The organism is Litoreibacter albidus, assembly GCF_900107015.1.
GTDB classification, from domain to species: Bacteria; Pseudomonadota; Alphaproteobacteria; order Rhodobacterales; family Rhodobacteraceae; genus Litoreibacter; species Litoreibacter albidus.
In genome coordinates, this window is the sequence record NZ_FNOI01000002.1 from 110733 (window position 1) to 168403 (window position 57671).

Below are 57671 nucleotides of genomic sequence, written 5' to 3' on the forward strand. Positions count from 1 at the left end.
CATCGGGATGGAGCGCCCGTTGGATGACGCATCGGCGCCCTCCACATAGACCCATTTGCCAGCAGTGTCGTATCCGGCCTCTTCCAACAACGTGCGCAGCGGCACGCCGGTGTACTCCATGTTATGGATCATACCGTGGGTAAACTGCGCGCCGTTCAGCTGTGCGCCCGCCCATTCCATACCGGTGTTCGCCGCACATTCACAAAAATAGACGTGGTTCTCACGCGGGAAGCGCTCAAGATCCGCGTAGGTAAACACCAGCGGCTGATCCACCATGCCGTTGATCATCAGGCGGTAGTCTTCCTTCTTCAGCTCAATCGCACCGGAGTGGTGACGCTCAAACGCGCAACCTTGCGGTGTGATCGTGCCGTCCAGCGCATGGATAGGCGTGAAATTGATAGAGCTGATGGTGTCCGCTGTCAGCCACTCCACGTTACGACGAACAACGTCGTCTTCGTACTCAATGGGCATGCCATATGGCGCTGCGTCTACGCCGTCCCCTAGCCCGGATGCCCACGGCTGGACCTCTGTGATCAATGGGTCGGGGGAGGCGGCGTTGGCCTGCCCTGCGGCCAAACCAACACCTGTCATTGCAGCGCCTTTCAAGAAGGCGCGGCGGGATTTTCCGGTCGTGTTATCTGTCATCCTGTTGCCTTTCTCCCGAAGGCGCTTACGCGCCAACAACCTTCACGCTGTTATTCGGGTCCACTGTTACGGTGCCCTGTTTGCGGATATGGTTTTCCACGACATCCCAGATTTGCGGTCCTTCGGTGCCCTCGTTAACCGAGGCCCAGCCCGCCACCTGATACGTTCTGTCGGCGTCGATTTTCTCGCCGGTTTTCAGCAGCGTCATTTCTGTGATCCGTGCGCCTTGCGGCTTGGTAACGTCGATGCGGTAGCCAAGGCCACCAGTGCGCACCATGTCGCCGCCTTGCTGATAATAGGGGTCAGGGTTAAACAGGTTGTCCGCCACATCTTCCAAAACCACATGCAGGAATTCACCTGTCATCTCGGATCGGTAGGCAGCCCCGTAGGTCATAGAAGTGACGTTCCAGATGTCTTCGCGCGTGATATCCTGACCTGGCAACAAAGACGGCCCCCACCGGACGCCGGGGCTAAGCGCGATGTCCGCTTCGCGCTCCGAGATAAGCGCGTCACAAATCACATCATCCCACGTGCCGTTGAAGTTGCCACGGCGGTAGAGCAACGATTCAGTCTGACCGATCACCTCTGACAGCGCGTCCTCGTAGGGCGCGCGTTGCTCGTCGATAAGTGCCGCAACCTCAGCATCCGGCGTAATCACGTCAGAGAGGATCGGGATCAGTTTGTGGCGGAAGCCCATCATGCGACCATCGCGAACATCCAAGTCGACCCGTGACACGAACTTCCCGTTGGAACCGGAGGCCACGATTATCGTCTCGCCGACCAGTACTGGTTCAGGCAGCGCATCGTGGGTGTGCCCAGACAAAATCACGTCAATGCCAGTGACCTTGCCCGCCATCTTCTTGTCCACGTCAAAGCCATTATGGCTGAGGCAGACCACCAAATCGGCACCGGCTGCGCGCACTTCATCAACCATGGCTTGCATGTTCTCGTCACGAATGCCGAAGGCATACTCCGGGAACATCCAGCCCGGGTTGGCGATGGGCATGTAAGGGAAGGCCTGACCGATCACTGCGATCTTGGTACCGCCGCGCTCAAAGAACTTGTAGGGCGGGAACAGCTCTGCTGGTTCGTCCCATTCGGCGTCGAAGATGTTCTGCCCAAGTGCCGCGAACGGTAGGCCCTCGACGATCTCGTTCACACGGTCTGAGCCAAGTGTGAACTCCCAGTGGAAGGTCATTGCATCCGGCTTCAACGCATTCATCACGTTGACCATGTCTTGGCCTTCGGTTTGGAAGCACGTGTAAGACCCATGCCACGTGTCACCACCATCCAGCAGCAACGCATCGGGGCGTTCAGAACGGATCTGGTTAATCACCGTCGCAACGCGGTCCAGGCCGCCGACGCGGCCGTAGCCTTGCGCCAAAGCACTAAAGTCGCCGGAGCTGAGCGCATAGTGAGACGCGCTCCCATCGTCCACACCGTAGAGCTTGCGGAAATCCGCACCTGTCACATGCGGCACCTGCCCGCGATTGTCCCCTACCCCGATATTGATAGACGGCTCACGAAAATAGATCGGCTTTAGCTGCGCGTGGATATCGGTGATGTGGATCAAGGAGACGTTGCCAAATGTATCAAACTGCAACAGCTGATCTTGCGTCAGCGACTGCTGCGCTGCCAAACGCCCCCAGTTGCCATAGCCGGACGCCCCTAGGATGGCACTGGCGGCCATGCTGGTTTGAAGAAAGTCACGCCGTGAGATCATTTGGTAGGTCCTTTACGCCTTAATACATGCGGATTTTTGAATGTTTTGAGAGGTGAAAAGCCCCACACCGGTACTTCGGAGCGGGGCCTTCAAGCGACAGTTAGTTGCGGACGGACGGGCCTTCGACCGACAGACCATTGCCACGGGACGCGACATACAACTCAAGTGCTACAAACTCGGGGCTACCTGGGTTGTAAGTTTCAGCGCGTGTATCGCGTACACACCCTTTGAAGCGAGCGTGAGCCGAGTTCAGCTTAGTGTTTTTCAAGCGATATGTAGGGAAGCCGTTGATCTGGCCTTGGCTCAAATGGTCCGCGCGGATCATCTTGCCGTAGCTGTCTTCGTGGCAATTCGCGCAGGACAGTTCCAACTGACCAGTGCGTGTGTAATAGAGTTCTTTGCCCTCCTCCCACGTCGATTGGGCCGGGCCGTCAATCGCAACATTGACCGGAAGGCCACGCGACACAGAAGCCAGAAGCGCTGTCATATTGACCATGTCGCCGCCCGTGTACTTCCACTTTTCAGCACCCATACGGTTTTCACGGCAGTCGTTGATCTGCATCTCCATCGTGAACACCTTTTCCGCGGCGTCGTTCCACTTGGGGAACGTCGGGCGAACCTCGGCCATGTCAGACGAAGCACCATGACAGTCTGCGCAAGATTTGCCCTCGGACCCATCTGCCGTGTTCCAGACGTCCTCCGCCTGCTCCACAAAAATCATGCCCGGGTTATCGAAATCATCGGCTTGCATTGCGCGGGTTTCAGTGCCGCGGAACAGCCAGCCGGACATGACTTCGTCCAGAACGTCCGACACGTGGTCGGGTGCAGCAGTGCGGGTGACAAGCGTCATCTCGTCGTTGATTGTCAGCGTATCATCCACTGGGTCGGCCATGGCGCCAGCCGCCACGGTTCCCGCTAAGATAAAGGCGCCAAGCGCTCCCTTAAGTATGGTCATAGTCATCCCTCCCGGATTGTTTAGCGGTCACTCGATGGCAATTTTCTTGCTCTCTTCGTAGACGGATCCGTCGTCGTCGTACCAAGTGAACTTGAACTCGCCGGCTTCCGGAACTTTCGCTTCAAACTCCAAGTAGGGGTTTGTTGAGATCGCTGGCTCAAGCGTCACATCAACAACATTCTCGCCGTTGAAGTCGCATGTGAACCGGTTGATGATCGAGCGCGGGATGACGTTGCCGTCGTCGTCTTTGCGCTGGCCAGATTCCATCTTGTGGCTGATCAGCGTCTTGATCGTGATTGTGTCGCCAGCAGCTGCCTTTTTAGGCACCTTGACGCGGGGCTTTACACCTTTTGCCATTTTCGAATTCTCCTTGAGATACCTTAGCCGCCGCAGCCGCCGATTGTGACTTTGACCATGCTGGATGCTTTTGCGAAGGAACCGTCGGCCATCTTCGCAATCGCGACTACGTCCTGCGTGCCTGCGAGACGGATGCGGGTCGATGCTGTTTGGGACGCAGCCAATACGCCAAACTTGAAGGTCGCGACCGCCGGCGTCGGGTTGCCAGTGGCAAGCACCATGATTTCGGTTGCACCTGGCGCAGACACTTCAACAGGAACTGTATTGCCGTTCTCTGCAATCTCCGGCGCCGTCAAGGTAATCCCCGCATCGCCCATTTCCGCGCCGCCTGTAAAAGCTGCGATGGCATCGTCTGCCAAAGTCGCGAAGGCGCGCAACGGCAATCCCGCGGCGATAAAAGCACTGCCCCCCATAACCATGGCGTTTCGTCTTGTAAGTTTCATTGCGTAAGCTCCTGAGCTTGGTCCCCTAAGAGGGGACCGATCATTCTTTAAGAGTGGAAAGATATGCCACAACGTCTTCGATCTGCTGTGCAGACAGAAGCGGGCCGAACGTGTCGTCGGCGGCTTTGCCAGTGTAGGCATTACCGGGACGGATAAACCCTTCGGTTTTGTAGAACGCAGGCATCATCGTGTCCTCGAACATAATCTTCGCGTTCGCAACGATGCCCCGAAGCTCTGCCTCGGACCAACGATCAGCGGCACCGTCAAGGGGTGGCCCGATCTCACCTTGGAACGGCACATCTGCCAAGTCAGACACCTGATGACATGCGACGCAGTTGCCTAGGCTTTTGTTACCAACGATCTCGCGACCACTGGCCGCATCACCGGCAACACCCGAAAGCGATTGCGCCACTGTGCCGTCTTCGTAGCTGACAGCGGTTGGTGCGATTTCGGCCGCCACCAAGGCGGTGGCCGATGCGGCAACGGCTATCGTTGTAAGAATGGAAATTCTCATGCGTCCTCCCGTAACACATTCAATTTTTTATATACCATAGAACACGCCTTCGTGAACGAGCAAGCGTAAATTCCCATTTGTGAATATACCTCTACCCTTTTTCGACTTTTTCAGTCCGTGGATCCGTTCTGTCTCTCTTGAATCCTGCGCGCGTGGTAGCGTTGAAAGTCTTCTTCTGAATCAAGCTCATAGCGCTTTTCATTGACCCAGGTGAACATGTCCAATGTTGTCCCAACACCGAACGCCCCCGGCATCATAGCCACCGCCGCAGACTGCGCGGTTTTATCCTCGGGCACATCCTCGGGCATGAACAGAATCGACGGTGTGAACAGTAAACCCCACTTCCGCGCGGCGGCTTTTTCGGTCAGCACCTCTCCGTCAAAGTCGATCACCTCTGTGTCGCCATGCAGGTTTAACTGCACCACAAAGAAGTTATCGCGGATATAGTCGGAGACCTCGGCACGTGAAAACACCTCCTCATGCATCTTCGTGCAGTAGATGCAGCCGCGCTGCTCCATGAAGACTGCCAGCCGTTTGCCCTCAGCATTCGCATCGCCAAGGTCTTCGCGCAGGTCTTTGAAGGTATCGCGCATCCAGTCCGCTTTGTGCAGCCCATCATCGCCAAGCTCCGCCGCCGCAAGCACGGGCGCGAACAGAAGCCCCAAGAACGTCATCCAAATCAACTTCATCGGGTTGTCTCCTCTCTAGATGTTCTGAAACACGGGGAACGTATTGATCATCCAAGCTGCGATGCGGTTCACACTGTCCGTGGCGATCAGCATCGCAAAGAGGATCATTAACACGCCCATGGCTTTTTCAACTTTTGGCAGGTGTTGCCTGAACCGTGACGCGAACCGCAAGAACGGACCGATAAACAGTGATGCGACCACAAACGGTGCGGTCATTGCAACACCGAACACCAGCAGTAAGACCAACCCCTCCAACGCGGTCGACTCGGTGCTGGCCGTGAACACAACTGCGGTAAGCACCCCACCCACGCAAGGCGTCCACCCTGCTGCAAACGCGAAGCCCACGACATACGCGCCCAATACCGACATGTTCTTGGTGTCGCCCGCATCCATCTGGAATACGCGGTTAAGGAACCCGATACGCAACACCCCTAAGAAGTGCAGCCCCATGATCAAAACCACAGTTGCGGCGAAAAGCCTGAACTCGGTTTGCATGCTACGAAACGTCTGGCTAAGCCCGTAGGCCGCCGCGCCAAGCAGAACGAAGACCGTGATGATTCCGAGCGAAAACATGATGGACGCGAAGAAAGCACGCTTGCGCACGCCGGGTGCCATCTCGCCCTCTGCGCTTATCTCCGACATCGACGCGCCTGCCATGTAGCTCAGGTAGAAAGGAACAATTGGCAGGACACAGGGCGAGAAGAAGACGATCAAGCCGCCGGCTAATGCGCCAAGGATAGTGACATCAAACATCGCGGGCCTTCTCGCAGTTGCACGTGATACATATTCAAGTTATTATATGTTTTAGCAAGTGGTCAACTGGAACTGAAATGTTTGCTCTACGATCCGGCCTTATGGGCGTTTTGCTCCTTTGTGGGCTTACCTTTCCTGCTTTGGCCGCCAACCTGGTTATGGTGGAGCAAGACGGCTGTCACTGGTGCGCCCAGTGGAACAAAGAGATCTCTGCCGTTTACCCAAAAACGTCCGAAGGCCAGCGCGCGCCTCTGCGTCGCGTAGACTTGCGCGATCTACCCGAAGACATCGAATTCACTACGAAGCCAGTCTTCACCCCCACCTTCGTTCTTGTTCACGAAGACAAGGAGTTGGCGCGCCTCGAAGGCTATGCCGGAGACGAGTTCTTTTGGTTTTTGCTAGGTAAGATGCTGGACGCCCACCCTGAAGCAACTGGGCTAGAGCCATGATCAGGCGTTGCAAGGAACGTGCGGATTGCCAAAGACGCGCCTCGGCGGGTAAAAGATGTACACTTTATTGGATATCGATGACCCTATGAACCTGCCCGTCATTACCAAAGACATGTCAGACGCTGACATTGAGCGAATGATGGAGAGCGCCTGCAATGCCTCCAACTTTCTGAAAACTATCAGTCACGAAGGTCGCCTGATGATCCTGTGCCACCTTGCGACAGGTGAAAAAACCGTGACCGAGCTGGAAGAGCTACTCTCCGCGCGTCAAGCTGCTGTCTCCCAACAGCTTGCCCGGTTGCGCACAGAAGGTTTGGTGTCGCCGCGTCGTGAAGGCAAGGCGATCTACTATAGCTTGACGGATAGACGTGCCATCAAAATACTCGACGTGGTCTACGACCTATTCTGCCAAGACAAGTAAACCCGACACGACTCTACGTCGTCGGGGAACGCACGAGGTGCAACCGTTGCTAGACAACCTGCCAGACGTTTGGGCTTTGACCATCATCGGGTTCGCCGGTGGTGCTGTGCTTGGGCTTGCCGCCCGTCTTGGCAGGTTTTGCACGCTGGGCGCGATTGAGGACTTCTTGTACCAAGGTAGCTCCGTCAGGCTGCGCATGTGGGCGCTGGCCATCGCCGTGGCAACCTTCGGCAGTTTTGCATTGGTTGCTGCGGGTCACTTGGACCTCTCTCAGACCACATATCAGCAAACCGCATGGTCGCCGCCCGCCAGCATATTGGGCGGGCTCCTCTTCGGCTATGGCATGTCGCTCGCAGGAAATTGCGGCTTTGGGGCCTTGGCGAGGTTTGGGGGCGGGGACTTGCGATCCTTCGTCATCGTCCTCGTCATGGGGGTTGCGGCCTACGTCATGCTATCGGGGCCGCTGGCCGCCATGAGGGAGGCATTCGTCGAGAGCACGACGCTTCCGACATCCTATCTGGGGTATGCGGACCTTGCGGCGGCCATCGTCGGCGCACCCGTTTCCATCATAGGAATGGCAATCGCGGCGTGCATTGGTGTCGCGGCATTCAGCTCAAAGCAGCTTCGTCGTGACAAGAACGCGCTCATATGGGGCTGCTCTGTCGGCCTCGCAATCGTCAGCGGTTGGGCTGGTACGCAGTGGGTCGCCAATACCGGCTTCAGCGCGACGACAGTCCACAGCCACACCTATACCGTCCCGCTGGGAGAAACGCTCATCTTCTTGATGACTGCCAGCGGTGGTGGCTTGTCTTTCGGCGTTGGCTCCGTCTTCGGTGTGCTGGTTGGCGCGTTCAGTGGCAGTCTCATCAAGGGGCATTTTCGCTGGGAAGCCTGCGAAGACCCGCGCGAACTAAAGAGGCAGTTCTTAGGTGCGACCCTCATGGGGTTCGGCGCAGTGCTGGCCGTTGGTTGCACGATTGGGCAAGGCATATCGGCATTTTCCGTGTTGGCCTTCAGCGCGCCTGTGACATTTGCCGCGATTTTTGCAGGTGCCGCATTGGGGCTTCGCCAACTGATCACGGGCTTTTCCACCTCTTATTAGGTCGACAGAAAGTGCGTCCAAGTTGCGTCAACCTGGTGGTCGAACCAAGTCGGCCGTTTGCTCGACATTCATTTTATACTAGTATGTCAGTTTGGCCTCCGGTATACTAACTCGCGAACCTAGGCGATTGAAATCCCGCCATCACCACACGCTGCACTAGCGTTGGCACGCCCGAACCGCGGCGCTCGCGACATCGAACTCAGGAAGGACACCACATGAAACTTGCAGGTAAAACCGCGATCATTACAGGCGGCGGGCGCGATATTGGGCGGGCATGTGCGATCCGCTTGGCCGAAGAAGGCGCAAACGTTGCTATCAATTACTTCTCTAGCAGCGAAGGCGCTGACAGCGCTGTCGCAGAAATAACTGCTGCGGGCGGCAAGGCATTCGCACTGCAAGCGGATATCAACGGCCAAGAAGGCGTTGATGCCTTGGTCGCTAAGACTGTCGCCGAATTCGGCGGCGTCGATATACTTGTTAACAACACCGGCGGGCTGGTCGCGCGTAAGACCATCGCGGAGATGTCGTTGGAGCACTGGACAACGGTGATGGACCTCAACCTCACCAGCACCTTTCTGATGATCAAAGCCTGCCTCGCACATATGAAGTCGGGGGCAATCGTGAACCTTGCAAGCCAAGCAGGCCGCGACGGCGGAGGTCCGGGCTCCGTGGCCTATGCTGCATCCAAAGGTGCGGTTATGACGATGACACGCGGCCTTGCCAAAGAACTGGGCCCAGACATTCGCGTGAACGCCATCTGCCCTGGCATGATCGACACCGACTTTCACAACATCTTCACCAAGCCAGAGGTCCGCACTTTTGTGGAAAACGCATCGCCGTTGAAACGCCAAGGCTTGCCGCTCGACATCGCCAACCTTGTGCTGTTTCTGTCTTGTGACGACTCTGCCTTCATCACGGGCACCAACATGGATATCAACGGCGGCATGCTGTTCAGCTAGGCTCTTTGGCTGCTTCTCGCGGCTCGCTTGCCATCTGTCGGGTGGGCCGGAGACCGTATTCGCAAAAACTAAATTGGCATGACCGACTAACTGTAGGATAAGCAGCAACACCACAGCAGCTCACACGGTCGCAAAGCCTTTCCATTCCAAGGGCAATGTGATGGCGGCTAACTCAGCCCCTCGCAGCGACGGTTTCTTTTAACGACACCGAAATAGGTCCAGAATAATGACGTCATCCAGCCAGCTACAACTCACTCAACCGGTTCTCGGACAATTCAAAAAGTTCCTATCTATCGGAGAGTGCATGGTGGAGTTGGCACCGCTTGATCAAGCGAATGAATTTCACATGGGCTTTGCTGGCGATACCTTCAACACGTCCTGGTACATGCGCACACTACGCCCAGATGTAGAAACCAGTTACTTTACTCGTGTAGGCACCGACGCTGTATCTAACGCCATGTTGGACATGATGTCTGGGGCTGGCGTTAACACCTCATTTATTGCGCAAGACCCTGTTCGCTCTGTCGGGCTGTACCTCATTTCCCTCAAGGATGGAGAACGCAGTTTTTCTTACTGGCGCGAGCAGTCAGCCGCGCGGAAGCTGGCTCAAGACGCGGAACTGCTGAAGCGCGCGATGCAAGACTCGGATCTGATCTATTTCTCCGGCATTAGCCTTGCCATCTTGGACCCCCAAGGGCGCCAAACGCTGTTGGACGCGCTGAGTGCCGCGCGGGCGGACGGCAAGCGGATCGCCTTCGATTCCAACCTGCGCCCCCGCCTGTGGGCAAGCACTGATGAGATGACTACGATGGTGATGAAAGCCGCCGCCGTCAGCGACATCATCCTACCGTCCTACGATGACGAAGCAGACTTTTTCGGCGATGCTAACATCGAGGCAACAGGCATCCGCTACCTCGGTGCAGGCGCAAAAACTGTCGTCATTAAAAATGGTGCAGGCGCTGTGCATTATATCCACGAGGGGTTCAGCCACCACATTGATCCGCCAGCTGTGGGCGATATTGTTGACACCACATCTGCTGGCGACAGCTTCAACGCGGGCTTCTTCGCGGGACTGGACCGCGCCACGTCCATGGAAGAGTTGATCCGATCCGCATCCCAGATTGCGGGTCAGGTCATCGGCCGAAAGGGCGCGTTGGTCCCTCTCGACTTGTCCAAAATCACGATCTAACCAAGCGACGCTTCAAGTAACTGCTTTGAGTACGGGTGTGACGCTTTCATAGATCGCAAGGCATCGACGTCCAATATCTCTACGATATGGCCATCCTTCATAACAGCCAGTCGGTCACACATGTGGCCGACGACCGACAGATCATGAGACACCATAACATAGGTGAGATCACGGTCGCGCCTTAGGTCGGCCAGCAGGTTCAGGATTTCAGCTTGCACCGATACATCCAATGCAGATGTCGGTTCATCCAGAAGCAGCAACTCTGGCTCCGGCGCCAAAGCGCGCGCTATCGCGACGCGCTGGCGCTGGCCCCCGGACAACTGGTGCGGATACCGAAATCTGAATTTCTGCCCCAACCCCACGTCATCAAGAAGCTTCACAACACGGGCGTCGATGTCCCTGAAGCCGTGCAAATGCAACGTTTCCCCCAAGACCTGATCCACCGAATGGCGTGGGTGCAGGGACGCGTAAGGGTCTTGAAAGACCATTTGAACAGTCTTGAAAAACGACTTCGGGCGCACCTTTCCAATTGCGCGCCCATCGAGTTCCACCTTACCCGACCAGTTCGGTGCCAAGCCGGTAATCGCCCGCAAAATCGTGGATTTCCCCGACCCACTTTCCCCGACCAAGCCAAAGCTTTCGCCTTGGGCCACATCAAATGTCGCGCCTTTAACCGCGTTCACGCGGTCGCGTTGTTTCCCGAACCAGACGTTCAGACCATTGACCGAAAGCTTATTCATACGCGCGCACTCACACTTAGGGCCACCGACCACTCTGGGTCGCGCTCCAGCACATCCAGTCTGTCCCTTGGTACGTCCAAACGCGGCAATGAATTTAGCAAGCCACGGGTATAAGGATGCTTCGCATCATGTAGTTTATCAGCGTCGCACACCTCCACAATTCGGCCTGCGTACATAATCAGCACACGGTCACAAAAATCTGCGACCAAGTTCAGATCGTGGCTAATAAAAATCAGCCCCATTCCCCGATCTTTCACCAGCTTGTCCATGATACTCAACACTTGACGCTGCACCGATACGTCCAGTGCCGATGTTGGCTCGTCCGCGATCAGAATTTCAGGGTTCGGGATCAGCATCATCGCGATCATGATCCGTTGCCCCATGCCGCCCGACATCTCGTGTGGATAGGCGCGCATGACTCGTTCTGGATTTCGGATTGAGACCGCCTCCAACATCTCCACAGATTTGGCATAAGCTTGCGCCTTAGAGGCGGCGCTGTGCAGCCGGTACGCTTCAATGATCTGGTCCCCTATCGTCATCACCGGATTGAGTGAGAACTTTGGATCCTGCATCACCATGCTGATCCGCTGCCCGCGCACCGCTCTCATGTCTTTCTCTGACAGCTTCATCAGATCCGTGCCATCAAGGCTGATCTGATCCGCCTCAACAATCCCAGGCGACCGGATCAGCCGCAAAATCGCGCGCCCCGTCATGGACTTGCCAGACCCGCTTTCGCCAACGATCCCCAGCCGTTCCCGCCCCAGTGTGAAAGACACACCGCGTACCGCATCGAACACCCCGTTTCGTGACGGGAAGCGAACCCATAAATTCTCGACATCCAACAAAGTGCTCATCATTCACCTGCCTTCGGATCAAGAACATCGCGCAAACCATCGCCAAGCAGGTTAAACGCCAAGGATACCGTAAAAATCGCTAAGCCCGGCATGGTGGCAACCCACCAGTGATCCAAGATAAATCGGCGTCCTTCAGATATCATCGCACCCCACTCAGGGCTGGGAGGTTGTGCACCAAGTCCAAGGAAGCCAAGCCCCGCGGCGGCCAGAATGATCCCCGCCATGTCCAGCGTGACGCGCACAATCAACGACGAAATGCACAGCGGCCAGATATGGCCGGTGATGATCCGCAGCGGCCCCGCCCCTTGCAACTGGATCGCGCTGATAAAATCGGAGGACCGGATGGTCAACGTCTCCGCCCGCGCGATGCGTGCATAGGGTGGCCACGCCGTGAGCGAAATTGCCAGCACGGCATTTTCAATCCCAGCCCCCAAAGCTGCTACAAACGCTAACGCAAGGACCAGACGCGGGAAGGCCAAGAAAATATCCGTGACCCGCATCAAAACCGTATCTGTCCAGCCGCCAACGTACCCCGATACCGTGCCAACCAACAGGCCGGCGATTGGCGCGATTAACGCCACCAGCGCCACGATGTAGAGGGTGATCCGTGCGCCGTAGATCAGTCGGGACAAAATATCGCGGCCCAAACTGTCTGTGCCCAAAATGTGCCCCCCCGTTCCCAGTGGCAACAGCCGATTGCCAAGGTCCTGCACGAAGGGGTCATGCGGCGACAGCAACGGCGCAGCAGCCGCGACGAAGACCAGTAGCACCAAAATGGCTAAACCAATCATCGCCATCGTGTTGGAGCGAAAGGACAGCCAGCCTTGGTAAACTGCAGAGATTTTGGCATGACGGCGGGACGTGGGCGTCTCGGTCAGTAGCCACTCACGAAGAGTTTGTGTTTCGGCCATCATTTAGCCCTCGGGTCGAAGACCTTGTAGAGCAGGTCTGAGAAGATATTGAGCAAGATAAAGATGAGCCCGACGACAACTGTGCCACCCAGAACCGCATTCATATCCGCGCTAAGAAGTGCTGTCGTGATGTAGCTGCCGATCCCCGGCCAACTGAAGATGATCTCGGTAAGCACCGATCCCTCGAGCAGCCCCGCGTAACTCAGCGCGATCACGGTAATCAATTGCACCCGAATGTTCTTAAAGGCGTGTTTCCACACAACATCCCATTCGGACATGCCTTTGACACGCGCGGTGGTCACATATTCAGCACTGAGCTGTTCCAGCATAAACGACCGCGTCATACGGCTCACATAGGCAAGCGAATAATATCCCAGCAGCGACGCGGGCAGGATGATGTGGCTGAATGCGTCTTTGAACACATCCCAATTTCCGTCCAGCAACGCGTCGACCAAAATCAGGCCTGTGACACTAGGCACAACATCAATGTAGAAAATACCGACGCGCCCCGGCCCACCGACCCAGCCAAGGATGCCGTAGAAGACGAGCAGCCCCATAAGTCCAAGCCAAAAAATCGGCATCGAATATCCGACCAACGCCAGCACGCGGGCGACCTGATCGATCCAAGACCCTTTGCGCACTGCCGCCAGAACCCCCAAGGGCACACCAAGGACAACCCCGATGATGATGCCGATCGTCGCAAGCTCCAGGGTTGCAGGAAAGACGCGCGCAATATCCTCGGACACAGGCCGCGCATTCAACAAGGAGATCCCGAAATCAAGGTGCAGCACATCCCAAAGGTAATAGAAAAACTGTACCAGCAGCGGCTTATCAAGCCCGAGTTGCAGGTAGACTTCGTTATAAGTTTCCTGTGACGCCCGCTCGCCAACAATGGCCAGCACGGGATCAATCGGCATAACGCGACCGATGATAAAGGTGACAAACAAGAGCCCCAGAAGTGTCACCGCAATCGAGCTAAGCGTCATCACCGTGCCGCGCACCAGCGGCCATAGCTTATGTGAAAGGGGCGCCCGATCGGGGCGCCCCCCGTTTCCATCTTCGGCAAACGCCATTTACTTCGTGACCTGCCAGTAAGCGGCAGCCGTCACGGCCTGCCCCGTGGACCAGTTCGCCACGTTATCGCGCAAGGCGGACTGCTCTATCTGTTGGAACATCATCACGAACGGCGAGATTTCACGGAACTCCTCTTGGATATCCAGATACATCTGAACCCGTTTCTCACGGTCCCCTTCGGTCACCGCTGCCTCAACCTTTTCCGTCAAACCACCCGCGTCCCAGCCAGTCCGCCATGCCAATAGGCCCGTGGCATTCGCCTCGTCGGAGTTGTCTGGATTATAGGCAAAAGTCCCCGCGTTTGTTTGCGGATCAGGATAATCCGGCCCCCAAGCGCCCAGATACACGTCCAACTCACGCGCACGGTAACGGGCCAAGATTTGCTTCGCGGTGCCTACGGTGATGTTAACCTTGATGCCAGCCTGCGCCGCAGCGTTCTGGAACGCCTGACCGATTTCAATGCGCTCTTGTGCTTCGCGCACGCCAATCTCAACCTCTAGCCCCTCAACACCGGCGGCGGCCAACAACTCTTTGGCCTTCTCGATATTGTAGCTAAACGGGTTTTCTTCCGACGCACCAAGGTATGTCGCGGGGAGGAAGTTTTGATGGATCGTATACTGCCCCTTCAAGAAACTGTCGCGCATGCCTTCGTAGTCGATCAGATATTTGAACGCTTGGCGCACCTCCGGCTTCGACAACACAGGGTGCTTCTGGTTAAGCGCCAGATACATCAAGCGACCTTTCAACTCGTCGTCGACTTTTACGCCATCAGCGCTCATCACACCGGCGATGTCTTCCGGATTAAGGTTGCGGGCGATATCAATGTCGCCGCGCTCGAGCAGCAGGCGTTGCGACGCGCTTTCAGTGACGTGGCGCACGATCACGCGCTCCATCGCAGGCGCCCCGCCGTAGTATTCTGGGTTCGACGTCAGGGTGACGCTCTCGTTCGGCTTCCAGCTGTTCAGAATATATGGACCGGAACCTGCGGAATTGGTCTTCAGCCAAGTGTTGCCCATGTCGCCGTCAACTTCGTTGGCCATCACTACAGCCTTGTCAACAATCCCGCCGATTGTGGCGGTCAGACAGTTCAGCACAAAAGACGTGGCGTACTTCTTGTCGGTAGTGATAGTCAGCGTGTTGCCATCGGCCTTGATCGTCTCTGTCGCGTTTTCAGGGGTAAAGCCGAACTGCGTTAGAATAAATGCAGGCGTCTTGTTCAAAATCACCGCACGTTGCAGCGAGAACGCCGCATCTTCCGCCGTCACAGGGTTACCGGAGTGGAACTTCACGCCCTCGCGCATTGTAAACGTAATGGATTTACCATCCTCGGAGACCTCCCAACTCTCAGCCAAATCTGGCTGATAGCCAGCGGCCAGATCAGCCGGATCAAGGTTCACCAACCGACCGTAAACGTTGCGGCTGATGTCGGAGCCCGCGAACTCGAAGCTCTCGGCAGGGTCAACCGTTGTGACGTCGTCGATGCGGTGCGCAATAACAAGCATGTTCGCCGGCGTTTCCGCCACCGCCGAAAATGATGTAACGCCGACAGCCAGACCGATGGCCGCGCTTGTCAGAAGTTTGTTTAAAGCATTCATTTCTAGAACCTCTCCTGTTCCGTTTCACTGAAATCTATCCGGCTATAGGGCGGTTATTCCCCCCATGTTTTTTCCAGCACACGCAGCCAGTTTTCGTGACAAAGTTTAGCCATCAACGCATCGTTGTAGCCGTGTTTCGCCATCGCGTGCCTCAATTTGGGCAGCCCTGCACAAGAGGTAAGCTCCTCCGGGACAACGGCCCCATCGTAATCTGAGCCAAAGCCCACCCGATCCTCACCAAGGTGCTCGATCAAGTGATCGAGGTGCCTCAGCATCTGCTCTAGCGGGACGTCTGCAAGCATACGCCCGTCTTCACGCAAAAATGCGACCGCAAAGTTCAACCCCACCATCCCGTCGCTTTCACGAATTGCCGCCAACTGCTTGTCAGTCAAATTCCGGCTGTGTGGACAAATCACATGCGCATTGGAGTGTGTCGCCACCAGCGGCTTCGACGAATGCCTTGCCACATCCCAGAAGCCTGCTTCGTTTAGGTGTGACAAGTCCACCATTATTCCTAACTCATCGCAACGTTTGACCAGCCGCAATCCGTGGTCTGTTAATCCCAAACCAGTGTCAGGGCCGCTGGGGTACCGGAACGGCACGCCATGCCCGAAGATTGTCGGGCGACTCCATACCGGCCCGATTGACCGCAAACCAGCACGGTAGAGAACCTCTAGCGTGTTGAGCTCCGCATCTATTGCCTCTGCGCCTTCAATGTGGAAAATCGCAGCCATTACGCCGCTACCCAACGTCGCGCGAAGCTGGGCAGCAGTTGTGCACACCTTCAATGCGCCGCGCCGCTCCAGATCAAACAAAATGGCGGCTTGGGACATGGCGACGGGAAATGCGTCTTCCCAATCTATGGCATCAGGCAAGGGCAGATCGTAGCTAGCCTTCGCCATCTCCTCAAACTTGAATTCCAGATCGACGGGGGACGGGACATAGACAGCGAAGAAGCCACCGCCGAACCCGCCCGCTTTCGATGAAGGCACATCAATCGCGCCGTCGCGTCCGGTCAAAAAACCGTCTGCGGCGGACGTTCCGCCAGCACGGTACAGTTTTAATAACGCATCGTTGTGTCCGTCGAAAATCAACGGCGATGTTTCAGTCGTCACCCCAGCATCCCCTCAAAAACCTATCGGACCACCTTAGGCGAGGATTTCTCATAGACCACAGTTAACATCATGATATTAGATCATAGCTGTATGAGGCTTTTGCAGAGGGTCAGATGGCCACGAAGACATGGCACAGCTTGCCGGAGTACCAAGCGCTAAGGGCGTTAATGGAAAATGGCACCACCTCGCAGGCGGCTATTCGGCTGGGTTTATCGCAGTCCGCAGTCAGTCGGTCGATCGCAAGCTTGGAAGAGCGAACCGGACGGATGCTCTTCGAGCGTGAAGGCGGACGTTTGCGCCCCACCGACGAAGCCGTCCAGATGAACCGCCGCCTTGACCCACTCTTTGCCGCACTCGACCGGATCGACGGCCCGCCAGAAGTGGAACGTGAAACGCTGCGGATCGTAGCTCCACCCACCTACGCCCACCGCTTCCTGGTGCATCACATTGCCACCTTCCTGACGACCAACCCGCATTTTCACCTCAGCTTGGAAGTGGCTTCCTCGGAGGACGTTATTCGCGGCATTTTAGAGGAACGGTTCGACCTCGGCTTTACCGGCGTCGAGCTGTCGCGTGACGGCGTAAAGCTGACGTTGTTCCGCACCTCCAGCGCAGTCTGTGCCATGGCGAGTGATCACCCATTGGCGGAACGGGATACTATCCACCCGGAAGACCTGAACGAACAGTCACTAATTGCAATATCACACCGCCATGCCAGACGCGCGCAGCTGGAAAACATCCTTCACAGCTGCCGCAGCGCCCCACGCATCGTCGCAGAGGTCTCAACCTCCATCGCCGCCGTTGACCTTGCAAAGGAAGGTCTTGGTGTGACGGTCGTGAACCCTTTCCCCGTGGTTCAGTACCGCTCCGACGACATGGTGTTCCGACCCTTCGCGTCGCCAATCGCCTACAGAAGTTACATCGTCAGTCCGGAGCACCGGCCAACCTCACGGGTCGCGAGGGCCTTCATCCGCCATCTTCGGTTACACACACCAAAGGATGTCTTCTCGCAGAAAGCATGACGATTTCGTAGCTCGCGCTTCTCCACCGGCGCTCTATACTGTGGCAAGCCATGGCAAAAAGGATTTCCGCAATGAAGCTGACCGTGAACGGCACGACTCACGACGTTGATGTCGAGCCAGAAATGCCCCTTCTGTGGGTCCTGCGTGACGAATTGGGGATTACCGGCCCGAAGTACGGCTGTGGCATTGCCCAATGCGGGGCGTGCACGGTGCATGTTGACGGGGAGGCGGTCCGATCTTGCCAATTGGAAGTTGGTGATGTGGAGGGACAGATCACTACGATCGAAGGCCTCGGAACTCCGGCTGCGCTGCACGCCGTGCAAGACGCATGGATTGAGCATCAAGTGGCGCAATGCGGCTACTGCCAATCTGGGCAGATCATGGCGGCTGCGTCTTTTTTGATCAGCACCCCTGCGCCAACGGATGAGGAAATTGACGACGCTATGTCCGCCAACCTGTGCCGCTGCGGCACTTACCCACGCATCCGCGCCGCGGTGAAAACCGCAGCCGCTAAGCTGAACGGAGCGTAGAACATGAGCAAAGCCGGAAAAATCGCCCGCCGTACGTTCATTATCGGATCAGCCGCAATCGTGGGTGGCGTCGCGTTTGGGACATATCTTGCTAAACGCGCGATCCCGAACCCGCTGCTGAACGATCTTGCGGATGGTGAGGCCGCGATCACACCCTACGTCAAAATAGACGCCTCGGGGGTAACCTTGATCACACCGCGCGCGGATAAAGGTCAGGGGGCTTATTCCATTCAGGCCAATCTTATTGCGGAAGAGCTGGATATCGACCCGCGCACCGCCACTGTGACCCCCGGAATGCCCGGCCCCGCTTACTACAACGGCACCGTGTTGGCTGAAGCCGTCCCCTTCCCCGCCTATGATCAAGGCGCCATTGCGGAAGCTATGCGCAGCTTCATGGCAGTTCCCGCGAAGCTATTGCAAATGCAAATCACTGGCGGCTCCTCGACCGTACCAGACAGCTACGTGAACCTACGCATGGCAGGCGCTGTTGCCCGTGAGACCCTGAAACAGGTAGCCGCAAACAAAACCGGCCTTGCGCGCGCCGATCTGCGGACAGAAGACGGTCACGTGGTCCTGCCAGACGGCAGCAAAATTGCCTATACAGAGCTTGCCGCTGACGCCGCCGGAACGCCGCCGGTCACCGATGTCTCGCTACGCGATCCAAGCGAATGGCGCATACTGGGGAAGGCAAACACCCCACGGCTAGACATGGTGGCGAAATGCACGGGCACGGAAACCTACGGGATCGATCATTCAATGGAGGGGATGTTGTTTGCCTCCGTCCGCGCCAATCCCGGCATTGGTGGCTACGTCGTGGGCTTTGATGCCACTGCTGCGCAAGGCATGCGCGGGGTGGAACGAATTGTGCCGGTCAAACATGGCGTGGGCGTCATTGCCGACAACACGTGGCGCGCTATCCAAGCCGTCAACGCGCTCAACATCGAATGGGGTCCGGCAGATTACCCCGCGACCTCCGCCGAAATTTTCGAAACGCTCGAAGCTGCCATCGGTGATGAGGACGCCTATGATCACCGCCAACGGGACGACGGAAACGTGGATGACGCCTTGGCAGACGGAGAGGTAATTGAGGCCTCATACCGGATTCCGTATTTGGCCCACGCACCACTGGAGCCAATGAACGCCACCGTGCGGGTCACCGACGACGCGTGCGAAATCTGGACAGGCACACAAATCCCGCTGTTCATCCGTGACAAGGCCGCGAAAATCACAGGCATCCCCGCTGAACAGGTCTTCGTCTACGTGCAACCCATGGGCGGCAGCTTTGGTCACAGGCTGGAGATGACCCACGTGGAACAAACCGTTGAGCTCGCCATGGCCGTAAAGGGCACACCAGTCAAAATGACGTGGTCGCGCGAGGAGGACATGACCCACGATTACCCCCGCCCTGCCGCTGTCTCCAAAGCGCGCGGTAAGGTCGTAGACGGCAAGGTTGCAGCCTTTGATTTATCGGTGGGCCAGTCGGCAATGGCATCCAGTTGGTTTGGCCGCCTGATGGACATGTCCATCCCCGGCCCTGACGCGACGATAACCACAGGTTCGTGGGATCAACCCTTCGACATCCCGCACTACCGCGTCACAGGCTACCGCGCGCCGGACATGGTGCCGGTGTCATCTTGGCGCTCGGTCGGGGCATCGAGTAACGGCTTCATGCACGACGGTTTTTTGGACGAGTTGATTCACGCGGCAGGCGCTGACCCGCTGGCTGAGCGAATTCGTCTGTGCGGTCATGACACCTCTCGCAAGGTACTGGAAGCAGTTGGCGATTTGTCGAACTGGGCCGGTACCGACTTAGGTGAAAATCGCGGACGCGGTGTGGCCTTCTGCATGTCGTTCGGAGTTCCCGTGGCGCAAGTGGTCGAAGTCACGAACACCGAAGCGGGCATTCGGATCGACAAGGTTTACTGTGTCGTCGACAGCGGTCCGGTTCTTGACCCAAGCAACTTCGAAGCGCAGGTCACAGGGGGGATCATCTTCGGCCTTGGCCACGCGATGGGCGCTGAACTCACTTATGCGGATCACATGCCGGAGCAAAACAATTTTGACACCTACGAAAGCATACGACTGTATCAAACGCCTGTGATTGAGATGAAGGCCCTAAGCAACGCGTCAAAGATCAGGGGCATCGGGGAGCCATGCGTGCCACCTGCTGCCCCCGCCTTGGCAAACGCCATCTTCGCGGCCACCGGTCAGCGCATAAGGAAACTTCCGCTGAACAAACACATCAGTTTTGCCTGACACGTCCAGTTAACCGTTTCGGGGCGAGCGACAATGTAGAGCGCACAAGCCCCCCAAAACCGATGATGTCGTTTAAGGGGGGCTTGCTATTAACTCAGGCGCGGTTCCATTCTCGATCGCCATTGGCATCTTTGACACGGGTCGGCAGGCCGATCGTGTCGAGCAACGTGAATAGCGGCTTGGGGTCCAGCTCTTCCACGTTAACCATGGTGCCGCCGTCGTATGTCCCGTCCGCGATCAACATCGCCATTGCCACCGGTGGCACGCCCGCAGTGTAGGAAATCCCTTGGCTGCCTACCTCGTTAAAAGCCTCTTTGTGGTCGGCGACATTGTAGACGAACACCTCTACCTCTTCTCCGTCTTTGACACCTTTAACGACATCCCCAATACAGGTCTTGCCCGTATAGTTTGGCGCTAAACTGGAAGGGTCCGGCAGCACGGCCTTCACTACCTTCAAAGGCACAACTTCCAAGCCCTCAGCGGTAGTGACCGGTTGTTCCGACAACAGCCCCAGATTTTGTAGAACGGTAAACACATTAATGTAATGGTCACCAAAGCCCATCCAGAAACGGATATCAGCTTGCGGATAGTTCGCCGCCAGCGAATGCACCTCGTCGTGGCCTGACATATAGGCTTGCTGTTTACCGACAACCGGAAGATCCCATTCGCGTCCAACCTCAAACATCTTATTCGTTTGCCACGCGCCGTCCTGCCAACTGTAGACGGTACCAGTAAATTCGCGAAAGTTGATCTCTGGATCGAAATTCGTCGAGAAATACTTGCCGTGATCGCCCGCGTTAATGTCAACAATGTCGATAGACGTCACGTCATCCATGAACTCATCAATCGCGAAGCGCGCAAAGGCGTTAACCATGCCCGGATCAAAGCCCGCCCCCAGGATCGCGGTAACTCCGGCCTTGGCGCAATCATCGCGCCGCTTCCACTCGTAGTTTCCGTACCAAGGTGGCGTTTCGCAAATCTTGGCGGGGTCTTCATGAATGGCCGTGTCGATATAGGCCGCACCGGTTTGAATGCATGCCTCCAGCACAGTCATATTCACAAAAGGCGAACCCACGTTAATCACAATCTGCGCGCCAGTCTTCTGGATCAGCGCGACAACCGCAGCCGTGTCCATACCGTCAACCGCATGGGCCTCAAATACACCGTCCTGCTTCATCGCAGACTTCTCATGGACGCTGGAAATAATCGCATCGCATTTGGAAACCGTCCGACTGGCAATATGAAGATCGCCCAGAACATCGTTGTTTTGCGCGCATTTATGCGCCACGACCTGTGCGACGCCACCAGCGCCGATGATGAGAACGTTGCGTTTCATGTATCCAAGAGACCTCTTTTGTGTATGTTTCAAGACAATGCGGCTGCAAAATCGTCGTAGCCAAATTCGCGGACCAACCGTGTTGTGCCGTCGAGTTCACGGATTGCGATGCTGGGCATTTTCACCCCGTTGAACCAGTTCTTCTTAACCATTGTGTAGCCTGCGGCATCCTGAAACGAAAGCCGGTCCCCCGCCTTCAATGGCGCATCAAAGCGGAATTCACCAAAGATATCGCCGGCCAGACAGGATTTCCCGCAGATCATCCACTCATGTTCTCCCGTGTCAGGGCTTATTTTTGCGGGCTCGCGGTAAATGAGCAGATCCAACATATGTGCTTCGATGGAGCTATCGACAATCGCCAAATTCTTGCCGTTATGCATCGTATCAAGCACTGTGACTTCCAGAGTTGCAGCGCCAGTAATGGCAGCTTCGCCCGGCTCCAGATACACCTGAACACCGTAGGTTTGCGCGAATGTCTTTAGCCGCGCGGCCAGCTGTTCAAGCGGGTAATCCTCGCCGGTAAAGTGAATGCCGCCCCCGAGGCTGATCCATTCCATATCTTTGATGATCGTGCCGAAACGATCCTCAATTAAACCAAGCATTTCATCAAACCGCGCGAAGTCGTCGTTCTCGCAGTTGTTGTGAAACATCAAGCCGCTAACCTGATCTTTAACCGCTGAAATTTCCGAGGGGTCGTGCTCGCCTAGGCGACTGAAAGGGCGTGCCGGATCAGCCAAATCAAACTCCGAGGTGGAGACCCCCGGATTCACACGAAGCCCCCGCACATGCCCCTTCGACGCATCGCCAAAGCGCAATAGCTGGCTGATGGAATTGAAGATAATCTTGTCGGAGCACGCCAGAACCTCTGCTATTTCGTGCTCCGCGTAAGCCACCGAATACGCATGAGTTTCCCCCGCAAAGGTCTCATGCCCCAAGCGGACTTCGTAAAGCGACGAGGACGTGGTGCCGTCCATATACTGCGCCATGAAGTCGAACGTCGACCACGTCGCAAAGCATTTTAACGCAAGGAGGGATTTCGCGCCGGAGGCCTCTCTTAGCCACGCAATCTTCTCAAGGTTTTCCAGCAAGCGTGACTTATCAATTAGATAGTAAGGAGTTTGCATGCGCGGTCCTCTCTATGGCGTGTTGGTCACTCCTCACAGGCCCATTCTGGGCGCCGCGAGGGCGAAGGTCGCGGACGCTTTAGCCTGTCTTTCCCACCTGCGAAAGAGCAGAGCTTCAACCAGCCGACCCTACCACGGAACAGCTTCACCCGCATAATCAAAGAACCCGCCAGATTGCGCCAGCTCCAGCCCCTCGACCACATCAATCAGATTACGCGCTGCCTGCGCAGGGGGCACGGTTTTATGGGTCTTCGCGTAATCAGCCGTAAATGCCGTTTCAACGGTGCCGGGATGCAAGCATGCGCATGTGCATTGAGGGTGGCTGCGCGCCAATTCAATTGCCGCACCATGGATGATCTGGTTCAACGCAGCCTTGGATGCGCGGTAGGAATGCCACCCGCCGATGTGGTTGTCCCCAATGGAGCCCACCCGCGCCGACAGCACAGCGAACTTGCTGGGTGCATCCCGTGGCAACAACGTAAGGCAGTGTTTAAGCAATAACGCTGGCCCTACGGCATTGGTCGCAAACTGCCCAATCAGCGCATCCGAGCTGAGGGCCTTGATGGTCTTTTCCGGTTTGTTGCCATCCACGACCAACGCGCCTGTGGCCACGACAACAAGTTCAAACGGACCGGTAAGCTGCCCCAGAACTCGTTGGATCGAACCCTCGCTAGTAATGTCCAAATCATCGACCGTACGTGACACGCCGACGACCTCGTACCCCCGCGACTTCACCTCACCTAAGAGTGCGTTTCCGATGCCACCCGACGATCCAATTACTAGTGCACGCGCCATAATTCACCCCACGTTACTGTCGATAATCACGCAACCGCGCGCACGATCATCACGCCTGCCCAAGCCGAAACCCCCGTAAGGATACCGCCCCAAATGGTGTCCACTGCCACCTGTTGCATCGACCAGTCGCGCAACGTGGCGTAGTTGGTGAACTCGTAGGTTCCATAGGCAAACAGACCCAGCGCCGCGCCGTTCAACAACGCACCGACAGGATCGCCGGCGCGCATCGCTGGGATCGACACAAACCAAAGCACGCCACCCACGTAGCCCATGTAAAACAGAAACGCGGGAAACACGCGAAACGGATCGGCGTATAAATGTTCGACATGGCGGTCAAAGACGGGCTTCACGATATGCCGCAACCCCACGGCGTCCCATGCGAAAAAAACCACCACTGTGGCCAAATAAAGCAACGCAATTTTCATAGTGTTCAGCCTTCAGGTTTTGGCGCGGAGATGCGGGAAACGATCTCTTTCACGCAGGTGTATTGGCGCAGTTATTTGGTCAAACGACCGGCAAGCCGCAGCGAAGCCCAGTAGGGCAACAGCCGCAAAAACTTCATCGCGAGCGTAAGGCGGCGGGGGAAATGAACCTCAAACCCGCCCGATTGAAGCCCGTCGGCTATGGCCTTCGCTGCGGCCTCTGTTGATATAACTGCGGGCATGTCGAAATCATTTTGCTGGGTTAGCCGCGTATCGACAAACCCCGGCGAAATCAGGCGAACGTCTACCTGCCCCGCTAGCTCGGATCGCAGGGACTCGACCAAGTTGATCACGCCAGCCTTGGTTGAAGAATATATCTGGCCTTGGGGTAATCCGAAGTAGCCCGCCACCGACCCGCAGATAGCCAGCTGCCCACCGGCTTTTAGCAAGGGAGGAGCGACTTGGGCGATGTGGAAGCTTCCCGTAAGGTTTACAGTCACAATCTTCGCGGCCATATCAGAGTCTAAATCAGCGATTTTTCCGGGGTCATAGATCGCCGCCAGGTGAACCACGCGGTCGACAGGCCCCAGCGCAGAGACCTCGTCCGCAGCCGCATCAACACTGGCACGGTCACTCACATCTACCGGCACCACCTCGTGGTTGGCGCCCAAGGTGTCCGCCAATTCGATTAGTTTGTCTTCCGAGCGTGCAGACAATATCAGCCGTGCGCCGCGATCGGCATACTCCGTCGCAAGCGCTGCCCCGATACCTTCGCTCGCGCCGATGATCCAAACGGTTTCGATCTTATGCATGGGTTAGCTCCACCTGCACGACATCTGTCCGCCCAACCGCGAAGGATGCGGCGCACACAGCAAGGTAGTAGTGCCAGTTGCGCATGAATTTTTCGTCGTACCCCAATCGCTTGATCCGGTCAGACATGCTGGCCAGACGATCATTCCACTGGGAACAAGTCGCCGCGTAATCACGACCAAAGGCATAGCTGTCTGTTACCTTCAGTCCGGCCTTTCGGGCCTGATCTGCAATGGCGCCATCGGTCAGCAGCATGCCGCCGGGAAAGGTGTAGTGGCGGATGTAATCCGAGCTGTTTCTGTATGCGTCAAAATAATCGTCGGGCACAGTGATCGCCTGAACGACAGCTTTCCCGCCTTCGGCAAGCCGCGCTTTAAGCGTGGAGAAATATGTAGGCCAATACTTCTCCCCGACGGCTTCGATCATCTCGATAGACACGATGCTGTCAAACTTGCCTTCGCACTTGCGGTAGTCTTGCAGCCGAATGTCTGCTCGCCCGTCAAGACGCGCATCCGCGTAACCCTTTTGGCTTGGCGAGATCGTTAAGCCCGTCACGTGCCGTCCGGCGTCCGCAGCGCGCTCAGCAAAACCACCCCAGCCACATCCCACCTCAAGCACCTTCTCACCGTCGCCCAAACGGCCAAGTATTCGGTCGTATTTGCGGTTCTGCCCACGGACGAGATCCATGTCACCATCAGCAAATATTGCAGAGGAGTAGGTCATGCCTTCGTCCAGCCACAGCTGGTAGAATTCATTCCCGACGTCGTAATGCGCCCTTATGTTGCGCGATGCCCCTTTAACAGAGTTGGCGCGCATCATCCGGTCCACAAACCGGAACTTCAAACTGTTCCAAAAGCCGCCGTACATGTAGCCTTCGAAATGCTGAACATTGCGCAACGCCACCTCTGTGAGAGCCTCAATCGACGGGGTGTCCCACAGGCCAGCCACGTAGGTTTCGCCCAAACCTATATCACCCCGCGCGGCAACCGCGCTGATCACCGACCAATCGTAAAGCTTCATTTCGCAGGCAGGGCTGCCATTGCCGAAGTCAAGAATCTCACCCTCAGGCGTGTAGAGGCGTAGGCTTCCATCGCGGATTTGGGCACAGCTGTCGAGAAAGTCGTGTTTGATACGTTTTGTTAAGAACATTCGGTCACCTCAGATGTGGGCGGTTTGGGATGGGCGCGGTATTGGGCGCCCTTCAGTTTTAGGCGCAGCGCCTGCCAGTGGATAAGGAACATCACGCGCAAAGCGCCCATGGGGCGGCGCAAACTGCCCTGCACAATCTTGGCGTTCGTCAAGCCAGCCCGTGGGCCAGATAGCGTGGCCACGACGCCTTCCGCCTGATTGCTGTGCAGGATCGTGATCGCGATACGGTCGGCGCGTATATCAAAGGCAAATTCATAGCTGCCTTTCACGTCTTGGAACGGCGACACATGAAGCGCTTTGGGCGCTTTGATCCGGCTGTCTTTGGTGATCGGTGCGAACCCCGAAAGATGGCACAGGTAAGAGTGTCTGTCCCCGAACGGAGTGGACACTTCGGCGATCACCGCGACCAACGCATCAACTTTAAAAGCCAACCAAAAGCTGACCGGGTTGAACCCGTAGCTGAGAAAACGCGGCTGCGTTAACAATCGTAACGATACAGTTTTGTCGGTCAACCCATGGCGCTCAAGGACGGCGCGCGCCCAGTCTGGCCCAGCGCCAGCGTTCAGTGGTCCGCCGTGGTCTTGATCATGCACAGACATAAGATTGAAACCATTGCGCGAAAACAGGCGCGGGTAGTCGCCGGTCGCCTCCGGATCAATCATCACGTAGTCGACGCCATAGCGAAACCTATGGCGTATTTCACCGCGTCGCGTGTGGGTTGTTTCCCCTGCGATATGCTCTCCCTGCGGTGTCATGCGTACTGACGGTCCATCAGGCGCACGATGCGCGCCGCGCTGGCGAAACCGTCCTCATGGAACCCGTTGCGCGTATACGCCCCCGCAAACCACGTGTTGTTCTGGCCCTGTATCTCCGTCAGTTTCTTCTGCGCGGCAAGCGCTGGTCCGTCGAAGACTGGGTGGCGGAACACGGTCTGATCATAAATGAGGTGTTCGGGGATCGTGTCCGACGGGTTCAAGGACACAAATAGCGGGTCGTCTTCGGGGATGTTCTGCAGGCGGTTCATCCAGTACGTCACGCCAATTGCGGGCTCTGGCCGGCTCGTGTCGGCCTTGTAAACCCAGCTTGACCAAGCAGCCTTGCGTTTCGGCATTTGGGATATGTCGCGGTGCAGCACCATCTGGTTGTCTTGGAACCGGATCGCTGACAGCGCCGCCTGCTCGACAGGCGTCGGGCGATCCAACAGCCGCAACGCTTGATCAGAATGGCAAGCGAAAATCACTTGATCGAAGGTCTCCTGAGTGCCGCCATTCACATGGACAGTACTCTGCGCGCCGTCACGTGTGACGGTCTGCACTGGCGTTCCGGTGCGAATAATGACCCCCTGTCCACGCAGGTGATGTTCCAGCCGCGTCAGATAAGAGATGCTGCCGCCGTCAACTGTCCACCACTGGTGCTGCCCCGTCGCACTCAACAGCGCGTGGTTGCGAAAGAAGCGCAGAAGCGCGCGGGCTGGGAAGGCGCGGATACCTTCTGGCGGCGTCGACCAGATCGCGCCGCATATTGGCATTAGGTAATACCGCTCGAACCACGGCCCCATATTGAGTTCCGACATCAACTCGCCGATGCTGGTGGTGTCGTCTTTAACCAAACCCTCAGCCTTGGAATTGAACCGCAGGATGTCGCGCATCATCCGGATGAAGCCAGGCCGCGCTAGGTTTTCTTTTTGGGCCAAGATGCCACGCAGGTCGCGCAGCCCGTACTCGATCTGTCCGTTGTTGATGGTAGCACCGAAGCTCATGTCGCTTTTAATTACCGGCACGTCCAGATCTTGAAACATACGCGTCAAGTGCGGGTAGTTCGCGTAGTTAAAAACGATGAACCCTGTATCAACCGGTTGATCCCCACGCCGCCCCGCGACCACCGTGCGTGCATGACCCCCCAAGGATGGCGACGCCTCGAAAACAGTCACCGCATGCTGGGGTGACAACAGGTAGGCCGCGGACAGTCCAGATATTCCACCGCCAATGATTGCAATGCGTTGCGGGGTGTGAAGAGGGGCATCAAAGGACATTCTGGCTCCGTGGGCTGTTCAACTGTGTTACGCCACCGCAAGGAAATCAGATCACAAATGATCCAAACTAAATGTGCCGCCGTATTACCGGTATGTTGACGATGAGCCATAAACCCGATTTAGCTTACCTGCCCCCGCCCCTTCGGGCGAGAAAGGATATTGCTAAGGTGTCATCACCCCCGTCCTTCTCTGAGCAGACGACATGGATGCTCGCCGTGAAAAATGACCGCGACAGATCGGCGTTCGCCGCGCTGTTCGACCATTTCGCCCCACGTTTGAAAGGCTTTATCATGCGCTCCGGCGTGGGCTCGGCTCAGGCAGAGGAAATTGTGCAAGACGTTATGTTGACCGTTTGGCGCAAGGCCGATCAGTTTGATCCAGCCCGTGCGCAGGTGTCCGCATGGATATATCAGGTCACCCGCAACAGGCAGATCGATGTGCTGCGCAAAGAACGCCGCCCTATTCCAGAGGAACTGATCGAAGATGACGTCTGTGACACCGACGCGGGCCAGATACTAGCCGTTGAGCAGGAAGCCGATCACCTGAGGCAGGCCCTTCTTCAGCTCTCGCCGGATCAGCGAAAAATGATCGAGCAAGCCTACCTCGGCGAGCTGACGCACCAAGAAATTAGTACACAAACCGGCCTACCACTCGGCACCATCAAGTCGCGTATCCGCTTGGGTCTAGAGCGACTGAGACATGCCTTGAAGGACATACGCTAAGATGACCGCAATCACTCACCACACACCAGACGCCTTGATGGCCGCCTATGTGGCGGGCTCACTGGAGGCTCCTTTCGCGCTGGTTATCGCCGCGCACATTTCCATGTGCCTGGAGTGCAGAGCCTCTTACGAGGCCCACCAAGCCATCGGTGGCTCCGTTTTGGAGGCGAGCCCAAGCTCTGACCTATCGGGCGACCTGCGGACAGACACTTTGGCGCTTCTCGACGCCCCCGTAAAATCGCGCACCTACCACCGTGGTAACGGGGTATATCCGGCGCCCGTAATGGAGGCGTTAAAGGGGCAACCACCGCGCTGGAAGTCACTTGGCATGGGCGTTCGTCAATGCATCTTGACCGCAGGGGACGAAGGCTCCACGCGGTTGCTTTACATCCCACCGGGCCAAGAAGTCCCAGATCATAGTCACAACGGCTTGGAACTCACCTTGGTCCTTCAAGGTAGCTTCAGCGACAGTACCGGGCGTTTCGGGGCCGGTGACTTGGAAATCGCAGACAATGATCTGGAGCACACACCGAAGGCCGACGAGGGCGCGCCTTGCATTTGCTTGGCCGCGACTGACGCACCATTGCGGTTTGCGGCATTCTTGCCACGCCTCTTGCAACCATTTTTTCGCATTTAATTTGGCACCGAGTTAAGCGAAACGCTTTATGAATGCTTCGCTCAACCCAAATTCGCACAGTACTGAGAGCAGTCTTCTCAAAATCAGCGATCTGACTGCGCGCATTCGGCGCGCCTTCAGGTGTATTTCAAAAGTCGCTATAAAATAACACCCGCCAACAAACTAAAGTCGCATAGACAACTTACCTTGCATCGCAATTGGCCTACCGCATAATGGGGCAATTATCTGGTATTGGCCTCTGACGATATGTGCCGCTCTTAACATAAAATTTTGACAACAGACTTAGAAAAACCAGCCTAGCGATCACGATCCAGCTGATTGCGCGCACGCACAAAAAATGATGGAGATCAATATGCTAAAGGCATTCTTACTCTCGGCGATTCTGACGGTATTCGCAAGTTCAGCCACTGCTCAAACCCTACTGACGATCGAACACGACGGCGTATCTGTTGAGTACGACTTGGAGGAATTAGAGGCCCTGCCACAAACAAAATACGTAAGTGGGAACCCGTTCTTTGATGGCGAACAAGAGTATTCGGGTCCGTTGCTTCGCGAAATTTTTAAGGATGCAGGTCTTCTTGAGCAAGACAGCGTGAGCATGAGAGCAATCAATGAGTACACCATTAATTTCCCAGTCGCGGACGCGTCAAAGTTCGACGTGGTCGTCGCAACTCGAATTAACGGTAAACTGATGTCGGTGCGGGACAAGGGCCCACTTTGGGTGATGTACCCGTTCTCCCATCATGAAGAACTGAGTGACCCCGTGTACAAAGGCCGGACCGTTTGGCAGCTGGTTAAAATTACAACCCAATGAAGCTGTCTTTCGATTTCTTCAGGGGGCTCATAATTGGAGCATTGACGGTTGGTCTCATTACCGCCGCCCTGAGTCTTGCGCACATGCGCACGCAAATCCTCTCCATCGGAAATGGGTCCGCAACGGGCCCAGTATGGTATGTGACGGGCGTTGAGCGCGAGCTTCAAGAATTCGAATTTGCGCTGGCCTATTACGAACTCGATCCCACAACTGCGAATAACGTTACCCTAAGGTTTGATATTCTGTGGAGCATGGTGGCTAGCATCAGCCAAGGGGACGTGGCCGCAAAACTTGAAGATTTCAATGTCGACTACGCACTGCTTGAGCAGATGCCGGAACTGCTGAAAAAACATGATGCCGCAATCATGGACATCGGCGCGCTAACACGTGAAGAGCGGATGGATATCCTGCTAGAATTCAGAGCCCTCAACGATGAGGTCCACCAAGTCGGCATGAAGGCACTACAGGCCAGTTCCGCCGAAACCCTGACATGGCGCGAAACGCTGCTGTCAGTCTCCAACAACAACGCCGTTGTTGGCATAATTCTGATCGTCATTGTGACTATACTGATCTTGATGTTCCAATTCGACAGGGTCGCAGCGCGGCGGCAACTGCGAGAAAAGGATGCGCTACTTGTCGCGGCGGAGGCCGCCAGTGTTGCCAAGTCGCAGTTCATCTCCGTCATCAATCACGAATTGAGAACTCCGCTAACATCCATCAAAGGGGCCATTTCGCTAATGAGCGCGGGCGCTTTGGGCAAAGTCCCTAAAACTTTTGAACGCCCGATCAACATCGCAGAGCGTAACTGCCGACAACTTAGTTCTCTGATTTCCGACCTACTCGACGCCGAGAAGTTCTCATCAGGCGCTATGGAATATAAGTTCGAGCCAATCAACCTACCCCAATTTTTGACCGAACAAATAGAGACGCACGCAAGTTTCGCCGACAGTTACGGCGTAACCCTATCCATCCAGCCGCCGGTGCCGGAACTAATAGTCAACGGCGACGCCCACAGACTAGGGCAGGTTATGTCAAATTTGTTGTCTAATGCCGTCAAATTTTCAAAATCAGGCGACCATGTCACTGTGTCCCTTGAAGAACAAAATGGCCGCGCTGTTGTCAGTGTGACGGACACGGGGCGCGGCATTCCCGAGGCCGCGCGCGACAAGGTGTTTGAGCGCTTCCAGCAGGTCGACTCCTCCAACGAACGAGAGCGCGGAGGCACCGGCTTGGGGCTTTCCATCGTGAAGGCTATCGTTGAAGCCCATGGTGGTCACGTCGATTTCGACAGCGTTGTGGGGGAAGGTACGACCTTCAAATTCGATCTTTCCCTCGTCAAGTAACACCTTATTGTCGCCGGACAGGGCCTACTTTTACCCAATCCACACCACAGGCCGCCACAAAGGAATACCCTATGCCACACCCTCTTAAACTCGTCATCAGTCTTGCGACCCTCCTCTCACTGCCACTTGCCAGTCAGGCAGAGCAGGTGCGCCCCGGCGTGGAATTTTCCGGCGTTATGGAGGAAGAGGGCTCTGTTCGTGGCCAGATGCAAAAGGTGATGTTCGACTTCGCAGCAGCGTGGTCCACCTGCGAGGCTGATTACATGAAAACATCGTTTAGCGACGATGTGCTTTTCTCGTACCCGACCACGACCACAACGGGCCTTGATGCAATGTTGGCTGATCTGGAGCTGTTCTGCAATCAGGCCACCGATACCAGCTTCTACTTTCCAGAAGACGCCTTCTACATTGATGAGAGCACCGGTCGCGTCGCAGCGGAGGTTCAGTTTCGGACATTCCAACGCGGTAGCAGGCAGGTTGTGAACGACGTCTGGGTGTCCACGGTTGTGGATGGCAAGGGCACGGTTCTGAAAGAATACTTGGATGGGCGGGTCAAAGACTTGCAAGCCCTCGGCGTGCTTACCCTCGAGGAAGACCCCAAAATGCTGACACCTTGGCCGCCCCGCACAGAAGAATGGGCCGAATGCTTCCCGATCGCAAAATCCGCGCCTATCAATTCGTGCCCACCGACCTAACCGCTTGGCAAAAGACATGAACACCTAACCCGCGCCGCCTGTGAACAAGGCTTCACAGGCGGCGCGGGCGCTCCCTTTTCAAACAGATCAATGACGCTTTTTTATCCGCGCCATTGCTATTTAGAACGCGCTAGGCTTGTCTTGGACAAGTAGCGCGCATTTTCACGGTTTATATGTAATCCGCGGTCGGATTTGACCGCAAAGTTCATTTTAAAGGCTCGGCCACCTTATTGGTCATTCGCTTGTTACGCGCCACTTCTACCTTGGCCTTCGGGGTCTTTGCGATCTGCGCTCCAGCAGACCCGCCAAATTTGGGAGAACTGATATGTCATTAGTAATTACAGGTGTCTTGGACGGACCATTATCCGGCGGCTTGCCGAAAGCTGTCGAAATATATGTTGCTGCCGACGTGGCCGATTTGTCGGCCTACGGGGTCGGATCGGCCAATAACGGCGGCGGGTCAGACGGAGAAGAATTCACCTTCCCTGCAGTCGCGGCAGCAGCCGGCACATATATTTACATCTCCAGTGAAAGCCCCGGCTTTACAGAATTCATGGGTTTCGCGCCCAATTACACCGCAGGTGCTTTGTCGGTAAACGGCGATGACGCCATTGAGTTGTTCGAGAACGGCGCAGTTATCGACGTCTTCGGGGAGCCGAACGTTGATGGCAGCGGGCAACCGTGGGAATATCTTGACGGCTGGGCCGCACGCAATCCCGGCACCACAGCGAGTCCGACATTCGACATCGCGGACTGGAGCTTCTCTGGCCCCCACGCATTTGACGAGCAGACATCGAACGCCACCGCCAGCGCGCCCTTCCCGACTGCCGGATACGACGCGCCCCCACCAACAGCCAGCTTTGTCATCAACGAAATAGACGCCGACCAAACCGGCACCGATAGCCAAGAGTTTATCGAGATCTACGACGGCGGTATCGGCAATACCTCGCTCGACGGGTTGTCGTTGGTTTTGTTCAACGGCAACGGGGACGCGAGCTATAACACTATTTCACTGGACGGGTTAAGCACGAATGCGGACGGCTACTTTGTCATCGGATCAGCGGATGTGCCAAACGTAGACTTGGTGGCATTTACCACCAACGGCATACAGAACGGCGCTGATGCCGTCGCCCTTTACAGCGGCACGCCGCCGAGCTCCGCAACCACAGAAAACCTGATTGATGCGATTGTTTACGGCACGAATGACAGCGACGACACTGGGTTGCTCGCGGCCCTTGGTCAAACCGTCCAGTACGATGAAAGCGGTAATGGAAACTCGACCGGCGACGCTTTGGCGCGCGACGTTGACGGCACCGGCGATTTTGTGGCGCAGGCGCCTACTCCGGGCGGCAGCAACTACATCGCCCCACCCGCCGAAATCACGCTGATCAGCGAGATTCAAGGCAATGGCGGCACAGGTGATCTCGCACAGATTGGCGTTGATGACCGTAGCGCGCTGGAGGGGCAAATCGTCACCGTCCGCGCGATTGTGACAGCCGACTTTCAAGACGGGTTGTTTGGCAGCCAAGGTGATTTGAACGGCTTCTACATCCAAGAGGAAGAGGTCGATTACGACTTTGACGACCTAAGTTCAGAGGGTATTTTCATCTTCGATGGCTCCGCCCCATTGGTTGATGTGAACATCGGCGATCTGGTGGAAATCACCGGAACCGTGAACGAGTTCTTCGGTCAGACCCAGTTGTCCGCTACGTCCGTCGCGGTCCTTGAGACCGATCAGCTGTTGCCAACTGCGGTCTCCGTCGAGTTCCCGACGGCCAGTGTCATGCTCGACAACAGCGGCAATTACGTTGCCAATCTGGAAGCCTACGAGGGCATGTTGGTGAACGTCGCGCAAGACATGACCGTGTCCGAGATGTTCAATCTGGATCGCTTCGGCCAGTATAACGTCACTGCTGACGGGCGCCCCGTGCAATTCACACAAGAGAACGCGCCGGACGTGGCGGGTTTTGAGCAACACCTGCAAGATGTTGCCGCACGCACTCTCGTGCTGGATGACGGCCTATCTGGGCAAAATCCGGATGTTCTAAATGTTATTGATGGCAATGACGGAATTCTAACCGCCGCCGATAGCTTCCGTATGGGTGACACAATCTCTGCAATTGAGGGCGTGGTGGGATATTCCTTCGACGAGTTCCGCATTAACGCGGCGGAAGGCGTATATGAGCAAACCAACCCGCGTGAAGATATGCCCGCCGACATCGGCGGTAACTTCAAGGTCGCCAGCTTGAACGTGCTGAACTACTTCACCACCATCGACGTTTCTGGCGCAACCACCGACAACGGCTCCGACCCACGCGGGGCCGACACGCCCGAGGAATTCGAGCGGCAAGCGACCAAACTGGTGAACGCAATCGTTTCAATCGACGCCGATGTCCTAGGCCTCATAGAGCTGGAAAATGACTTCGCAGGCGACACCTTCGCGGTGAAGGATATTGTGGAGCGCGTGAACACAGAGCTTGGCGCGGAGGTCTATGCTTTCGTTGATCCAGGCCAGGAATTCATCGGCGGTGATGCCATTGCCAACGGATTTATCTACAAAGTCGACAAAGTAGGCCTGAACGGTGACATGGCGATTTTGGAAAACTACGAGGGCCGCAACTTCCTTGATCCACTGGACGCGGGTCGCGCGCTCAACCGGCCGGCAATCGCGCAAACCTTCGAGGATCTGGACACAGGGCAGACACTCACAGTCTCGGTCAATCACCTGAAGTCCAAAGGCTCGCTCTCTGGTCTTGCGGCAGATGAGGCGCAAGGCGACGGTCAGGGCAACAATAACGCCACGAGGACCGAAGCGGCCGATATTCTCGCCGCATGGCTCAACAGCGACCCCACGGGCCAAGGCTCTGAAAACACGATCATTTTGGGAGACTTGAACGCGTATGCGAGGGAAGATCCGCTGACAACGCTAGCCGATGCTGGGTTCACTGACCTAGCCGCGGCGAACCTTGGCGACAGCGCATACTCCTATGTTTTCGACGGTCAAATCGGCACGCTGGACTACGCATTGGCGAATGATGCTTTGGCCGATGACGTCGTAGGCGTGACCGAGTGGCACATCAACTCCGACGAGGCAGACGCCACCGATTACAACTTGGACTTCGGGCGCGACCCCGCACTGTTCAACGGTGATACCCCTGCTCGAAACTCCGACCACGATCCGGTTATCGTCAGCTTTGACTTCCAACCCGTGTTCAACGAAATCGCCGGCACGAACCGTCGCGACTTCCTGTTCGGGACCGAAGGTCGCGACAAAATTGACGCAGGGCGCGGAAACGATCTCATCTTTGCGGGCGACGGCGATGACCACATCATCGGCGGACGCGGGAATGACACCATTCTGGCAGGCCACGGCGACGACGTCATAGACGGCGGCAGCGGCAACGATTTCGTCTTTGCAGGACACGGTGATGACACCATCATTGCGGGCGACGGCAAGCGTGATTTGTACTGGGGTGGAGATGGCGCGGATACCTTCGTGTTCTCCGCTGAACTGGCAGAGGACCGTAGTCGCGACAAGAGCGTCATCATGGACTTCGATACATCCCAAGACATGATTGACCTTGGCGGTGCCGTTATATCCCACGTCCGCGAAACCCACGGGGCGGTTCGCATTAGCCTCGATGGCGGACGCGACAAGATTGACTTGTTCGGCGTAACGGAGTTCGACGACATCGTCTTTGTGGACAACATGGCAATCGCCTAAGCTGGGCCCCACCGGTCCCTAAAACCTAACACCACCCTCCGGCAAAAGTTCGGGGGGTGCTCCGCATTCGCTGAATACCTATGTGGTGCGGCGCAGATACTTGACGCCTGCCCTCCCCCCGAAAAACCTTCCGACTTTGACCGTCTCCGTGGGCGCTTCAAAACAGCCGTGACGCAGGGTCAGCGCAAGCTTTTGCCACTAATGCATCACCAAACAGCCTCAATTTTTAGTCAATATGAATCAGTTGGTACTGAGAACACGTCACTCGTTGACCTTTTCGATCATCAAGCCACCACGACCGAATAAGAAAGACGCGCAATGGCGACCCACGACGTAAAATTCTACGCGATTGATCCGCTCAACATTTTCTCCAGCACTCCGGGCAACACGCGGACCTACACTGGCCCAGCGGAGCCCGATGCTAAGGCGACCATTACCGACAACCAGACCGGTGCCGGAAGCGAGACGTTCGAGGACATTCAAAGCGGCGAAAGCGCTACGATTGCGACCACAATCAATGGTGTGTCCTCGTCCGGCGATACCGTGTGGGCCGACGAGAGCTGGACGCTCATCGACCAAGTGACTGGCCAAAGCTTTCAAATCGTCTCGATCCGCATCAACACCGGCCCGAATGCTGGCTGGTACACCCTGTCCGAGATACCACTGGTCGCGGGGCGCAGCTATCAAACTGCCGATTTTGACAACACGCCCAGTGCCGCGGCTGGCGATCCCACGTTCAGCTATGCCGACTACGTCTCGGACGCCGAAGATGGCGTAATTCAAGGCACAGCCGGCGACGACATCATCGACAAGAGCTACACCGGCGACCCAGACGGTGACCAGATTGACCAAGGCGACGCTGTCACCGCCGCCCAGTTCAACTGGACAGATTACGCTGACGAAACGGATCTAAGATCCGCCTTCTCGCAAGACACGGGCGGGATCACGGTTGGGGTGACTTACTCCGACCCGAACCCCTCGGATCAGCTTTCGGCCGAAACGACGGAGACGATATACGTCGCTGGAGGTGAGCCGTTTAACTCCACCTCCGCAGGCTATATGTTCGCAGGAGGCGCGGCTGAAGACACGACGCTGACATTCGACTTCTCCGCCAATGGCGGCAGCGGCTTAGAGAATGAAGTCCAGAACGTACGCTTCCGGATCAGCGACATCGACGGCATTGCGCCCGACGGGGTGAATGACTTCCAAGACATCGTGCGCGTTCAGGCGTTTGATGCGGACGGGAACCCAGTCGATGTAACGATCACAGGCGGTTCCAACCACACGGTTGACCCTGCAACGGGCACGATCACCGCGGGGCTTACCAACTACAGCCCCGCCAGCGCGCAAGCATCCGCCCTTATCGAAATCGCGGGCCCTGTCTCTCAGGTTGTTGTCACGTACGACAATGGCGGGACAACGCAGCAGGCAATCTACTTCTCTGATGTTCACTTCGATGCCGTCGACGTGGGCGGCTACGACGACGTGGTAGAAGCTGGCGCAGGTGACGATATCATCACAGCTGGTACTGGCGACGACACCGTCTATGGCGGCGCAGGCAACGACACCATCAACACGGGCACCGGCGACACATCTTATGGCCAAGCCGGAAATGACACCTTTGTCATTGATACCGAAAACATCGGCGGCGGTACGTTGTTTGTCGATGGCGGCTCCGAGGGCGCCACAGACGTGGACACCCTCAACTTTAACGGCCAGCTCCAGTATGGCTCCCTCGTTAAGAATGCCGATCCCAATGATTCAGGCGCGTTCTCGGGCTCTGCCACCCTGCTTGACGGGACGGTCGTCACCTTCGACAACATCGAAAACGTCCTGTGCTTCACCGACGGCATGGCGCTCGACACGCCACGTGGGCCGCGTCTGGTAGAAGATCTGAAACCGGGTGACTTGGTGCTTACCCGTGACAACGGCCCGCAACCTGTACGTTGGCACGGTCGACGCGATTTGGTTGCGGCACCGTCCGTTGCACCTATCGAAATCGCTGCGGGCTTACTTGGAAATGTGCGCCCTATCCGCGTGTCTCCGCAACACAGAATTCTGTGCGCAGGCTACCGCGCGCAGCTTTACTTCGGGCATGATGAAGTTTTGGTTGCGGCAAAAAGCTTGGTGAACGGCAGCAGCGTACGTCAACTAGACGCGGGCGCGGTCAGCTATCACCACATCCTCTTTGACCAACATGAAATCGTCACGTGTGACGGTGTCGCGAGCGAAAGCTACCACCCCGGCAGCTACAGCCTGCCAGGGTTGGACAACTGCGCGCGCGAAGAACTGTTCGGCCTGTTCCCAGAGCTTAGAGCCGACCCATCCAGCTTCGGCCCGTCTGCGCGTTTTTCTGTCAAAGCGTCCCAAGGGCACCTTTTGGCGGCATAGAGGTCCGCATGACGACAAGTGAAGGCTAGTCGAAAATGCAACCGTGATTTAGGTTTTCCCGCATCAACCGCTGCGCCAATGACCCACGCGGAGTAGAAACCTCTTCAAGGTAACGCCGCCTGCCGGCGTAAAACGCGCGCGATTCGCTAACGGCGACGTCGCTTGAAATAGATGTGAAATTCATTGACTGCCCCGCCCGATACTGGCTCAGGCGATCGGTATCGGATGACAAAACTGTCGCTATTTTTGGATACCCGCCGACAGTCTGGTGATCCGCCAGAAGAACAGTCGGGACACCATCGCCGGATACCTGCACCGACCCACGCACGATGGGTTCAGAAGGAATCGACAACGCGCCGTTGAGGGGAAGCCTCGGTCCATCCAAACGCATGCCCATCCTGTCGTAGGCGCCAGAAACCTTAAAACTCTCAGCGCAGAACTGCTCCAATGTCTCTTCGGAGAAGTACTTTTCCTGCGGCCCCAACACCACGCGCACAGGGCCATCCTTGATAAACTCTGGCTTGGCGATATCGCCCAGCCGATCATCGCACAAGATTGCATCCTCGACGTGGAGCTTTTGGCCAGTCTGGACCGTACCCCCGCCAAATCCTGAAGTGGAGTGCGTAGCCTGACTACCCAACCACGTCTCGGACTGTAAGTTCCCCGCGAAGGCCACATAGGCCCAGCTTCCAGTGTTTCCGGACCGGATAGACAGACGCTCGCCGCTTTGTAGCGTCAGCACCACCCAAGAGGCGTATTTTTGACCTGCGTGATCCACGATAAAATCACCTCCAGTCACGGCAAGAGTAACCGCACCTTCGGTGCAAGTCAGCGTCAGCCCCCCAAGCGAGACTTCGATCCCCGTTTGCCCCGCGACGTTCCCAAGCGCGGCGTTAGCAGCATCAAATGCCAATCGGTCCATCGGTCCAGAAGCAGGTACCCCGAACCGCATATTCCTTGGCCGTCCGGCGTCTTGGATGGTGACCAACGGGCCTGCAAAGGAAACTGAGAACACGGCATCAGACATAATGGGCCGCCTTGCTAAGCCGATCAAACTCCGCGAGATCAATCCGACGAAAAACGATCTTATCCCCTACATCGAACAAAAAGGGATGGTTCGGGTCACCCGTCAGAATTTGTGTCGGGGACCGCCCGATACGCGACCATCCGGTCGGCATGGTCAGGGTCGTCACCAGACATTGCTGGTCAGCGATGATAACACTTCCCGCGGGCACATCCCGCACGGCGGCCGGCTTGCGCGGCACGCGGATGTTATTTGGTACGCCGGACAAATAGGCATAGCCCGGTGAGAACCCGTACATTAAAACTGAAAACTCACCCGCAAGATGGGCGTTGATAACAGCGTCCTGCGACAGCGAGGTCGCCGTCGCCACGGCTTCCAGATCTGGCGCCAAAGACGCGTCGTAACACACGTCAACGTGCCGTAGAGTTCCTGTAACCTTTTCCAGCGTCAGGGTGGTGAGATATCTTTCAAAATCTGTGGCGATCGCTTCGTGCGTGGTTTGGCATGGGTCGAAAGAGACCAAGAGGTTCACCAACGCCGGCACAACCTCAATCATACCAACAGGCGGATTTTGGGAGATCGCCCGATCCAACGCCATGACGCGATCATGAATCTCATCGCTGAACACCTCCGCAAATGACACGAGAAGTGCTTGATCGCCTACGGCTTTGAACTGTGGCGTCACTTGGCGCTTCCCTTCGACATGAAGCTCGCGATCTCTATTCCGTGGGCACTCAATCGTTGATGGATTTCGCGGGCCATGCTCACGGCCCCCGCACTATCCCCATGGACACAGATAGAGTCAGCCACAAGGGGGATCGGGTCGCCATCAATGACGGGCATCAGGCCAGTATCAAGGTACGAGATTAGCCGCTCTGCGGCTTCTTGCGCATCGTGGAGCATTGCACCCTTTTGGCCGCGAGGGACCAATTGACCTGACTTCAGATAGCCCCGGTCCGCAAAAATTTCCGAGAATACGGGGGCGCCAAGCTCACGGGCAGCCAACTCCTCTTGTGTGCCGGAAATCGCCAAAAGAGCCAGTTTAGGGTCTATTTTCTGGATGACCTTGACGATTGCGTCAGCAACATCGCGGTCTCGCGCTGCGAGGTTTGCCAAAGCCCCATGCGGTTTTACATAACTCACGGGCACGCCCACCACCGAGGCAATTCCTTGCAGCGCCCCGATTTGCGCGGCGCACATACGTCCTATCTCGGCTGGGGTCATGGGTATGACCCGCCGCCCAAACCCAAGAATGTCATTAAATCCCGGGTGTGCGCCGACGGTCACGCCGTTTTCGCGCGCCTGCTCCAGCGTTCGGAACATTGTCTCGGGGTCGCTTGCGTGGCCGCCGCAGGCGATATTGGCAGATGTCACGATAGCCAGCATTTCTGCGTCGTCGCCCATTGCCCAAGGCCCATAGCCTTCGCCCAAATCAGAGTTGATATCGATGGAGGTCATAGAGCTATGAATACCCCTTGCTCTTGAAGCTTGGCGCTTCGATTCTGAAATACTATTGCTTTATTTGTATAACGCTGACAATTTGTCAACGTTATACAAATGGATTCGGAAAAAACCAGAGTCCCAACACGGAGAGACACATGAAACATGCAATCGTCTTTGCAGCAGCGCTTGCCTGCGCGACATCCGCTTCAGCCCAAAGCTGGGATATGCCAACACCGTATGGTGACGCGACATTCCACACGCAGAACATCAGCCAGTTTGCCGACGATGTTCGCGCCGCCACGGACGGTGCATTGGACATCACTATTCATTCCGCTGGTTCCTTGTTCCCGCATGCTGAAATAAAAGGCGCGGTGCGGAACCGTCAGGTCCCGATCGGCGAGTTCTTCTTGTCCCGTCTCTCAAACGAGGACTTGGCATACGGCATCGACAGCCAGCCATTCGTGGCAACCAGCTACGACGATGCAGCGACGCTTTGGGCTGCCCAAAAGCCGGTCATCACCGAACTGCTTGCAGAGCAAGGCCTGAAGCCGCTGTTCTCGGTTCCGTGGCCAGCGCAGGGCCTATACACCAACGGTGAAATCGAATCCGTCGCGGACCTGAACGGGTTGCGCTTCCGCGCCTATAACGCCGCCCTCGAAGAGTTCGCAACACTGGCAGGGGCCGCACCGGTGCAGATCGAGGCATCTGATATCCCTCAGGCCTTCGCGACCGGCCAAGTCGCTGCAATGATCACGTCGCCTTCCACTGGCGTAAACTCAACGGCATGGGATTTCGTGACCCACTACAGCCCGATCAACGCTTGGGTGCCAAAAAACATCGTCGTGGTGAACCAGCGGGTCTTTGACGGTTTAGACGCGGATACCCAAGCCGCAGTTTTGACCGCAGCAGAGGCCGCAGAGGCACGTGGTTGGGAAATGTCAGTCGCAGAGGCAGACAGCAAAACCGCCGCCTTGGCCGAAAATGGCATCACCGTTTATGAGCCAAGCGCCCAACTGGTCAGCGATCTGGAAGGCATTGGCAAGACAATGCTTGAGAACTGGACCGCGAACGCGTCCGACAGCGCCAAATCAATTTTGGATGCCTACAGCAAATAGGCGTTTTTCAAGAACGGTCGGCTGCGCCCCGCGTAGTCGGCCAGTTTAATTGCGACAAGGGAAACGCATGATGGGCCTGCTCCTTCAGAAACTCTATGATATTTGCGGGGCAATTGCCGGCGGGCTGATCTTGCTGATCTGCCTGCTTATCTCTGCCCAGATCATTTTAAACGCGGGCGGTCGTTTGGCCCCTGGCGTTCTGCCGTCCACTATACCGTCCTACGCGGATTTTTCCGGCTTTATGTTGGCCGGAGCGACCTTTCTAGCGCTCGCGCACACGCTACGCGCTGGCGGGCATATTCGTGTGAACCTAGTCACAACACGACTTCCGTCGCGCATTCAGTTTTACATGGAGGCTGTTGTCCTGATCGTCGCAACAGCCGTTGTCGGCTACGCTGCGTGGTTCATGATTGATCTCGTACGCGAGAGCATCCACTACGGCGACGTCTCAAACGGCATCGTACCCGTAGCCCTGTGGATACCGCAAAGCGTGGCCGCCTTCGGTGTCACCCTTCTGGGAATCGCGATCGCCCACACCTTTGTCGAGCTCCTTCAAGCGGGGAAACCCGTCCTATCCACTCCGGACGAGGTCTAACAGGATGTCAGATCCACTTATCGCGCTAACCCTACTCGCCGTTCTGATCGCATTGTTGGCCTCAGGACTTTGGGTTGCGATCTCCTTGTCCATCGTCGGGCTGGTCGGGCTTGTCGCCTTCTCTAACGCGCCATCCGGATTGATTCTGGCGACTACTTTTTGGGGTCACTCCCACAGTTGGGCACTCACAGCACTGCCCCTGTTCATCCTGATGGGGGAGATCCTTCTGCGATCTCGCATGAGCGACGATATGTTCACAGGCCTTGTCCCATGGCTTAGTCGCGCTCCGGGCCGCCTATTGCACGTCAACGTCTTTGGCTGCGCGATATTCGCGGCCGTCTCTGGCTCGTCCGCAGCAACGGCAGCAACCATCGGGCGTATGTCCATCCCCGAGCTCACCAAGCGCGGCTATCCTGAAAGCCTGATCCTTGGTACCCTTGCGGGGTCGGCCACGCTTGGCTTGCTGATCCCCCCATCCATCATTCTGATCGTATACGGCGTCGCGACAGAGCAATCCATCGCGCGGCTCTTTATTGCCGGCATTCTGCCCGGCGTCATGCTTATCAGCCTTTTTGCAGGCTACGTTGCCGTGCGCGCATGGATGAATCCCGACCTGATCCCACCCGTCGAGCAACAGTTTTCGTTCAAGGAAAAGGTCATGGCGTCGCGCCGCTTGCTGCCAGTTGCATTGCTGATCGGGGGCGTCATCGGGTCAATCTATGGCGGGCTCGCATCCCCCACAGATGCCGCGGCCCTTGGCGTTGTGCTGGCCACAATACTGGCATGGGCGTCCGGCTCTTTCAGCTGGGCCCTATTTGCGGACGCCGTTATGTCGGCCACCCGCACATCGTGCATGATTGCCTTGATCCTGCTCGGCGCGGCCTTCCTTTCAATCTCAATGGGTTTCACAGGCTTACCGCGCAATCTGGCCGCGTGGATTTCCGACATGGACCTGTCGGTTACAGCGCTGCTTGTGGCGTTGACGCTGTTCTTCATCGTCCTTGGCTGTTTCCTCGATGGTATTTCGGTCATCGTGCTGACAACCTCAATCATCATGCCAATGGTCACAGCGGTCGGGATCGACCCGCTTTGGTTCGGGATATACCTCGTGATCGTCGTCGAAATGAGCCAGATCACACCGCCCGTGGGCTTCAACCTGTTCGTTATTCAGGGTCTCACGGGGATCGACATCCTGCGGATCGCAAAAGCGGCATTTCCGTTCTTTTTGCTCTTGCTCGCAGGTGTGATCCTGATTTGCATCTTCCCACAAATCGTGACGGCGCTGCCAAACCTGATGAACCGCTAAAGCGAAGACGCCGCGCGGCCCGCCTGATCGTACTGCCCTGACAGGGCACGCAGGCTGGCCGCGATTTCGCGCATCTCTTCACCCGTCATATCAAGCCGCGAGAGCCCGTCCAGAAAACAGCGCGACCGCACGTCTCGATAAGCGTCGCACAGCTCTTCCCCCGCCTTTGAGACGCTGTAAAAAACTTCCTTGCCCCGTTTTTCTGAAGTCAAAAGCTCCATCTTTAAGAGCTTCCGCAAGGCGTAATTAACCGTATGCGTGTCTTCGATGTTGAGTAGAAAGCAAATGTCCGCCAGCCGCTTTCCACGGCCACGGTGGTTGCAATTGTGCAGCACTAAAATTTCCAACGGTGTCATGTCGACGTTTCCAGCCGCCGACATACAACGCGTCATCCACCGCGAGAATGCGTTATAGGCAATGATCATGCCATACTCGATTTCAGAACTTTCCCAATTCTCTCCATCCGCCAAATGGCGGGATGACACGATACGACGCTTTGCGTCGGGGTTCTTTGACATATTGATACCACAACAAAACATTGGCGTTTTGACAGTAAAATACACGATTTCTCTCCACTGAACACCGGTTTGATCGTCGACAATCCAACAAAACTGCTTGTGCGTTCAGCGCATCAGTTGCTTGAGGCCTGTTGTCCCCGTGTTTGAGTGAGCTTGGATGGCATCGTTGGGAACCCTGCCCCGCCAAGGTCGCAGTTGTCTACACGCCCGACACCAAATAGCGAAGCCTTGTCAGACAGGGGCACAAGGCTCTGCATCCCTAGTCGCAAGTCACACAAGTAGACCGTTAGATACGACAAGCGCCGTTACAAACGCCGCAACCGCATCGAGAGACTGTTTGGCAGGCTCAAAGACTGGCGAGGCGTCGCAACCCGCTATGACCGTTGTCCCAAAGTGTTCCTGTCAGCAATCACCCTCGCTGCAACCGTCATATCCTGATTACGAGTCCTGAACCTAGGCCGAGCAAGGTAAAACCCAGCAGGACGCCCACCACGAGGCGGTTAGAAAGGATATCGCTGATCCAAATCAGCCATTCAATGAAACCTGAATTCATCGCAGAAGCTCGCGCTGCCGATACGAAGGCCTCCAGGAATGTTTCGTATGCAAGAGTAGCAACGTGATCGATAAGCCACTTGATTGCGCCGGTCGCAACCGAAAACCCGCTGCCCCCCAAGCCAACTTGCGGTTTTGGGTCTGCTTTGACCACCATCTCCGTATTGCGCCCATGCCGAAACACCTCCCCGATGTGGAGTCCTAATCAACACCCACATCCTTCTTGGTACGTTTGACACATAAGCCCGCCCATTTTGCTCAATGCTGCGCCCTGGACGAACGGCGGCTCAATGAAAATCACGGCTCGGGAACAGGCGTTTCGCTTGATCTCGCGGATGCATGGCACGGGCGGGATAGCGAGCTTGTTTTAGAGTATCATCGGCGCGCGCGCCCTCGGTTATGAGGGCTTCGGGCAGCGGGTGACCTAGGTCTGACAATTTGTGGGACATGTCCTGCACGTTCTGCGCAATCAGATGCACAACGATGCCCTCGCGTTGCAGATAGCCCTTCACCCTTAGCAATCTCCCCCCCATGACTATACGGCGGAACCTTTTGTAAACCTTGGGCCAGATTACGACGTTACTGACCCCAGTTTCATCCTCCAGCGTTAGGAAAATCACCCCTGAAGCCGTACCCGGGCGCTGGCGGGTGATCACCAAACCGCAAACGCTGTAACGGCCAGGGGAAACGTCTTGCAAGGAGGCATGTGTCACCAATCCAGGCAGCGCGGGGCGCAACAACTCCATTGGGTGCGCCCGCAATGTCAGTCCGGTGGACACGTAATCCTCGACCACCTCTTCGCCCAATTCCATGGTTGGCAAATGTATCTGTGGTTCATCAATGGCTTCACCGTCAATCGGGTCGTTGAACAACGGCAGTGGTGTGGCGTCGCGGATCGCCTTCACCGCCCAAAGCGCATCACGGCGGGCAAGGCCCATGTCGGAAAATACGTCCGCCTCGGCTAGGCGTGTCAGCACATCGGGCCGTAGACCGGCACGCAGCCAAAGGGCCTCGGGGTCGGGATAGCCATTGCCGCGTCCGGCCACGATCCAGCCTGCGTCTTCTTCTTTGAAGCCCTTGATCTGGCGAAAACCAAGGCGCAACGCAAGCGCGCCATCGGGGCGGCGTTCCAACGTATTGTCCCATTCCGAGTGGTTGACGCAGATCGGGCGGGTTTCCACGCTGTGTTCACGCGCATCGCGCACTATCTGGGCCGGGGCATAAAACCCCATGGGCTGGGAATTAAGCAGCGCACAGGCAAAAATCGCCGGGTGGTGGCATTTCAGCCAAGCCGATACATAGGCCAGCATGGCAAAGGCAGCGGCGTGGCTTTCGGGGAACCCGTAATCGGCAAAACCCTCAATCTGGGAAAAGCACCGCTTTGCGGCCTCAAGATCATAGCCGTTTTTCAGCATGCCCTGGATAAATTTATCCTCAAACGTCCCGATTGTACCCATGCGCCGGAATGAGGCGAGCGACCGGCGCAAATGGTCAGCCTCCTCTGCGCTAAACCCGGCCCCGACCACAGCGATTTGCATGGCCTGTTCCTGAAACAGGGGCACACCAAGCGTGCGTTTTGTGACCTCTTCTAGGGCGGGGCCAAAGGGTTCGGCCTGCTCCAGCCCCTGACGACGCCGGATATAGGGTCGTACCATGTCGCCTTGGATCGGACCGGGGCGCACGATAGCAACCTCGATCACCAAATCGTAAAATTCCTGCGGCTTCATCCGAGGTAGGAAATTCATCTGCGCCCGGCTTTCCACTTGAAAGACGCCGACCGCATCGGCGCGGCACAACATATTATAGGTATCGCAATCATCTTGCGGGATCGTTGCAATGGTCTGCGTGATGCCCTCATGGTGCTGCAACAGCGCAAACGCCTTTCGTATGCAGCTCAACATGCCGAGGCCCAACACATCGACCTTCAAAATACCCAATGCGTCGATGTCATTTTTGTCCCATTCGATAACAGTGCGGTCCTCCATCCCGGCGTTTGATATGGGCGCTAGTTCGTCCAGCCGCCCGCGCGTAATGACAAAACCGCCAACATGCTGAGATAGATGGCGGGGGAATCCGATGATTTCTTCGATCAAGCGAATGGTCTGCATCAAGCGGCGGTCTTCGGGGTCAAGGCCAAGTTCGCGGATACGGTCCAGATCGACGCCGCCATTGGTCATCCCCCAGATCTGGCTGGATAGGCCAGCGGTTAGGTCTTGAGACAACCCCATGACCTTGCCCACTTCGCGGATCGCGGCGCGGGATCGGAAATGAATGACGGTGGCGCAAAGTCCTGCACGGTGGCGACCATATTTGCGGTAAATCCACTGAATGACCTCCTCGCGCCGCTCATGTTCAAAATCGACGTCAATATCCGGCGGCTCGCCCCGGTGTTTTGAGACGAACCGCTCGAACACCATGGAAATCATATCCGGGCTGACATCGGTGATCCCCAGCAGGTAGCAGAGAATCGAATTAGCGGCCGATCCGCGCCCCTGACACAAGATGCCCTGAGATCGGGCGAATTGCACAATGTCATGAACGGTCAGGAAATAAGACGGGAACTTCAACGCACTGACCACGGCCAGTTCTTTGTTCATCAACTGGATTGCGCGGTCGGGCGGGCCATCGGGGTAACGCCGCCCCAACCCTTCATGGGCCAGCCGTTCCAGACGAGCCTGCGGGGTTTCAGTCCCCGCGTCCTCATGTGGGTATTCATAAGACAACTCCCCGAGATCGAAACTGCATCTATTGGCGATCTCAACTGTGCGGCCCAGCGCGGCGGGGTGGTTGCGAAACAACCGTGCTAAATCAGCCCCAGACTTCAAACGGCGCTCTGCATTGGGCAGTGCACGGGTGCCGATTTGGTCAATGGTGATGTGTTCCCGCATACAGGTCAGCACATCGGCCAACTGCCTGCGATTGGCGCGGTGCATCAGAACGTCCCCAACCGCGACCATAGGCGCGGATGTTTTGTGCGCCAACAGGGCGCAATCCGCCAGATAGCTTTGATCCGTGCCATCATATCGCGGGACTGCGCCCAGAAAAACGTGATTGGAAAAATGCCGCCGAATGGCCTGAATATCTGGCGCGGATTCGGCTAGGCCGGTTTGTGGCAAGGCAATCAAGATCATGCCTTTGCAGGCGGCCATCATGTCTTTGCGATACAGGTGGCATTGGCCTTTTTCGACCCGCCGCTTACCCAGTGTCAGCAATCGGGTCAGCCGTTTATAAGCCGCCAGATCGCAGGGCAAGGCAAGCCAATTCACGGGACTGTCCTGCAAAACCAAACGGCAGCCAACAATCAGCTTCGGTAGCGAAAATACTGCCGGTTTTGCGATTGGATCGCCCTGCCCAACCTCTTGTCGTGACGAGGAATCAGTCTGGCGCTGGGAGCGGATCCGTAGAGCGCCTTCTGCCCCGCGCTTCAATTCCTTCAACGCGGTCCAAGCCCGCACGACACCGGCAAGAGAATTGTGATCCGTTATGGCAATGGCGGACAGGCCCAGTTCTACTGCGCGCATAACCAATTCTTCGGGGTGGGATGCCCCGGTTAGAAAGGTAAAATTCGTCGTTACGCAAAGTTCCGCATAGGCCTGCCCCTGAGCATCTAAATCTAGCATGTCCCGGCGAAAGGCCTCGACCGGGCGATGAATGCGATTTGTTTCGGTCATGCGAATTCCCCCTGCACGAACCAGCCCGGGTTTTGTGGGGTGTAAAACAACCAAAGCCGCCGCCCCTGTTTGGTCTCAACTCGCCAATAATCGCGCAAGCCCGTGCGCCAGTTTTCGTCCGAAAGCCACCATTCCGGCGCAATGCGTTCAGGCCCCGTGGCGCGCCCCATGGTCAGGGACATGCGCCGCCATCGAAAACGGTTTGGCGGGTGCGGCCCTGTTCCGGCAATTGGTTCTGGTGGAAACAGGCAAAGCGGGCGTGGATTCGCGCTGCTCCAACCGCTTTGCGGATCAGAATACGCAGCAGGTGCGATAATAAAGCTGCGTTCGGGGATATGGCTGTCAGCGGGTAAGAAACGCTGAATGTTCTCCAGCCCAATGCGCGTGCCAAGGCGGCTGATCAGATCGTCCAGCTTATCACTAGCACGACCGGACACATGGCTGATCTGCTGCGCAGGCAAGGATTCGACCTGTGTTGCCTCAAGGCGCAATTGATCAATGCCAAACCCGGCCTCAGCCTCGGACAAGCCCCGCTCGAACAGGGGGAGAATACGTTTTGCGTCCCGCAAAGGCCGCGCCAGACGTAGTTCGACCTGCTGTTCATCCTGATCGACCCGGCGCAGTATTACGCACAGCATACGGGCGCCCATTTCCTGCGCTTTCAGCTTGGCACAAAGTTGCACCAGCAACCGTTCGGTACCCGCCATGACATCGCTTAATAATCCAATCGGTTCTGGCAGGGTCATCCGCACGCCGTAATGTGGAGGGTCAGCAAGCGGTGTGATTTCTTCAGACTGATGGCCTAACGCCTGATCAAGCCGCAGCAAAAGGCCGGGGCCAAAGCGACGTGTCAGCGGGGCTCGCGCAGCTGATGCCAGATCGCCGATGGTGCGTAACCCAAGCCGTTGCAATGCAACTGACATATCATCACTCAGACGTAGCGCAGCCACTGGCAAAGGGGCAAGCGTACCAAGCATATCGCGTGCGGGTGCAATTCCCTCGCCATAATGCGCCATTGCCCAACCCGCGCCCCGGGTATCCCCAACCCCGATCCGCACGGAGACCCCCGCATGGGCCAACCGCCGGCGCATATCCGTGATCATGGCAGGCTCTCCGCCCCAAAGATGCGCCGACCCCGTTATATTGAGCACCAACCCGTCACAGCCTTCCAGCCCAACCCAGGGGCAATACCGCATCGCCCAGCGGCGCAGCACATGCAGAAAACGTTCATCTTGCGCAGGATCCGCGGGCGCGCTTTGCAAACTTGGACAAAACGCACGCGCATCAGCATAAGACATACCCCGATGCAGCCCTTTGCGCGTAGCATCGCCGTTTAGGCAATAAATACGATTGGCGTTTTTCTGTTTCAGCGTCAGGACAAACGGGGCATCGATCAGGTGTTGGCGTAAAACCCGGTCACTCGCCAGCTGGGGAAACCACAGTGAGACGACGCGACGCTGTATCCCATCGGACATACCAAACCCCCAATGTTCCCGATTTGTTCTTAATAAGCTCCCACTTTTGCAGAGTCGAGTCTTTAACATCAAAAGCCGGGCTACAGCGCCACCGGCTTTCGACCGCATTACTGCCCATGCCTTCGGGGATAATGGCCAACCCCGTTGCTTTTCCATCCCGCGCAGCCAGTTGCAGCCGCCGCCCTTCGGTTAGGCCAATGGGCTGGCTCAACGTGATCACAACAAGGGCGACAGCATTCGAGCGCAAGGCCTCTTCGGTGACAGCCAAAACATCCTTCTGGTCTTTGGTGTCGCAGATGGTCAGGGTCGCAGGATCAATGAAATCAGAAAACCCGCTGGGATTAAGCTGCACAGCACCCCAAGCTTCGCGCACCCAAAGCATCTGCCCCCCCAATCGCGCCGCCAGCGCAAAGGCAAAACCGTAGGCACCGGACCCGCAAACTTCATGGGTACGGGCACCGGCAGGTGGAAAGACATGTAGAAAAGGGCTGTACATACGTGAACTTTAGCAGCTGATTATCGTATTGGGAAATACAGGAACGTCACCAATGCGGCCCTTGGCGCAATTGACGCGGCTTCCAAGATCACATTTATCGCTTCCTCTACTATGTCTTGAATACTCGTTTTTCCTCACCCCAGAGAGGTCGTCCGCCACCGCTGCAACAACCGGCGCGGCATCAACCCCGAGCAACTGGTCGCGAGACCCCATGCGGACAACTTGCAAGATGAGTAAGTACGACTTTCGAGCGAATGGGGTCGACTTCGCGATGCTCTGATTAGGCCCGAGGCCTTGCCCTTGATCAGCGCCATTCTCAGCACCCGTTCCTCCCACAGACAGCAGGGGGAGCACCCTCGGCACCCGCCCGAACTGGTGCCCTGCGCCCCAAGTTTCTTCCAGCCTTGCGCGGAGTCCTTGGGTTTAAATCTTTGGCGCTAGGCCGCCATCTTGTCCATGGCCTTTCTCTGCAAGAATTCCATCGGCGTCAGGTTTCCCAATGCTGAATGTGGTCGGCGCCAGTTGTAATCCTCCTGCCATTCTTCAAGTGTTTTGCGGGCATCGCGCAATGTTCCAAACAGCGTTTCGTTGAGGCATTCGTCTCGAAGCTTGTCGTTGAAGCTTTCAATGAAGCCGTTCTGCTGAGGCTTCCCAGGCGCGATATAATGCCAATCGATGCCGGTTTCCTGAACCCATTTGAGGATCGCCATACTGGTGAACTCAGTGCCGTTGTCTGAAACTATTGTCGTCGGCATGCCCCGTTCAGCAATCACGCGATCCAACTCACGCGCGACCCGTTGGCCAGACAGTGACGTGTCGGCCACCAGCACCAAGTTCTCGCGACTGAAGTCATCAACGACTGCAAGAATGCGGAAGCGGCGACCGTCTGTCAGCGCGTCGGACACGAAGTCCAAGCTCCAGCGTTGGTTCGGCCCATCCGGCAGCACAATGGGCTTCCTTGTGCCCAAAGCACGCTTTCTGCCACCTCTGCGGCGCACCTGCAGCTTCTCTTCGGTATAGATGCGCCTGACTTTCTTGTGGTTCACAGCAAAACCTTCCCGCGCGATCATCACGTGGACGCGACAGATACCTCACCGTTGACCGATCAACCTGAAGCACTTCACACGCCCGCCGCTGACTGACCTGATGAGCGTCCATCAGATGCGCCACCGCTTTCCGCTTCCCAACGGGCGTCACCATTTTTTGAATTGATGTCTCGCAACATTGCGTTGTCCAACATCTGTTCTGCGAGCAGCTTCTTCAGCTTGCCGTTCTCGTCTTCCAACGCTCGCAGCCGCTTCGCATCGGACGGCTCCATGCCACCATACTCCGACTTATACTTGTAGAACGTCGCCGAGCTGATCCCGTGTCGCCGACATACGTCAGCGGTCTTCTCACCAGCTTCCTGCTCCTTGATCATCGCAATGATCTGTTCGTCTGTAAATCGTGCCTTCATTTGTCCGTCCTCTTGTTGGGCAGACTCTACACAAATCTGGAGGAGTTTTAGGGGCTCAGGTCACTTCTTACGTTAGAGCATCCAAGATGGTTAGAGTTTCGCGGTGCTCGCATGCATTCCAGTTCATTCTGCGGCCCTTACCGGACATTCGCTAAGCGGTATTTTCTGCGGTGCGGCTAACTACGAACTGCCATGAGGTGAGGCATGTTACCATTAGAGGCGAATGTTTCAACGCAACTTCGGTGGGGGCGTTTGTGGTCGGTAGAAGGCAGAGCGTTCTCCATCAATCACAAAATACCGGAGTTCCAGGTCCGGCGCCTTATGCACGACCTGCCGCCAACTTTGGCATCCATACTTGGTAGGCAGTTGCTCGGGATGCCGCTCGGTGATCCATTTTTCAGCCTCGGCCAGCGGTGCCCATCCATCGCGAACCAAAGCCTCGAACGCCTCCCGCAAAGCGCTCACTATACCTGCGGCAAACCAGTTTACGGTCCCATCGGAAGAAATCCCATTAATAAAACAGTCTATGACGGCTTGCGACTGCATAGCTTCTGCCACCGCCTGGCGTACTTTTTGCATATCTTCAGCCCAATCCTGAAGCTGCGCTAGGTGTTGGTCGATGCGACTGTAAGCTGTCACCAAGGCATCTTGCGCTCCACGGCATCCATCTACACTCCCGATGTTATGCTGGTCGATGAAGTGATGAACCAGATTATTCCTAAGATCGACCAGTTCCTTCAGTTCACACTCGACCCGCGCGAAGTCCGCGACCGGAAGGTGAACCGCCATATGTATGGCGAACCCGTCGGGGGTTTCGGGTGACTCGATCATCGCGTCTTCGGGTGGTCTAATTTCATCGGCCACAACATATGATCCGATGAGCTCGCCAACTAGAGAGCCAAGCGTCTTGCGGGCCGCGCCATCAATTCGTGCGGTGCGAATCTGCTCCAAGTCATGAATCGGTCCTGAGAGGCTATGATGCGCCACCAAAACCTTGATCAACCGTTCATACTGTTGCAATCGCAACATACATCGGCCCAGCAATCGTTGGACTTCTTGCTGTAGTTGAGGCAAATCTTCGTCACTCAGCGACGTCAAGGCATCACCCTAGTTTGTTTAAGTTAGGTGCAACTATATCGGGGTGTTGCGGAATGTCTTGCCCCTCTTATAGGCGTTTAGAAGGCTCTGCCCCAAACGGCCCATTGCTGCCGTTGGCCGAGTGTAACTGCGCCGCACCGCGGCTTCCCCGAAGCAGGCATTGGCAAGGGAGTGCAGCATGCTGAAGATTCGATGGCAGGTGCGCGGACAAAGCAACTATGCCGTCATATTGCCCCATCATCTCTTCATATTGAGAGAGGGCGGTGACATTGCTAATTCAATGGCTGTGATATGCGCTTTGGTCATAAAAAAATCGCACCTAAGGTAAGGCATTCCTCCATTGAAGATACTCAATGAAAGGCGGAAGGCTGGACTTAATTTTAGCACTTTCTGGCGATTTTTTGAGTGAATACAAGTGATTTTGACGTTTGGACCACTGGGCTCGGAGCCAATACTCCGAGCATTGACGCATCCTATGGGCTTTCGCGTCATGAGCCACTTGATGTTACGCCATTACGCGCTCAATTCGGGCAAGGTTCAGAGGTATTTGTACCAGACGCATTAAAGAAGCCGCTTTTTGGCATGCTGAGCGAAATCACCGAAACAACCCAACTATTCACTTACGCAATTCTTGACGCTGCCAAAGTGGTGGGACTGCCCGAGCTTCTCGCCACGTCAGGACTAGAGCACCGATGCTTCTATAAGGGCGATACGTTTGATCAGCTTGGCGACGTGGCTCCTTGGATTGTGCGCCTTGAGGCTGAGAACCGATTGACCCAAAACCTCTTCACCCAAGGCGATGCACCTTGGAATCTTTGGGATAATGAGGCTGGTATCTTTCTTCGATCTTCCCAAAGCCTCGACATTTTATGGCAGCACTTTCGGAAGTTTACCAAGGTTCAAAACAGTTCTGGCGAGTCGGTGTATTTCCGCTATTGGGAACCGCACGTGGCGCGAGCGTATCTCGGTGTCGGTGGCTCAGATGCCCTCGGCAGCCCGCCGTTCTTTCACAATTCAAACGGCAAAGTAGTTGACGCAGTAATCTGTTGTGGCACGCAAGATGTCTCGACGGTTCACCGTGCGCCTGAGACTTCTGCCGAGACAGGCTACAAGTTGACGCCTGCGCAGGAGCGTGCACTGATCCAAGGCGAAGAACGTCGGCGACGTGCCGATATCGCAACCGCTTTGCGTAAGTGCTTTCCAGATCAAACCGAAGACGTGCCACAAGGCCAGTTGATCGACAATGTTGGGCGGGTTGCCGTGCGTATGGGCGCTTATGGCATACGCCAAGTGCGCAACATCCATGTGCTTGCCAGTTGGCAGCTGTTTTATGGCGACCTGTTTGAGCGGCGCGATCCTAACGGCAATCTTTATAACATCTGTCGCTCGGGATTGGGCGAAGACGCCAAGTTGGTTCAAATGCAAAGCCGTATGGATGCGCTGCATAGCGCAGGGGTGATCTAGATGGCCGATGGCAACCTAAGGACGCCCAGCCCCAGCACGGTAGCGGCACAAGCCCAAGCGGGTGCGCCCGTGTCGCAAGGCGAGATGGACCGTATCTGTTGCCTTGTTCGGGGCAAATCATGGTCGAGGCCTGCTATGTGGACGCTTGGAATACACCGCTAACCGACGCCTGTGTAAAGGTCGAGGATTCAACCGGCGTGGTGGTTGACGGGGCGATCCGAACCGAACCGCTAGCTGCCCATGGCCAAAGGGACGGCGATGCGCCAACTGCGCCGCTTATGACGATGGGAACCACGCCGCTCATTGAAGTGGCTCATGGGATCACGGACGTGTCGCTCGTGGCGCAAGGAGCGGGCGGCGAGGCCGACAGCGGCATGGATGACCTTGGCGCGGCACTTACGGCATTTCGGGATGATGCCCTTACGAAGCTGCAACCTTACGTGGCCGAATGGGAGGCCAAAGGCCTCCTGTCCATCCCAGAGGCCCGATTGCGCGGAATCGGCAAAGGTCTGTCGTCGTGGTACGAAGGCGAAGCCAGTTTTTGGGGAGGGGTCAGCGAAAAAGCGATCTCGGCCTACCAAAGCGCAAAAGGTCTGGCCGAAGACGCGGGCGAGGCTTTTGATGCATATGTCGCGCGCCAAACGCCCATGGAACAAAACCTAATAAAATGGGGCGGTCCCCTCGGCGCGGTCTATGTCTTCGGCACATCACTGGGCGAAACCGCTTTTGAGGCCGTCTCGGACCTTATCGATGGCATCGATGACCTGTCCGATTATATCGACACCATCATGGCGGCGATGCGCAATCTGGCGTCTGGCACCGTAGACCTGATGGAGGCCGCGCTCGACACTTTGCGCGACTTGCCGGGCGATTTGGGCAGTCTCTTCGCGCAGTTGATCGACAACGGCCAAGACTGGATCGAGCGCATGGTACTCATCGCCAGCGAGACCTCGGCCTTCGAGAACGTCTTCCACGTCATCATGTCGGTGGCCATGAACATGGTGCCGAACTTCTGGTCCGAGATGGTTGGCGTGGTCACAGGTTTCATCTTGCCCGAGGTGCTGATCGAGATCGTTTTGGCCGTCATCGCGGCCCTAACGGGGGCCGGCGTGGCGCTTCTGTCGGGGCGGTTTGTTGCGTTCATCGGCAAGCTGCGGGGCATGGCTAGGAAGGCGGCAAGCCTCGGTGTGCTGGCCGATATCCTCGACGCGTTCCGCAAAGCCATCGCCGCATTGGCCAAAATTGGCAAAGGTCTGCACGATGAACTAGAAGCGGCCACTCGTGCTGGGGCCGACGGTGTGGCGCGCATTCGGCGGCGGTTGAACCAGTATAAGGTGGAGGTTGATCCGAATACGCTTGGGATGAATGGCGGGAACATTCGGATTGTGCGGAAGGTCGGAAATCCGCGTATTCTGGATGGTAATGCGAAAAAGGGATGGGAACATATTCAGAAACGTCATATGCCTCCAGACGGTGAAGCAGATTTGTTCGCTCCAGGAACTACAAGAGAGCAGTTACAGCAAGCATCGGATGAAATTGTTCAGAAGGGTGTAAGAACTTCTTCACCAACACGACCGGTTCAGGTTTTTGAAAGAAGGATGATCATTAACGGGTTGCGGGCAAACTATCGTGTCGTAGTTGATACAGTCGATGATTCCGTTGTTACAATATTCCCTGTTCTTGGAGGCTAATCATGACATTTGAAGTCCGCATTGAAGATCCGCCGCCAGCATCTGGCTTTGATATTGGAGAACTCCTTCTCACTTGTCCGCTGACTAGTAGACGAAGCACTCCCCAGCCCAATCGAAAATGCTACATGGTTTATGTAGAATTAAGTGTTTTGGTTGATCAGGCAGTCTCGGCGAAAATCAACAAGACGATTAACCCGTATGTCCTTCCCAGCGGGAGCAAGGTTACGTTTGATGGGAAAGGGGATTTGGCGGTGCTTGAGTTTCCAGACCTTAATTTGACGCAGAGCTTAGATGAGGCAATTCACGACTTGAGAGATATCTTGGCGAGCAGTGTGGAAACTCTTCAAAAGGGAGCTAGCGAAGATGATGTGATGCTAGGACAGCTTCGTGATGGTTTGTTGAGCAGCGAAGGTATATGACGCCGCCATTGCAGAGGTAAGCTCGGCAATGGCGGCGTGGTATCCTAACAAAAAGGGCGCCAAATCAGTACATGGTGAAGATGGCGTTCCGTTTCGGAATGGACGACCGGACTTTAGCAAATAGTCCAAGGGTGAGATCGAGTTTGAACCGGGTGTTTTGAACAGAAGTGACGTTGATTTCTCTCGGGTTTATGAACAAGTCAAGACCGCCAAGGGCTTGTCATCTAACGAGGCTGCACGGCAATATTTGAGCAACGCGGGACTGACACCCCACCATCTGAGTGATACCGTAAACCAATCGATACCAAGCAAACTCCATGGCAATATTCCGCACATTGGGTCGGCATCAGATATGCGAGGAGGTTTGTGAGATGGCACTATCAAGTAACGTGGCTTTAATTCCTTCGCTGTTAGATCACGATGCCCTGTTGTTACCCCTCGATCAGGTAGTGGCACGTCTCAACGTACGAATTCCAAGTGAATATCTTCGTTTGATTGCGCCTGAGAACAGAGCCGTCATGTTCGATAAGGCGACAGAAATAAAGCCATTGATGCCAAGCCCTTTAACTTCAAAAACGGGCTTCCAATCTGTACTTACCCTATTTGGGTTGTCTGACGGTGATCATGGAATAATGAAGAATTTTCAGCGTCTCAATGGACGGCTAGAAAGCAAGTATGTTCCGATTGCAGAAGATGGCCTTGGTAACTTGTACATGCTGGATGCCAAAACCAAACAGATCGTTTTTTGGCATCACGAATGCCCCGACGGTGAGAATAGCCCAACGGCCTATACAGTGGTTGCGGAAAATATATCAAGTTTTATTGCAGGCTTACAACCTGCCAAAAATCCAAAAGATGTGGATCTTAGCGCTGGTGTGAAGCGAGTCCAATTTGACTTCTAGACGCCCGAAAATGCTCCGACAGGGCGTCGGGTTTCACTCCGCCTTGAGACAAACACATCCAACTTGAACTGGCGGTGGACCGGCGACATCTACGCGGTCTCTGTCTCAGAGTGACTGTTGTGAAGCCATATCCAGCAATTTGGGCAGTCTCTTCGC

The 57671-nt window shown here is 56.3% G+C and carries 54 protein-coding genes and 2 pseudogenes (2 of these 56 cut by a window edge); 24 read left to right on the forward strand and 32 right to left on the reverse strand.

What is annotated here, in order from left to right; genetic code table 11:
- The 8 genes from soxC to BLW66_RS05555 form a co-directional block, all read right to left on the reverse strand.
- A protein-coding gene (soxC, locus tag BLW66_RS05520) for a sulfite dehydrogenase (RefSeq protein WP_089945915.1) crosses the window boundary here: on the reverse strand, positions 1-645 show its 5' portion. It extends 618 nt beyond the left edge of the window; the window shows 645 of its 1263 coding nt (coding positions 1-645); the start codon lies at positions 643-645; its stop codon lies beyond the left edge, outside the window.
- 25 nt (positions 646-670) lie between these two features.
- Positions 671-2368: a thiosulfohydrolase SoxB gene (soxB, locus tag BLW66_RS05525; protein ID WP_089945917.1), complete on the reverse strand. Its 1698-nt coding sequence runs from the start codon at positions 2366-2368 to the stop codon at positions 671-673.
- A 100-nt stretch (positions 2369-2468) separates the two neighbouring features.
- On the reverse strand, positions 2469-3323 hold the full coding sequence (gene soxA / locus BLW66_RS05530; protein ID WP_089945919.1) for a sulfur oxidation c-type cytochrome SoxA: 855 nt from the start codon (positions 3321-3323) through the stop codon (positions 2469-2471).
- 27 nt (positions 3324-3350) lie between these two features.
- Positions 3351-3680 (reverse strand): thiosulfate oxidation carrier complex protein SoxZ, encoded by a 330-nt coding sequence (gene soxZ / locus BLW66_RS05535; RefSeq protein WP_089945921.1) that lies wholly within the window; start codon positions 3678-3680, stop codon positions 3351-3353.
- A 23-nt stretch (positions 3681-3703) separates the two neighbouring features.
- Positions 3704-4123, reverse strand: coding sequence for a thiosulfate oxidation carrier protein SoxY (gene soxY / locus BLW66_RS05540; RefSeq protein WP_089945923.1), 420 nt, complete (start codon positions 4121-4123; stop codon positions 3704-3706).
- 40 nt (positions 4124-4163) lie between these two features.
- Positions 4164-4637 carry a sulfur oxidation c-type cytochrome SoxX gene (gene soxX / locus BLW66_RS05545; protein ID WP_089945925.1) on the reverse strand — a complete coding sequence of 158 codons (474 nt, stop codon included), beginning with the start codon at positions 4635-4637 and terminating at the stop codon, positions 4164-4166.
- Positions 4638-4747: 110 nt separating this feature from the next.
- A complete protein-coding gene (locus tag BLW66_RS05550; protein ID WP_089945927.1) occupies positions 4748-5326 on the reverse strand; it encodes a thioredoxin family protein in 579 nt (192 codons plus the stop codon).
- A 15-nt stretch (positions 5327-5341) separates the two neighbouring features.
- On the reverse strand, positions 5342-6079 hold the full coding sequence (locus BLW66_RS05555) for a cytochrome c biogenesis CcdA family protein (RefSeq protein ID WP_089945929.1): 738 nt from the start codon (positions 6077-6079) through the stop codon (positions 5342-5344).
- A gap of 77 nt (positions 6080-6156) precedes the next feature.
- Between BLW66_RS05555 and BLW66_RS05560 the strand changes: the two genes are divergently transcribed.
- The 5 genes from BLW66_RS05560 to BLW66_RS05580 all read left to right on the forward strand — a co-directional run bounded on the left by BLW66_RS05560 (position 6157) and on the right by BLW66_RS05580 (position 10199).
- Positions 6157-6528, forward strand: coding sequence for a thioredoxin domain-containing protein (locus BLW66_RS05560; RefSeq protein ID WP_170833404.1), 372 nt, complete (start codon positions 6157-6159; stop codon positions 6526-6528).
- A 55-nt stretch (positions 6529-6583) separates the two neighbouring features.
- Positions 6584-6949, forward strand: a complete 366-nt coding sequence (locus BLW66_RS05565) for an ArsR/SmtB family transcription factor (protein WP_244508561.1) — start codon at positions 6584-6586, stop codon at positions 6947-6949.
- Positions 6950-6995: 46 nt separating this feature from the next.
- Positions 6996-8051: a YeeE/YedE family protein gene (locus BLW66_RS05570; protein WP_089946694.1), complete on the forward strand. Its 1056-nt coding sequence runs from the start codon at positions 6996-6998 to the stop codon at positions 8049-8051.
- A 215-nt stretch (positions 8052-8266) separates the two neighbouring features.
- Complete coding sequence (locus BLW66_RS05575) at positions 8267-9010, forward strand: SDR family NAD(P)-dependent oxidoreductase (protein ID WP_089945933.1); 744 nt, start codon at positions 8267-8269, stop codon at positions 9008-9010.
- A 226-nt stretch (positions 9011-9236) separates the two neighbouring features.
- Positions 9237-10199 carry a sugar kinase gene (locus tag BLW66_RS05580; protein ID WP_089945935.1) on the forward strand — a complete coding sequence of 321 codons (963 nt, stop codon included), beginning with the start codon at positions 9237-9239 and terminating at the stop codon, positions 10197-10199.
- Here BLW66_RS05580 and BLW66_RS05585 read toward each other — a convergent pair.
- The 6 genes from BLW66_RS05585 to BLW66_RS05610 form a co-directional block, all read right to left on the reverse strand.
- On the reverse strand, positions 10196-10939 hold the full coding sequence (locus BLW66_RS05585; protein ID WP_089945937.1) for an ABC transporter ATP-binding protein: 744 nt from the start codon (positions 10937-10939) through the stop codon (positions 10196-10198). The genes BLW66_RS05580 and BLW66_RS05585 overlap by 4 nt on opposite strands.
- A complete protein-coding gene (locus BLW66_RS05590) occupies positions 10936-11793 on the reverse strand; it encodes an ABC transporter ATP-binding protein (protein ID WP_089945939.1) in 858 nt (285 codons plus the stop codon). Before BLW66_RS05590 ends, BLW66_RS05585 begins: the two co-directional genes overlap by 4 nt.
- On the reverse strand, positions 11793-12704 hold the full coding sequence (locus BLW66_RS05595; protein WP_394197426.1) for an ABC transporter permease: 912 nt from the start codon (positions 12702-12704) through the stop codon (positions 11793-11795). The genes BLW66_RS05590 and BLW66_RS05595 overlap by 1 nt, the downstream gene beginning before the upstream one ends.
- The gene (locus BLW66_RS05600; RefSeq protein WP_244508589.1) at positions 12704-13690 is read right to left on the reverse strand and encodes an ABC transporter permease; all 987 of its coding nucleotides are present in this window, start codon (positions 13688-13690) and stop codon (positions 12704-12706) included. Before BLW66_RS05600 ends, BLW66_RS05595 begins: the two co-directional genes overlap by 1 nt.
- Before the next feature lie 87 nt (positions 13691-13777).
- Entirely contained in the window at positions 13778-15373 is a 1596-nt protein-coding gene (locus tag BLW66_RS05605; RefSeq protein ID WP_089945945.1) for an ABC transporter substrate-binding protein, read from the reverse strand.
- A gap of 53 nt (positions 15374-15426) precedes the next feature.
- Positions 15427-16488 carry a dipeptidase gene (locus BLW66_RS05610; RefSeq protein WP_089945947.1) on the reverse strand — a complete coding sequence of 354 codons (1062 nt, stop codon included), beginning with the start codon at positions 16486-16488 and terminating at the stop codon, positions 15427-15429.
- Between the two features lie 113 nt (positions 16489-16601).
- Between BLW66_RS05610 and BLW66_RS05615 the strand changes: the two genes are divergently transcribed.
- The 3 genes from BLW66_RS05615 (at position 16602) to BLW66_RS05625 (ending at position 20296) form a co-directional block, all read left to right on the forward strand.
- Entirely contained in the window at positions 16602-17510 is a 909-nt protein-coding gene (locus BLW66_RS05615) for a LysR family transcriptional regulator (protein WP_089945949.1), read from the forward strand.
- Positions 17511-17581: 71 nt separating this feature from the next.
- Positions 17582-18040, forward strand: coding sequence for a (2Fe-2S)-binding protein (locus BLW66_RS05620; protein WP_089945951.1), 459 nt, complete (start codon positions 17582-17584; stop codon positions 18038-18040).
- A 3-nt stretch (positions 18041-18043) separates the two neighbouring features.
- The gene (locus tag BLW66_RS05625; protein ID WP_089945953.1) at positions 18044-20296 is read left to right on the forward strand and encodes a xanthine dehydrogenase family protein molybdopterin-binding subunit; all 2253 of its coding nucleotides are present in this window, start codon (positions 18044-18046) and stop codon (positions 20294-20296) included.
- 94 nt (positions 20297-20390) lie between these two features.
- On the opposite strand, the gene BLW66_RS05630 is transcribed toward BLW66_RS05625, so the two are convergent.
- From BLW66_RS05630 to BLW66_RS05665, 8 genes are all read right to left on the reverse strand, one after another.
- Positions 20391-21632, reverse strand: a complete 1242-nt coding sequence (locus tag BLW66_RS05630; protein ID WP_089945955.1) for a saccharopine dehydrogenase family protein — start codon at positions 21630-21632, stop codon at positions 20391-20393.
- Between the two features lie 29 nt (positions 21633-21661).
- Positions 21662-22756, reverse strand: a complete 1095-nt coding sequence (locus BLW66_RS05635; protein WP_089945957.1) for a carboxynorspermidine decarboxylase — start codon at positions 22754-22756, stop codon at positions 21662-21664.
- A 129-nt stretch (positions 22757-22885) separates the two neighbouring features.
- Complete coding sequence (locus BLW66_RS05640; protein ID WP_089945958.1) at positions 22886-23551, reverse strand: SDR family NAD(P)-dependent oxidoreductase; 666 nt, start codon at positions 23549-23551, stop codon at positions 22886-22888.
- Positions 23552-23577: 26 nt separating this feature from the next.
- Positions 23578-23976, reverse strand: a complete 399-nt coding sequence (locus BLW66_RS05645) for a DUF2177 family protein (RefSeq protein ID WP_089945959.1) — start codon at positions 23974-23976, stop codon at positions 23578-23580.
- 71 nt (positions 23977-24047) lie between these two features.
- Positions 24048-24785: an SDR family NAD(P)-dependent oxidoreductase gene (locus BLW66_RS05650; protein ID WP_089945960.1), complete on the reverse strand. Its 738-nt coding sequence runs from the start codon at positions 24783-24785 to the stop codon at positions 24048-24050.
- Complete coding sequence (locus BLW66_RS05655) at positions 24778-25932, reverse strand: SAM-dependent methyltransferase (protein ID WP_089945961.1); 1155 nt, start codon at positions 25930-25932, stop codon at positions 24778-24780. The genes BLW66_RS05650 and BLW66_RS05655 overlap by 8 nt, the downstream gene beginning before the upstream one ends.
- Positions 25923-26687, reverse strand: a complete 765-nt coding sequence (locus tag BLW66_RS05660) for a DUF1365 domain-containing protein (protein ID WP_089945962.1) — start codon at positions 26685-26687, stop codon at positions 25923-25925. Before BLW66_RS05660 ends, BLW66_RS05655 begins: the two co-directional genes overlap by 10 nt.
- Positions 26684-27964 (reverse strand): NAD(P)/FAD-dependent oxidoreductase, encoded by a 1281-nt coding sequence (locus BLW66_RS05665; protein WP_089945963.1) that lies wholly within the window; start codon positions 27962-27964, stop codon positions 26684-26686. Before BLW66_RS05665 ends, BLW66_RS05660 begins: the two co-directional genes overlap by 4 nt.
- A 92-nt stretch (positions 27965-28056) precedes the next feature.
- On the opposite strand from BLW66_RS05665, the gene BLW66_RS05670 reads away from it, so the two are divergent.
- The 7 genes from BLW66_RS05670 (at position 28057) to BLW66_RS05700 (ending at position 38290) form a co-directional block, all read left to right on the forward strand.
- The gene (locus BLW66_RS05670) at positions 28057-28686 is read left to right on the forward strand and encodes a sigma-70 family RNA polymerase sigma factor (RefSeq protein ID WP_089946695.1); all 630 of its coding nucleotides are present in this window, start codon (positions 28057-28059) and stop codon (positions 28684-28686) included.
- A 1-nt stretch (position 28687) separates the two neighbouring features.
- On the forward strand, positions 28688-29323 hold the full coding sequence (locus BLW66_RS05675; RefSeq protein WP_089945964.1) for a ChrR family anti-sigma-E factor: 636 nt from the start codon (positions 28688-28690) through the stop codon (positions 29321-29323).
- Between the two features lie 337 nt (positions 29324-29660).
- Positions 29661-30137 (forward strand): putative pterin-binding protein, encoded by a 477-nt coding sequence (locus BLW66_RS05680; protein WP_089945965.1) that lies wholly within the window; start codon positions 29661-29663, stop codon positions 30135-30137.
- Positions 30134-31480, forward strand: coding sequence for a sensor histidine kinase (locus BLW66_RS05685; RefSeq protein WP_089945966.1), 1347 nt, complete (start codon positions 30134-30136; stop codon positions 31478-31480). Before BLW66_RS05680 ends, BLW66_RS05685 begins: the two co-directional genes overlap by 4 nt.
- 71 nt (positions 31481-31551) lie before the next feature.
- Entirely contained in the window at positions 31552-32175 is a 624-nt protein-coding gene (locus tag BLW66_RS05690) for a nuclear transport factor 2 family protein (RefSeq protein WP_170833405.1), read from the forward strand.
- Positions 32176-32500: 325 nt separating this feature from the next.
- Complete coding sequence (locus tag BLW66_RS05695) at positions 32501-35899, forward strand: ExeM/NucH family extracellular endonuclease (protein ID WP_089945967.1); 3399 nt, start codon at positions 32501-32503, stop codon at positions 35897-35899.
- 318 nt (positions 35900-36217) lie between these two features.
- The gene (locus BLW66_RS05700; protein WP_089945968.1) at positions 36218-38290 is read left to right on the forward strand and encodes a Hint domain-containing protein; all 2073 of its coding nucleotides are present in this window, start codon (positions 36218-36220) and stop codon (positions 38288-38290) included.
- Positions 38291-38315: 25 nt separating this feature from the next.
- On the opposite strand, the gene BLW66_RS05705 is transcribed toward BLW66_RS05700, so the two are convergent.
- The 3 genes from BLW66_RS05705 to BLW66_RS05715 are packed head-to-tail and all read right to left on the reverse strand — an operon-like array spanning position 38316 to position 40772.
- Positions 38316-39317 carry a 5-oxoprolinase subunit C family protein gene (locus BLW66_RS05705; protein WP_089945969.1) on the reverse strand — a complete coding sequence of 334 codons (1002 nt, stop codon included), beginning with the start codon at positions 39315-39317 and terminating at the stop codon, positions 38316-38318.
- Positions 39310-39999 (reverse strand): 5-oxoprolinase subunit B family protein, encoded by a 690-nt coding sequence (locus BLW66_RS05710; RefSeq protein WP_089945971.1) that lies wholly within the window; start codon positions 39997-39999, stop codon positions 39310-39312. The genes BLW66_RS05705 and BLW66_RS05710 overlap by 8 nt, the downstream gene beginning before the upstream one ends.
- Complete coding sequence (locus BLW66_RS05715) at positions 39996-40772, reverse strand: LamB/YcsF family protein (protein ID WP_089945973.1); 777 nt, start codon at positions 40770-40772, stop codon at positions 39996-39998. The genes BLW66_RS05710 and BLW66_RS05715 overlap by 4 nt, the downstream gene beginning before the upstream one ends.
- 140 nt (positions 40773-40912) lie before the next feature.
- Between BLW66_RS05715 and BLW66_RS05720 the strand changes: the two genes are divergently transcribed.
- From BLW66_RS05720 to BLW66_RS05730, 3 genes are all read left to right on the forward strand, one after another.
- Positions 40913-41872, forward strand: coding sequence for a TRAP transporter substrate-binding protein (locus BLW66_RS05720; protein WP_089945975.1), 960 nt, complete (start codon positions 40913-40915; stop codon positions 41870-41872).
- Positions 41873-41939: 67 nt separating this feature from the next.
- Positions 41940-42467, forward strand: a complete 528-nt coding sequence (locus tag BLW66_RS05725; protein WP_244508562.1) for a TRAP transporter small permease — start codon at positions 41940-41942, stop codon at positions 42465-42467.
- Between the two features lie 4 nt (positions 42468-42471).
- Positions 42472-43773, forward strand: a complete 1302-nt coding sequence (locus tag BLW66_RS05730) for a TRAP transporter large permease (protein WP_089945977.1) — start codon at positions 42472-42474, stop codon at positions 43771-43773.
- On the opposite strand, the gene BLW66_RS05735 is transcribed toward BLW66_RS05730, so the two are convergent.
- Positions 43770-44291 carry a winged helix DNA-binding protein gene (locus BLW66_RS05735; RefSeq protein WP_089945979.1) on the reverse strand — a complete coding sequence of 174 codons (522 nt, stop codon included), beginning with the start codon at positions 44289-44291 and terminating at the stop codon, positions 43770-43772. The genes BLW66_RS05730 and BLW66_RS05735 overlap by 4 nt on opposite strands.
- A 222-nt stretch (positions 44292-44513) precedes the next feature.
- Between BLW66_RS05735 and BLW66_RS05740 the strand changes: the two are divergent.
- Positions 44514-44729 (forward strand): annotated as a pseudogene (locus BLW66_RS05740) (transposase); the annotation flags it as partial.
- On the opposite strand, the gene BLW66_RS05745 reads toward BLW66_RS05740, so the two are convergent.
- The 6 genes and pseudogenes from BLW66_RS05745 to BLW66_RS05770 all read right to left on the reverse strand — a co-directional run bounded on the left by BLW66_RS05745 (position 44719) and on the right by BLW66_RS05770 (position 53039).
- A complete protein-coding gene (locus tag BLW66_RS05745) occupies positions 44719-45000 on the reverse strand; it encodes a hypothetical protein (RefSeq protein WP_089945981.1) in 282 nt (93 codons plus the stop codon). The pseudogene BLW66_RS05740 and the gene BLW66_RS05745 sit on opposite strands and share 11 nt — an antisense overlap.
- A 130-nt stretch (positions 45001-45130) precedes the next feature.
- Positions 45131-48463, reverse strand: coding sequence for an error-prone DNA polymerase (locus BLW66_RS05750; RefSeq protein WP_244508563.1), 3333 nt, complete (start codon positions 48461-48463; stop codon positions 45131-45133).
- Positions 48464-48510: 47 nt separating this feature from the next.
- Positions 48511-49989 (reverse strand): Y-family DNA polymerase, encoded by a 1479-nt coding sequence (locus BLW66_RS05755; protein ID WP_089945984.1) that lies wholly within the window; start codon positions 49987-49989, stop codon positions 48511-48513.
- Positions 49931-50485, reverse strand: coding sequence for an ImuA family protein (locus BLW66_RS05760; RefSeq protein ID WP_089945987.1), 555 nt, complete (start codon positions 50483-50485; stop codon positions 49931-49933). The genes BLW66_RS05755 and BLW66_RS05760 overlap by 59 nt, the downstream gene beginning before the upstream one ends.
- 437 nt (positions 50486-50922) lie before the next feature.
- A pseudogene (locus tag BLW66_RS05765) lies at positions 50923-51941 on the reverse strand (IS3 family transposase).
- Between the two features lie 228 nt (positions 51942-52169).
- On the reverse strand, positions 52170-53039 hold the full coding sequence (locus BLW66_RS05770) for an OST-HTH/LOTUS domain-containing protein (protein ID WP_244508564.1): 870 nt from the start codon (positions 53037-53039) through the stop codon (positions 52170-52172).
- Between the two features lie 405 nt (positions 53040-53444).
- On the opposite strand from BLW66_RS05770, the gene BLW66_RS05775 reads away from it, so the two are divergent.
- From BLW66_RS05775 to BLW66_RS05795, 5 genes are all read left to right on the forward strand, one after another.
- Complete coding sequence (locus BLW66_RS05775; protein ID WP_139254526.1) at positions 53445-54503, forward strand: DUF4123 domain-containing protein; 1059 nt, start codon at positions 53445-53447, stop codon at positions 54501-54503.
- A 119-nt stretch (positions 54504-54622) separates the two neighbouring features.
- Positions 54623-56194 carry a hypothetical protein gene (locus tag BLW66_RS18015; RefSeq protein ID WP_211664261.1) on the forward strand — a complete coding sequence of 524 codons (1572 nt, stop codon included), beginning with the start codon at positions 54623-54625 and terminating at the stop codon, positions 56192-56194.
- Positions 56195-56196: 2 nt separating this feature from the next.
- On the forward strand, positions 56197-56613 hold the full coding sequence (locus BLW66_RS05785; protein WP_139254527.1) for a hypothetical protein: 417 nt from the start codon (positions 56197-56199) through the stop codon (positions 56611-56613).
- A 371-nt stretch (positions 56614-56984) separates the two neighbouring features.
- Positions 56985-57515: an SMI1/KNR4 family protein gene (locus BLW66_RS05790; protein ID WP_170833406.1), complete on the forward strand. Its 531-nt coding sequence runs from the start codon at positions 56985-56987 to the stop codon at positions 57513-57515.
- A gap of 139 nt (positions 57516-57654) precedes the next feature.
- Positions 57655-57671, forward strand: partial view of a hypothetical protein gene (locus tag BLW66_RS05795; RefSeq protein ID WP_089945995.1) — the 5' end (the start) only. The gene runs 433 nt beyond the window's last position; only the first 17 of its 450 coding nucleotides appear in the window; it begins with the start codon at positions 57655-57657; its stop codon lies off the right edge, out of view.

Bases quoted from the DNA above. Each gene is read 5' to 3' on its own strand.
- BLW66_RS05625 (WP_089945953.1), top strand. From the start codon at position 18,044: ATGAGCAAAGCCGGAAAAATCGCCCGCCGTACGTTCATTATCGGATCA.
- BLW66_RS05665 (WP_089945963.1), bottom strand. From the start codon at position 27,964: ATGTCCTTTGATGCCCCTCTTCACACCCCGCAACGCATTGCAATCATT.
- soxY (WP_089945923.1), bottom strand. From the start codon at position 4,123: ATGAAACTTACAAGACGAAACGCCATGGTTATGGGGGGCAGTGCTTTT.
- BLW66_RS05655 (WP_089945961.1), bottom strand. From the start codon at position 25,932: ATGTTCTTAACAAAACGTATCAAACACGACTTTCTCGACAGCTGTGCC.
- BLW66_RS05790 (WP_170833406.1), top strand. From the start codon at position 56,985: ATGGCACTATCAAGTAACGTGGCTTTAATTCCTTCGCTGTTAGATCAC.
- BLW66_RS05575 (WP_089945933.1), top strand. From the start codon at position 8,267: ATGAAACTTGCAGGTAAAACCGCGATCATTACAGGCGGCGGGCGCGAT.
- BLW66_RS05565 (WP_244508561.1), top strand. From the start codon at position 6,584: ATGTACACTTTATTGGATATCGATGACCCTATGAACCTGCCCGTCATT.
- BLW66_RS05555 (WP_089945929.1), bottom strand. From the start codon at position 6,079: ATGTTTGATGTCACTATCCTTGGCGCATTAGCCGGCGGCTTGATCGTC.
- BLW66_RS05615 (WP_089945949.1), top strand. From the start codon at position 16,602: ATGGCCACGAAGACATGGCACAGCTTGCCGGAGTACCAAGCGCTAAGG.
- BLW66_RS05620 (WP_089945951.1), top strand. From the start codon at position 17,582: ATGAAGCTGACCGTGAACGGCACGACTCACGACGTTGATGTCGAGCCA.
- BLW66_RS05630 (WP_089945955.1), bottom strand. From the start codon at position 21,632: ATGAAACGCAACGTTCTCATCATCGGCGCTGGTGGCGTCGCACAGGTC.
- BLW66_RS05735 (WP_089945979.1), bottom strand. From the start codon at position 44,291: ATGTCAAAGAACCCCGACGCAAAGCGTCGTATCGTGTCATCCCGCCAT.
- BLW66_RS05560 (WP_170833404.1), top strand. From the start codon at position 6,157: ATGTTTGCTCTACGATCCGGCCTTATGGGCGTTTTGCTCCTTTGTGGG.
- soxA (WP_089945919.1), bottom strand. From the start codon at position 3,323: ATGACCATACTTAAGGGAGCGCTTGGCGCCTTTATCTTAGCGGGAACC.
- BLW66_RS05680 (WP_089945965.1), top strand. From the start codon at position 29,661: ATGATGGAGATCAATATGCTAAAGGCATTCTTACTCTCGGCGATTCTG.
- soxX (WP_089945925.1), bottom strand. From the start codon at position 4,637: ATGAGAATTTCCATTCTTACAACGATAGCCGTTGCCGCATCGGCCACC.
- BLW66_RS05760 (WP_089945987.1), bottom strand. From the start codon at position 50,485: ATGTACAGCCCTTTTCTACATGTCTTTCCACCTGCCGGTGCCCGTACC.
- BLW66_RS05675 (WP_089945964.1), top strand. From the start codon at position 28,688: ATGACCGCAATCACTCACCACACACCAGACGCCTTGATGGCCGCCTAT.
- BLW66_RS05785 (WP_139254527.1), top strand. From the start codon at position 56,197: ATGACATTTGAAGTCCGCATTGAAGATCCGCCGCCAGCATCTGGCTTT.
- BLW66_RS05715 (WP_089945973.1), bottom strand. From the start codon at position 40,772: ATGACCTCCATCGATATCAACTCTGATTTGGGCGAAGGCTATGGGCCT.
- BLW66_RS05750 (WP_244508563.1), bottom strand. From the start codon at position 48,463: ATGCTAGATTTAGATGCTCAGGGGCAGGCCTATGCGGAACTTTGCGTA.
- BLW66_RS05705 (WP_089945969.1), bottom strand. From the start codon at position 39,317: ATGTCTGATGCCGTGTTCTCAGTTTCCTTTGCAGGCCCGTTGGTCACC.
- BLW66_RS05690 (WP_170833405.1), top strand. From the start codon at position 31,552: ATGCCACACCCTCTTAAACTCGTCATCAGTCTTGCGACCCTCCTCTCA.
- BLW66_RS18015 (WP_211664261.1), top strand. From the start codon at position 54,623: ATGGTCGAGGCCTGCTATGTGGACGCTTGGAATACACCGCTAACCGAC.
- BLW66_RS05685 (WP_089945966.1), top strand. From the start codon at position 30,134: ATGAAGCTGTCTTTCGATTTCTTCAGGGGGCTCATAATTGGAGCATTG.
- BLW66_RS05640 (WP_089945958.1), bottom strand. From the start codon at position 23,551: ATGGCGCGTGCACTAGTAATTGGATCGTCGGGTGGCATCGGAAACGCA.
- BLW66_RS05695 (WP_089945967.1), top strand. From the start codon at position 32,501: ATGTCATTAGTAATTACAGGTGTCTTGGACGGACCATTATCCGGCGGC.
- BLW66_RS05590 (WP_089945939.1), bottom strand. From the start codon at position 11,793: ATGAGCACTTTGTTGGATGTCGAGAATTTATGGGTTCGCTTCCCGTCA.
- BLW66_RS05635 (WP_089945957.1), bottom strand. From the start codon at position 22,756: ATGCAAACTCCTTACTATCTAATTGATAAGTCACGCTTGCTGGAAAAC.
- BLW66_RS05605 (WP_089945945.1), bottom strand. From the start codon at position 15,373: ATGAATGCTTTAAACAAACTTCTGACAAGCGCGGCCATCGGTCTGGCT.
- BLW66_RS05550 (WP_089945927.1), bottom strand. From the start codon at position 5,326: ATGAAGTTGATTTGGATGACGTTCTTGGGGCTTCTGTTCGCGCCCGTG.
- BLW66_RS05670 (WP_089946695.1), top strand. From the start codon at position 28,057: ATGTTGACGATGAGCCATAAACCCGATTTAGCTTACCTGCCCCCGCCC.
- BLW66_RS05585 (WP_089945937.1), bottom strand. From the start codon at position 10,939: ATGAATAAGCTTTCGGTCAATGGTCTGAACGTCTGGTTCGGGAAACAA.
- BLW66_RS05580 (WP_089945935.1), top strand. From the start codon at position 9,237: ATGACGTCATCCAGCCAGCTACAACTCACTCAACCGGTTCTCGGACAA.
- BLW66_RS05645 (WP_089945959.1), bottom strand. From the start codon at position 23,976: ATGAAAATTGCGTTGCTTTATTTGGCCACAGTGGTGGTTTTTTTCGCA.
- BLW66_RS05700 (WP_089945968.1), top strand. From the start codon at position 36,218: ATGGCGACCCACGACGTAAAATTCTACGCGATTGATCCGCTCAACATT.
- BLW66_RS05730 (WP_089945977.1), top strand. From the start codon at position 42,472: ATGTCAGATCCACTTATCGCGCTAACCCTACTCGCCGTTCTGATCGCA.
- BLW66_RS05725 (WP_244508562.1), top strand. From the start codon at position 41,940: ATGATGGGCCTGCTCCTTCAGAAACTCTATGATATTTGCGGGGCAATT.
- soxZ (WP_089945921.1), bottom strand. From the start codon at position 3,680: ATGGCAAAAGGTGTAAAGCCCCGCGTCAAGGTGCCTAAAAAGGCAGCT.
- BLW66_RS05600 (WP_244508589.1), bottom strand. From the start codon at position 13,690: ATGACGCTTAGCTCGATTGCGGTGACACTTCTGGGGCTCTTGTTTGTC.
- BLW66_RS05595 (WP_394197426.1), bottom strand. From the start codon at position 12,704: ATGGCCGAAACACAAACTCTTCGTGAGTGGCTACTGACCGAGACGCCC.
- soxB (WP_089945917.1), bottom strand. From the start codon at position 2,368: ATGATCTCACGGCGTGACTTTCTTCAAACCAGCATGGCCGCCAGTGCC.
- BLW66_RS05660 (WP_089945962.1), bottom strand. From the start codon at position 26,687: ATGACACCGCAGGGAGAGCATATCGCAGGGGAAACAACCCACACGCGA.
- BLW66_RS05650 (WP_089945960.1), bottom strand. From the start codon at position 24,785: ATGCATAAGATCGAAACCGTTTGGATCATCGGCGCGAGCGAAGGTATC.
- BLW66_RS05720 (WP_089945975.1), top strand. From the start codon at position 40,913: ATGAAACATGCAATCGTCTTTGCAGCAGCGCTTGCCTGCGCGACATCC.
- BLW66_RS05745 (WP_089945981.1), bottom strand. From the start codon at position 45,000: ATGGTGGTCAAAGCAGACCCAAAACCGCAAGTTGGCTTGGGGGGCAGC.
- BLW66_RS05755 (WP_089945984.1), bottom strand. From the start codon at position 49,989: ATGTCCGATGGGATACAGCGTCGCGTCGTCTCACTGTGGTTTCCCCAG.